Source organism: Pseudomonas putida (assembly GCF_050989985.1).
Classification (GTDB): domain Bacteria; phylum Pseudomonadota; class Gammaproteobacteria; order Pseudomonadales; family Pseudomonadaceae; genus Aquipseudomonas; species Aquipseudomonas putida_AI.
Genome location: NZ_CP158815.1, coordinates 3873480 through 3931150 on the forward strand (window position 1 = coordinate 3873480; position 57671 = coordinate 3931150).

Annotated in this window: 51 protein-coding genes (2 of these 51 cut by a window edge); 33 read left to right on the forward strand and 18 right to left on the reverse strand. The window is 60.3% G+C overall.

Annotated features, from left to right (window positions below):
* Positions 1–557: the 5' portion of a nitrilase-related carbon-nitrogen hydrolase gene (locus ABTV29_RS17785; protein ID WP_433765900.1), read on the reverse strand. The gene continues 391 nt to the left of window position 1, outside the view; 557 of the gene's 948 nt are visible here — the first part of the coding sequence; it begins with the start codon at positions 555–557; its stop codon lies beyond the left edge, outside the window.
* 104 nt (positions 558–661) lie between these two features.
* Positions 662–1594: a GlxA family transcriptional regulator gene (locus ABTV29_RS17790; RefSeq protein ID WP_433765901.1), complete on the reverse strand. Its 933-nt coding sequence runs from the start codon at positions 1592–1594 to the stop codon at positions 662–664.
* 996 nt (positions 1595–2590) lie between these two features.
* On the opposite strand from ABTV29_RS17790, the gene ABTV29_RS17795 reads away from it, so the two are divergent.
* From ABTV29_RS17795 to ABTV29_RS17805, 3 genes are all read left to right on the forward strand, one after another.
* A complete protein-coding gene (locus ABTV29_RS17795) occupies positions 2591–6118 on the forward strand; it encodes a hypothetical protein (RefSeq protein ID WP_433765903.1) in 3528 nt (1175 codons plus the stop codon).
* A 74-nt stretch (positions 6119–6192) separates the two neighbouring features.
* Positions 6193–6345, forward strand: coding sequence for a hypothetical protein (locus tag ABTV29_RS17800; protein ID WP_433765904.1), 153 nt, complete (start codon positions 6193–6195; stop codon positions 6343–6345).
* 23 nt (positions 6346–6368) lie between these two features.
* Entirely contained in the window at positions 6369–7550 is a 1182-nt protein-coding gene (locus ABTV29_RS17805) for a hypothetical protein (protein WP_433765906.1), read from the forward strand.
* Positions 7551–7601: 51 nt separating this feature from the next.
* Here the strand turns inward: ABTV29_RS17805 and ABTV29_RS17810 are convergent, their stop codons facing one another.
* From ABTV29_RS17810 to ABTV29_RS17830, 5 genes are all read right to left on the reverse strand, one after another.
* A complete protein-coding gene (locus tag ABTV29_RS17810) occupies positions 7602–9152 on the reverse strand; it encodes an ArnT family glycosyltransferase (RefSeq protein ID WP_433765908.1) in 1551 nt (516 codons plus the stop codon).
* Positions 9153–9155: 3 nt separating this feature from the next.
* Complete coding sequence (locus ABTV29_RS17815) at positions 9156–9434, reverse strand: lipid-A-disaccharide synthase N-terminal domain-containing protein (RefSeq protein WP_433765909.1); 279 nt, start codon at positions 9432–9434, stop codon at positions 9156–9158.
* Positions 9431–10192, reverse strand: a complete 762-nt coding sequence (locus tag ABTV29_RS17820; RefSeq protein WP_433765911.1) for a glycosyltransferase family 2 protein — start codon at positions 10190–10192, stop codon at positions 9431–9433. The genes ABTV29_RS17815 and ABTV29_RS17820 overlap by 4 nt, the downstream gene beginning before the upstream one ends.
* Before the next feature lie 46 nt (positions 10193–10238).
* The gene (locus tag ABTV29_RS17825; RefSeq protein WP_433765912.1) at positions 10239–11216 is read right to left on the reverse strand and encodes an NAD-dependent epimerase/dehydratase family protein; all 978 of its coding nucleotides are present in this window, start codon (positions 11214–11216) and stop codon (positions 10239–10241) included.
* A gap of 188 nt (positions 11217–11404) precedes the next feature.
* The gene (locus ABTV29_RS17830) at positions 11405–12025 is read right to left on the reverse strand and encodes a cell wall hydrolase (RefSeq protein ID WP_433765913.1); all 621 of its coding nucleotides are present in this window, start codon (positions 12023–12025) and stop codon (positions 11405–11407) included.
* Positions 12026–12166: 141 nt separating this feature from the next.
* On the opposite strand from ABTV29_RS17830, the gene ABTV29_RS17835 reads away from it, so the two are divergent.
* Positions 12167–13018 carry a CAP domain-containing protein gene (locus ABTV29_RS17835; RefSeq protein ID WP_433765914.1) on the forward strand — a complete coding sequence of 284 codons (852 nt, stop codon included), beginning with the start codon at positions 12167–12169 and terminating at the stop codon, positions 13016–13018.
* A 272-nt stretch (positions 13019–13290) separates the two neighbouring features.
* Here the strand turns inward: ABTV29_RS17835 and ABTV29_RS17840 are convergent, their stop codons facing one another.
* From ABTV29_RS17840 to ABTV29_RS17855, 4 genes are all read right to left on the reverse strand, one after another.
* A complete protein-coding gene (locus ABTV29_RS17840; protein ID WP_433765916.1) occupies positions 13291–13446 on the reverse strand; it encodes a DUF2474 domain-containing protein in 156 nt (51 codons plus the stop codon).
* Complete coding sequence (gene cydB / locus ABTV29_RS17845) at positions 13433–14449, reverse strand: cytochrome d ubiquinol oxidase subunit II (RefSeq protein ID WP_433765918.1); 1017 nt, start codon at positions 14447–14449, stop codon at positions 13433–13435. Before cydB ends, ABTV29_RS17840 begins: the two co-directional genes overlap by 14 nt.
* A 17-nt stretch (positions 14450–14466) precedes the next feature.
* Positions 14467–15888: a cytochrome ubiquinol oxidase subunit I gene (locus ABTV29_RS17850; RefSeq protein WP_433765920.1), complete on the reverse strand. Its 1422-nt coding sequence runs from the start codon at positions 15886–15888 to the stop codon at positions 14467–14469.
* 137 nt (positions 15889–16025) lie between these two features.
* Positions 16026–18350, reverse strand: a complete 2325-nt coding sequence (locus ABTV29_RS17855) for an FdhF/YdeP family oxidoreductase (RefSeq protein WP_433765922.1) — start codon at positions 18348–18350, stop codon at positions 16026–16028.
* A 445-nt stretch (positions 18351–18795) separates the two neighbouring features.
* Here ABTV29_RS17855 and moaA point away from each other — a divergent pair, with 445 nt between their 5' ends.
* Both moaA and ABTV29_RS17865 read left to right on the forward strand, forming a co-directional pair.
* Positions 18796–19794 (forward strand): GTP 3',8-cyclase MoaA, encoded by a 999-nt coding sequence (gene moaA / locus ABTV29_RS17860; protein WP_433765924.1) that lies wholly within the window; start codon positions 18796–18798, stop codon positions 19792–19794.
* Positions 19795–19798: 4 nt separating this feature from the next.
* Positions 19799–20698 carry a bestrophin family protein gene (locus ABTV29_RS17865; RefSeq protein WP_433765926.1) on the forward strand — a complete coding sequence of 300 codons (900 nt, stop codon included), beginning with the start codon at positions 19799–19801 and terminating at the stop codon, positions 20696–20698.
* 486 nt (positions 20699–21184) lie between these two features.
* Here the strand turns inward: ABTV29_RS17865 and ABTV29_RS17870 are convergent, their stop codons facing one another.
* Positions 21185–22405 (reverse strand): molybdopterin molybdotransferase MoeA, encoded by a 1221-nt coding sequence (locus ABTV29_RS17870; protein ID WP_433765927.1) that lies wholly within the window; start codon positions 22403–22405, stop codon positions 21185–21187.
* On the reverse strand, positions 22402–22941 hold the full coding sequence (gene moaB, locus ABTV29_RS17875) for a molybdenum cofactor biosynthesis protein B (protein WP_110962421.1): 540 nt from the start codon (positions 22939–22941) through the stop codon (positions 22402–22404). Before moaB ends, ABTV29_RS17870 begins: the two co-directional genes overlap by 4 nt.
* Before the next feature lie 371 nt (positions 22942–23312).
* Here moaB and ABTV29_RS17880 point away from each other — a divergent pair, with 371 nt between their 5' ends.
* The 8 genes from ABTV29_RS17880 (at position 23313) to ABTV29_RS17915 (ending at position 31091) form a co-directional block, all read left to right on the forward strand.
* Positions 23313–24203 carry a LysR family transcriptional regulator gene (locus ABTV29_RS17880; protein ID WP_433765928.1) on the forward strand — a complete coding sequence of 297 codons (891 nt, stop codon included), beginning with the start codon at positions 23313–23315 and terminating at the stop codon, positions 24201–24203.
* Between the two features lie 140 nt (positions 24204–24343).
* The gene (gene fdhD / locus ABTV29_RS17885) at positions 24344–25171 is read left to right on the forward strand and encodes a formate dehydrogenase accessory sulfurtransferase FdhD (RefSeq protein WP_433765929.1); all 828 of its coding nucleotides are present in this window, start codon (positions 24344–24346) and stop codon (positions 25169–25171) included.
* Positions 25172–25280: 109 nt separating this feature from the next.
* Complete coding sequence (gene moaC / locus ABTV29_RS17890; RefSeq protein WP_433771923.1) at positions 25281–25721, forward strand: cyclic pyranopterin monophosphate synthase MoaC; 441 nt, start codon at positions 25281–25283, stop codon at positions 25719–25721.
* A complete protein-coding gene (gene moaD, locus ABTV29_RS17895; protein ID WP_433765930.1) occupies positions 25718–25969 on the forward strand; it encodes a molybdopterin converting factor subunit 1 in 252 nt (83 codons plus the stop codon). The genes moaC and moaD overlap by 4 nt, the downstream gene beginning before the upstream one ends.
* A gap of 3 nt (positions 25970–25972) precedes the next feature.
* Positions 25973–26476 (forward strand): molybdopterin synthase catalytic subunit MoaE, encoded by a 504-nt coding sequence (gene moaE, locus ABTV29_RS17900; protein ID WP_433765931.1) that lies wholly within the window; start codon positions 25973–25975, stop codon positions 26474–26476.
* Between the two features lie 44 nt (positions 26477–26520).
* The gene (gene chrA / locus ABTV29_RS17905) at positions 26521–27879 is read left to right on the forward strand and encodes a chromate efflux transporter (protein WP_433765933.1); all 1359 of its coding nucleotides are present in this window, start codon (positions 26521–26523) and stop codon (positions 27877–27879) included.
* Positions 27880–28280: 401 nt separating this feature from the next.
* A complete protein-coding gene (locus ABTV29_RS17910) occupies positions 28281–29645 on the forward strand; it encodes a glutamine synthetase family protein (protein WP_433765935.1) in 1365 nt (454 codons plus the stop codon).
* Between the two features lie 159 nt (positions 29646–29804).
* The gene (locus ABTV29_RS17915; protein WP_433765936.1) at positions 29805–31091 is read left to right on the forward strand and encodes an NAD(P)/FAD-dependent oxidoreductase; all 1287 of its coding nucleotides are present in this window, start codon (positions 29805–29807) and stop codon (positions 31089–31091) included.
* A 129-nt stretch (positions 31092–31220) separates the two neighbouring features.
* Here ABTV29_RS17915 and ABTV29_RS17920 read toward each other — a convergent pair whose 3' ends face one another.
* A complete protein-coding gene (locus tag ABTV29_RS17920) occupies positions 31221–32198 on the reverse strand; it encodes an NAD-dependent epimerase/dehydratase family protein (protein WP_433765937.1) in 978 nt (325 codons plus the stop codon).
* An 811-nt stretch (positions 32199–33009) separates the two neighbouring features.
* Here ABTV29_RS17920 and rfaH point away from each other — a divergent pair.
* From rfaH to ABTV29_RS17985, 13 genes are all read left to right on the forward strand, one after another.
* A complete protein-coding gene (gene rfaH, locus ABTV29_RS17925) occupies positions 33010–33552 on the forward strand; it encodes a transcription/translation regulatory transformer protein RfaH (protein WP_433765939.1) in 543 nt (180 codons plus the stop codon).
* A 150-nt stretch (positions 33553–33702) separates the two neighbouring features.
* Positions 33703–34827 carry an outer membrane beta-barrel protein gene (locus ABTV29_RS17930; protein WP_433765941.1) on the forward strand — a complete coding sequence of 375 codons (1125 nt, stop codon included), beginning with the start codon at positions 33703–33705 and terminating at the stop codon, positions 34825–34827.
* Positions 34828–34838: 11 nt separating this feature from the next.
* The gene (locus tag ABTV29_RS17935) at positions 34839–35372 is read left to right on the forward strand and encodes a polysaccharide biosynthesis/export family protein (RefSeq protein WP_433765943.1); all 534 of its coding nucleotides are present in this window, start codon (positions 34839–34841) and stop codon (positions 35370–35372) included.
* Between the two features lie 2 nt (positions 35373–35374).
* Positions 35375–37690, forward strand: coding sequence for a GumC family protein (locus ABTV29_RS17940; protein WP_433765944.1), 2316 nt, complete (start codon positions 35375–35377; stop codon positions 37688–37690).
* Between the two features lie 105 nt (positions 37691–37795).
* Positions 37796–39187 (forward strand): undecaprenyl-phosphate glucose phosphotransferase, encoded by a 1392-nt coding sequence (locus ABTV29_RS17945; protein ID WP_433765946.1) that lies wholly within the window; start codon positions 37796–37798, stop codon positions 39185–39187.
* A gap of 47 nt (positions 39188–39234) precedes the next feature.
* Positions 39235–40566 (forward strand): UDP-glucose dehydrogenase family protein, encoded by a 1332-nt coding sequence (locus tag ABTV29_RS17950; protein ID WP_433765948.1) that lies wholly within the window; start codon positions 39235–39237, stop codon positions 40564–40566.
* A gap of 15 nt (positions 40567–40581) precedes the next feature.
* Positions 40582–42405, forward strand: a complete 1824-nt coding sequence (locus ABTV29_RS17955) for a WecB/TagA/CpsF family glycosyltransferase (RefSeq protein WP_433765950.1) — start codon at positions 40582–40584, stop codon at positions 42403–42405.
* The gene (locus tag ABTV29_RS17960; protein ID WP_433765952.1) at positions 42402–43514 is read left to right on the forward strand and encodes a glycosyltransferase; all 1113 of its coding nucleotides are present in this window, start codon (positions 42402–42404) and stop codon (positions 43512–43514) included. Before ABTV29_RS17955 ends, ABTV29_RS17960 begins: the two co-directional genes overlap by 4 nt.
* Entirely contained in the window at positions 43511–44851 is a 1341-nt protein-coding gene (locus ABTV29_RS17965) for an O-antigen ligase family protein (RefSeq protein ID WP_433765954.1), read from the forward strand. The genes ABTV29_RS17960 and ABTV29_RS17965 overlap by 4 nt, the downstream gene beginning before the upstream one ends.
* Entirely contained in the window at positions 44845–45780 is a 936-nt protein-coding gene (locus ABTV29_RS17970) for a glycosyltransferase family 2 protein (RefSeq protein ID WP_433765956.1), read from the forward strand. The genes ABTV29_RS17965 and ABTV29_RS17970 overlap by 7 nt, the downstream gene beginning before the upstream one ends.
* 44 nt (positions 45781–45824) lie before the next feature.
* Positions 45825–47243 carry an oligosaccharide flippase family protein gene (locus ABTV29_RS17975; RefSeq protein WP_433765958.1) on the forward strand — a complete coding sequence of 473 codons (1419 nt, stop codon included), beginning with the start codon at positions 45825–45827 and terminating at the stop codon, positions 47241–47243.
* A 41-nt stretch (positions 47244–47284) separates the two neighbouring features.
* Entirely contained in the window at positions 47285–48340 is a 1056-nt protein-coding gene (galE, locus tag ABTV29_RS17980) for a UDP-glucose 4-epimerase GalE (RefSeq protein WP_433765960.1), read from the forward strand.
* A 12-nt stretch (positions 48341–48352) separates the two neighbouring features.
* Positions 48353–49828 (forward strand): family 16 glycosylhydrolase, encoded by a 1476-nt coding sequence (locus ABTV29_RS17985; RefSeq protein WP_433765962.1) that lies wholly within the window; start codon positions 48353–48355, stop codon positions 49826–49828.
* A 127-nt stretch (positions 49829–49955) separates the two neighbouring features.
* Here the strand turns inward: ABTV29_RS17985 and ABTV29_RS17990 are convergent, their stop codons facing one another.
* Positions 49956–50744: a DeoR/GlpR family DNA-binding transcription regulator gene (locus ABTV29_RS17990; RefSeq protein ID WP_433765964.1), complete on the reverse strand. Its 789-nt coding sequence runs from the start codon at positions 50742–50744 to the stop codon at positions 49956–49958.
* Between the two features lie 521 nt (positions 50745–51265).
* Between ABTV29_RS17990 and ABTV29_RS17995 the strand changes: the two genes are divergently transcribed.
* From ABTV29_RS17995 to ABTV29_RS18010, 4 genes are all read left to right on the forward strand, one after another.
* Positions 51266–52030 (forward strand): COG4705 family protein, encoded by a 765-nt coding sequence (locus ABTV29_RS17995; protein ID WP_433765966.1) that lies wholly within the window; start codon positions 51266–51268, stop codon positions 52028–52030.
* Between the two features lie 55 nt (positions 52031–52085).
* On the forward strand, positions 52086–52523 hold the full coding sequence (locus ABTV29_RS18000) for a hypothetical protein (protein WP_433765967.1): 438 nt from the start codon (positions 52086–52088) through the stop codon (positions 52521–52523).
* A gap of 106 nt (positions 52524–52629) precedes the next feature.
* Positions 52630–53295 (forward strand): response regulator, encoded by a 666-nt coding sequence (locus tag ABTV29_RS18005; RefSeq protein ID WP_433765969.1) that lies wholly within the window; start codon positions 52630–52632, stop codon positions 53293–53295.
* On the forward strand, positions 53271–54614 hold the full coding sequence (locus ABTV29_RS18010) for an ATP-binding protein (protein WP_433765970.1): 1344 nt from the start codon (positions 53271–53273) through the stop codon (positions 54612–54614). The genes ABTV29_RS18005 and ABTV29_RS18010 overlap by 25 nt, the downstream gene beginning before the upstream one ends.
* Positions 54615–54711: 97 nt before the next feature.
* On the opposite strand, the gene ABTV29_RS18015 is transcribed toward ABTV29_RS18010, so the two are convergent.
* Positions 54712–55380, reverse strand: coding sequence for an ATPase (locus ABTV29_RS18015; protein ID WP_433765971.1), 669 nt, complete (start codon positions 55378–55380; stop codon positions 54712–54714).
* 108 nt (positions 55381–55488) lie between these two features.
* Positions 55489–55911 carry an HD domain-containing protein gene (locus ABTV29_RS18020; protein ID WP_433765973.1) on the reverse strand — a complete coding sequence of 141 codons (423 nt, stop codon included), beginning with the start codon at positions 55909–55911 and terminating at the stop codon, positions 55489–55491.
* Between the two features lie 220 nt (positions 55912–56131).
* Here ABTV29_RS18020 and ABTV29_RS18025 point away from each other — a divergent pair, with 220 nt between their 5' ends.
* The gene (locus ABTV29_RS18025; protein ID WP_433765974.1) at positions 56132–56368 is read left to right on the forward strand and encodes a hypothetical protein; all 237 of its coding nucleotides are present in this window, start codon (positions 56132–56134) and stop codon (positions 56366–56368) included.
* Positions 56369–56562: 194 nt separating this feature from the next.
* Positions 56563–57300, forward strand: a complete 738-nt coding sequence (locus ABTV29_RS18030) for a hypothetical protein (RefSeq protein WP_433765976.1) — start codon at positions 56563–56565, stop codon at positions 57298–57300.
* Positions 57301–57337: 37 nt separating this feature from the next.
* Here ABTV29_RS18030 and ABTV29_RS18035 read toward each other — a convergent pair whose 3' ends face one another.
* Positions 57338–57671, reverse strand: partial view of a hypothetical protein gene (locus tag ABTV29_RS18035; RefSeq protein ID WP_433765977.1) — the 3' portion only. The gene runs 470 nt beyond the window's last position; only the last 334 of its 804 coding nucleotides appear in the window; its start codon lies off the right edge, out of view; the stop codon is at positions 57338–57340.

Here is a 57671-nt window from a genome sequence, read left to right on the forward strand (position 1 = left end):
CCCGGGTACATCGAGGCGTGAATCTGCTCGCCGTCGGCCATCAAGGCATAACGCGCCAGCGGGTTGTAATGCTCCCAGCACGCCAGCTGGCCGATTCGCCCTACCGCACTGTCGGTGGCGCGCAGGCCGGAGCCATCGCCCATGCCCCAAATCATGCGCTCGTGGTAGGTCGGGGAAATCTTGCGGCGATGCTGGATCAGAGTGCCATCGGCATCGAACAGCAGCTGCGTGTTGTACAGCGTGCCGCCGTCACGTTCGTTGACGCCGATGGACACCACCATGCCCGCCTGTTTCGCCGCCGCGCCGATGGCATCGGTGGTGTCCGACGGCACGGTCACCGCCTGGTCCAGGAGCTTGAGGTGTTCGGCGGCCATTTCGAACGGCGCCTGCACGAAGGAAAAATACGGGTAGTACGGCACGATGGTTTCCGGGAACACGGCGAACTGCACGCCTTGCTCGCCGAGTTCGAGGATCTTCTCCACGACTTTGGCGACGGTGCCTTCACGGCTGTAGAGCACGGGGCTGATCTGGACGGCGGCGGCTTTTACAAGGGTCATGGTGGCGATCTCATTGAGGAAACGGGCTTCAACGAGGAAAAGATTACGACAATAATATTCAGGCATAAATGTCGTAGATGCCACCTTTCAGGACATCCCTTCGCTCAACCTCGAGTGGCTCGCTGGATCACCTGCGGCGGCTGCCCAAAGGCCCGGATAAATGCCCGGCGCATGCGCTCGCGGTCACCAAAACCGGTGTCGGTGGCGATCACATCGATGGAATGACGACCGCTTTCCATCATCAACCGGGCCGATTCCACCCGCAGGTTTTCGATGGCCTTGGCCGGCGACTGTCCGGTTTCGGCATGAAACACCCGGCTGAACTGGCGTGGGCTTAGATTGGCGGCATTGGCCAGTTCCTCCACCGACAGCGCAGACTTGAGATGCTGCCTGGCGTAGGTCAACGCTGCCTGGATGCGGTCGGTCTTGGGCTGCAGTTCCAGCATCACCGAAAACTGCGACTGCCCACCGGCCCGACGGTGATAGACCACCAACTGCCGCGCCACCCGCCGCGCGACCTCGGCGCCCATGTCCATTTCCACCAGTGCCAGCGCCAGATCGACGCAGGCACTCATCCCCGCCGCCGTCCAGATGTGGCCATCGTTGATGAAGATGCGGTCTTCCTCGACTTTGACTTGCGGATACGCTCGTTGCAGCGCTGCGGCATGACACCAATGCGTGGTTGCCCTGCGCCCATCCAGCAACCCGGCCTCGGCCAGTGCAGTCGCGCCGGTACAGATAGATCCCAGGCGCCGGGTGCTGCCACTGGCGCGACGTAAGAACTCCACCAGCCCCGGCGATGCCGGGCGAATGACGTTGTCGCCCATGACCAATAGCGTGTCGAACGGACGCTCATCGAACACCTCCGTCTGCACGGCAAATCCGGCGGAAGTAGGCACCATGCCACCGGTTTCGGAAAGCAACTGGAGGCTGTAGACCGGCTCTTCACCGGCATTGTTGGCCAGTTCAAAAGTCGCGCACATGGACAGGCCGAGGACCTGGAAACCGGGGTAAACGATGAGGCCGATGTGGTGCATGGCTGGCGACCTTAAAAGTGGTATGGCATTAATCAGGACGAATCATTTCAAATGTACTCTGGATGTTTCATAGGTGCAAAAATCATCTGAATAGCAACTAAGCCTGCTATTGCGACAATAGGCTCCCAAAAACCGCCTCAAGTGTAATGCCTGCCTTACAACCAATTTCGAAAGCTTCCAAGAACTCAAAACAAAGAATGACCGACTGTCCGAATACCCGAACACAATGATAAAAGTTCAAGTTTTCTTTGAAACATTTCGAAATTTAGCGGAAAGTGCATAGATCTGATCAGCATTAAAACGAAGCTGTAGATCGACCGAACCAGTAAACAAGCAGGTCTCTAAAGCACGATCACCCCATAAGCTTAATTCGGTATGTATTTGATACTTGGATCCACTTCAGTAGCACGAAATACCCTCAAAGTGCTGAACCCATGCGCCGGACACATCAATATCAATAGTGCGGCACCACTCAATACCTGGATCCAAAATAACGTGACAAAGATCACTGAACCCGACGAAAAAAATATCCTGCCACCCTTGAAAATGGGCCCAAGAACCAAAAGAAAAGACCTCACATTCACGCACTCTAACCGCTCTAAATCAACTTATTGACCCAAAAAAAGCAGCGACAACACATAATCCTCGCCTCACGAAAAAACGTACTTATCAAAAAACACTTTCAACCAGCCCACCGACTAACCTGCTTTTTGTTAACCGTATCTCAATTTACATTTCACCTATCCAGAGTCCTGACTTTAACTATCAACACACTATAAACGCAGGTATTAAAATTTTCCTTCCGAGCTCCGACCACCTTTAGCCACAAGGCACACCAATAACATACTGCATAAAAATTTAATGCCAAAACCCGTCATTCAAGTTGTTCAACAACTCACTCGAAAGTCCACACCTGCCAACTAACCATCACCATGAACCAAATGGTTAACTCGTCTATACATAACTTGTAACCGCCGGCCACCCGAGGGAAAGGCCATGGACAACATCAAGGATTCAGGCACTAACCTCGCCTTCTGGATACCGGGCGGTGCCGTCATCCTCAGCCTGGTGATTTCAACGTTCGCACTGACCCGTGAACCTTTTCTCGAACCGCGGCCTATCGGCGCTCAGTTCCAGGCGCAATTACCCATTGAAGCGCGGTTATGGCAAGACCCTTTCGACGCGATGGAGCGATACCGGAAAAAACTCGGGATTTCGAACAAGGAACAAGCCGAAAAACTGTGCAGCCCCTCTCTGACGACCCTGCCCAATGAAAACTCGGCACCCGACATGATGGTGGCGTTGGTGGAAGGCGGGCCTTATGCCGATGAAGTCGAACAACGGCGACGTATTCGCTACGCCTTGCTGGCAGGCTTCAAAAACTCCCAGAGAGTGCCTGCTCAGGAGCAATACATTCATTGCTTGAGACTCGCCAAGGACTTTTCAGTACGGGAGCCTGGAAAAGACGATTATCAGGACATCCCTTACGAAATTTTCGTCAACAACCCACTCGAACCTCCGGAGCCTGTCAAAGGAGTTCCACCGCCCTCCAACCAGACTATCGTTTTCTGGCTCAAGCAGGACGCGCTTGATTCACGACCACTGCAGAACCTGGAGCAACTGCGCATCAGCCTGCAATGCAAAATATCCCCTCTGTTTGAATCGCCCACAGTCTGCCGTAATACCGCTGATTACAACGCAGTCTTGAAAGTCATCGGACCGGCGACCTCCACGGTATTGCGCGACATGTACCAGGAGCACGCCGACGGCATGGCAACTGCCAATGTGGAAATCTATTCTCCGCTCGCCACCGCCGACAACGCGGTTCTCGAGAACAGCCTCAGGCCCAGGGCACAGACTGAGCAGAAAGCCGGCGTAGCGCAGAACCCGACCTATCCCCCCCCCATGAAACTGCTCCGCACCGTCAGCGACGACGGCACCATGACGCAGCTCCTGCTGGAGGAACTGAAACTGCGTCATGTCGACCCCGCCACCGGATTGCGCTGTAACAAAGGCAGTGTGCGGCGAGTCGGTTCGCCGTGCGCCGCGCCTCAATGGCGCACCAATGACCGCATTGCTTTGATTTCCGAATGGGACAGCTTCTACAGTCGCGCGTTGATCGAAAGTTTCAAGGACCGGGTCGCCACTGACGCCAAGCTGCACAATGACGATGAGAAGCCCCTGGTCAATCAGTGGGTCCTGCGCTTCAGCTATTTACGAGGTCTGGACGGGCGTCTTCCGGAGGAAGCAGCGAGCAATGACAAGTCTGCCAACACCGATACTGGCAAAAACACTAAAGACGCCAACAAAATCGATCTCAGCCCATTGGAAAAAGGCGACGGTAATTCCCAGTTCGATTACCTGCGGCGTCTGGCCGACCACATCGCTCAAGTGGACGCGACTTACCGACGTAACGGTGAAAGCGGTATTGGCGCAATCGGCATACTAGGAGTCGATGCCTACGACAAACTGCTCGCGTTGCAGGCGCTCAAGGCCCGGATGCCCTACAAACTTTACTTTTCCACCGACCTCGAAGCTCGCATGCTGCAGCGTGGCCAGGCGGAAACCACGCGTAACCTGATCCTGGCCGCGCCCTACGGACTGACACTCACCAGAGCCTTGCAACAGGATGTACCGCCATTTCGTGACAGCTTGCAGAGTTCGGTTTTCGTAGCCGTTCTCGCCGCACTGGCCCCTCAGTCTTTCGATGCCAAACGGGCAAAGTTCGACTATTCAAGATCCGAGCTGCTATCGCCTGGCATCTATGAGATCGGCATCAACGGCTTCATTCCATTGGCGAGCCCGCTGACCGACAACCGCCCGCAAAATTGTGAAGCCCCGACGCTGTTGTCACGAGCGGATCAGGGACTACGACCTCACGATTTGATGTCGTTGCGCTGCCTGCAGGATCGATCATTGCCGTCTTATCCCGAAACCTCCCAGGCCATGCGCGAGCAGTTCAAGAACGCGCAAGCGTTCTTCTGGGCTGGCCCCTTGGCAATCACCCTGCTGGTACTCGCCGCATTTATGGTCTGGTGGTGGGTACAGGCTCCGAGAGATGACAAAAAATCTCCGTACCGCTGGGTACGAGGCGTGCCAATGTCGCTGTACATCGTCGCGGCGCTCTGCGCATTCATTGCCATTCGCTTTTGGCATGCAGAGTTCCTCTGGTTCAGTTTCGCGTTGATCCTGCTGGGCGTTATTTCGTCCAACCTTGTACGGCACTCCGAAAGAGCCACATCTCACGATAATGATCCGGACGGCGACATCATTTACCGTTTACCCACGGCCTCGGCGTGGTACATCGTGGTTCCCCTCGTGCTGTTTGTTCTAATGCTGATGCTGGCCTATCAGATGCGCAGTTCGTTGACGGGTGAAGGATTCGGCGAGCCGATGTTTCTGTTCGAAGGCATCAGCGCCTGGCCGACCGTGGCCCTGCGCGTGAGTGCCGCACTGATATCGATCTCTGCGCTGGCCTGGGGCTGGCGCAGCTTGCAACTCAATCGAGTCGACATCGAAACCAGCTTCCATTTGCAATCCCATATGCACAAATATCCTGTGAGTCTGTGGGGGCAGCTTTTACTGTTCGTTCACACCGCAAACAAGAAACACTGGACACTTGGCAAATGGTGCAAAAAGCTGGGACGCGGCCTGATGTACATCTTCTTTCCGCTCATTCGAGCCAATGAACAATGGTCGAAGGCTTGCGCATCCGCTGCGATTAGTCCGGACGGACGAAAAAAGATTCTGGTCATACCTTTCTGGCGCGAACACTGCGTGTGTGGCTCATTTGGCGCTCGAATGTTGCGGACATTGCTCATCACATGGATTTTTGTCGTGGCCACCAGCGCGCTTTTTGTCGCTTGGCCGATGGAGAGAATTCCGGTTCGCGGCGACTCCTGGGTATGGATGTGGAGCTGGCTGGTTCCCACCGTGACCTTCCACGCCTTGGTGTTCTGGGTCGTCGATGCCAATCTGCTGCTCATACGATTTATCAGGCACCTGAGCGACCATTACGCAATCTGGCCCGCGAAATTGCAGGAACAACACAAGAATATTTTTGGAGCGTCCACTCACTCGTGTATCGACGAGTGGATCGATTTGCAGTTGATCGCCAAGCGCACCTCGGCCGTGAGCCGCCTGATCTATGCACCAACCCTGGTCATGCTGATCCTGTTGGCATCCCGCAGCAGCCTGTTCGACAACTGGCCGACACCTCCCAGCATCGTCATCACCTTTCTGCTGACTGCGCTGATCCTGCTTTTCTCGGCGCTGTCCCTGCGCCGCTCAGCAGAGAAGGCACGCACGGTTGCCTTGCGTCGCCTTGATACATACCTGTTGGATACGCCTGCAGATTCAGCCCACTACGACAAATTCCGCATGATTCGCGAGCGTATCGCGACACTCAACACCGGGTCGTTTTCCCGTTATTCCGAAGAACCGCTGGTAAGAGCGCTGCTGCTGTCGCTGACGGGGATTGGGGGTTCGGTAATTGTCGACGCATTGAATTATGCGAAGTTCTAGGAGTGACCCAACGAGAAGCTTCCACCAACTAACACTCACAAACCGGCAACCAACTAAAGCACTAGGAAAAGACCATGGAAATCCTGAATATCATCGACTCTATTTCATCTATCCTTTCGCTACTTGTGAGTCTGTTTGTTGCCGCCAAGGTCGTAAAAATCGGAAACGACATATCAGTTAAAGGCGACAACAATATGACCATAGGCGGAAACGCAAAAATCAAATAAAACCAACTCCATGGAGTTCAGTGATGACAACAAAAAACAGCATTGAAGGACATGAAAACATATTAGTCGGTGGTGACCTGGTAATCCATTTGTCACCTGCCGAGCAAGCCGACATGTTCAACAGATTTTTTTCATCTGCGGATCAACGTTTCAAAGATGAAATATCGGAAACAGGGAAAATCTTTCGAATATCGGGAGAAATAGAATATTCCACAGAAAAAATATTTACATCATTACTTCAGCTCGGCATACCCGCGGATATAGCCATCAAAGTCCCCCTACACATTATCGATCTGCTCAGGGATGTGCTTGATACTTATGATGACAAACACTTGGTCACGACCGCAGATGTTCGTGCAGCTGTTGTGCTGGCGATTGAGGGACTCCCCCTTACGGGTAGATTCACCAGTGAAACCACCTCCATGTGGGCCGCCGCGTACATTCGCAGATACGGCAACCCCGAATACGAATTTGTCAAAGTGCTGGATCACGGGACCGCGCGAGATCTGGACTACAATTTCATCAGCTCTGAATTACTGCCCCACATACTCAGTCGAATACTTGATGTCCCTCGCAACTCAGATTCGGAAAAGATTTTTTCTCAGATATTCAGCGCTACTCGAACTGCCGCGATGTCTACTGAAATCATGAGGTTGGTCAACACACTAAATCTGTACTCCATCAGGTATAAAACTCTATTGTTTCTGGTTCAAGATCTTGTCCTCGAGCCTCCGCACCCCTGGCTAGTTACTTCTGATACCCAGAAAAAAGTTGTCGAATACAACATTTTTCGAATGCACGCGAATCACCAGATCATTGGCAGCACATCGGCCTCCCGAAATCTGGCACTTCTGGAGTATTCACATCAGGAGTTTTTCCGTCACGCAGGCACCGCAATACTTGCACTTTACGGCGCTTTTCTGGGTGTTGGATCGAGCTATGGCCTAGCCGAACTTACTCGCATGCTAAGTTTGAAGCACCAACATTTCCCTCTTTGGTCTCACTGTGAAATACGCTCCATAGAGCCGGAGTTGCAAGCACTTGGAACAACAGTTTCCGAGCTGAAACTCATAGCAGATGGTGCTTTAGCAATCATGCGTTTTCCATCATCTAATGGGTCACACCTTCTCAAGCTAGAAGGGAAAGTTAAATATTTTTTTGACCTTGTAACTAATCTAGTCAATACGAGGTTAAGCATGGATTAAAAATTTACCTGCACGCATCAAAAGAGATGCTGCACGCCTGACCAGAACCACTCAGTTGGAGGTATTACTCATGTGGTATGGCAATTTTCCGGCTTCCTCCCACGAAAACCAGTAGCGCACGGGCGACGGTGCGGATAGACACTGTCCGTTATCGGCATCCCCCCCCACAATCGACCACTCTGCCCGGCTGTTCTCCCCCAACTCTCGCGCTGCTTCAGGCTTGAAGCAGCGACTCAACACCTCATCCGGCACCAGTGCGTAATCCTTCGGATGTTCGCGCAACCACTGCGCAGCCCGCTCCACCGTGGAGTCGAGCATGCCGAAGTGCACGATCGGTTGGCTTGCAAACAACCAGTGCCCTTCGCTCCAGTTGACCAGCACCAGGTCCGCGCCATGGGTCATGGTGTTCGCCTGGGCCATGAGGGTCTGATTGGGGTTGGTGCCGTCCTTGAGCGGTTCGATGAAGCCACGGGCGAACCACAGCACGAACCAGGTCGCGACCAGTGCTGGGAAGGCCCGCCGCAGGCGCGGGCGTTGACGGAACCAGCGCTGCAGCAGCCACGGTACTAGTGGTGCCGCCGCCAGCACCAACGCAGGCAGCGCCGGGTAGATGTACAGCTTGCGCTTGCCGGCGCTGATGCAGAAAAACAGCACAACCAGGGCCACCCAACCGAGCAGCACCAGCACGCGACCGTCGCGTTTTTGCAGTTGCCGGCGCCAGGCCGGCACCAGCCATGGCAGCGCCAGCACCAACGGCAGCCAGTACTGTGGAATGACGTTGGTGAAGAAGTACCAGAACGGTTCGCGGTGGTGCCATGACGCCGCGTAGCGTCCGGCGGTCTGGCGCAGGAGAATTTCCCGGGCGTAGGCGATTTCGTCTGCCGAGCCGTTCAATGCGATGGACAAGGCCAACGGCAGCAACCAGATGCCGATGGCCGCGAGCATCACCAACCATCCGAGCAACCACTTGCGCGCCTGGCCCGGCATCGCCACAACGCCCGGCCAGCCCTTGCGCGCCGCGTAGGCATAGGGAATCAGCAGCAGCGCCGGCAGAAAGCCCACGCCCTTGGTGATCACGCCAATGCCCATGGCCGCGCAGCCGATGTAGAACCAGCGCCACGCCGGCCCCAGCAGCAGATGCCGCGCCAGGCCATACAGACCCAGAGTGGTGAAGAGAATCAGGAAACTGTCGATCTGCCCGGTGCGCAGGATGCTGTAGGTCTGGTAGGTCGCCAGGTACAGCAGCGCGGCGTTACGCCCGATACGCGGGGTCCACAAGCGGCGGCCCAGGTCATAAACCATGGCCGTGACCGTCGCCGCCGAAAACAGCCCCGGGATATACAGCGCAAGGTTGGGCAGGCCGGTCAGCCAGACAAAAAATGCCACTGTCCACATGAAGATCGGCGGCTTGTCGCCGTAGATCTCCCCGGCGCGATGGGGAATCAGCCAGGAGCCGTTGTGCAGCATCTCCAGGGCCACGCCGAGGAAGCGTTCTTCATCGACGTTCTGTGCCTGACGCAACCCCAGGCCCGCGCCGATCAACAACAGAGCGAGCAGCATCAGGCCCAGGCATTCGACCCTGGGCGATAAGGTGCGGCGCATGGTTTATTCCTCGAGTTTCCGGCTTTTGGCAATCAATTGCAGGTTGCGCAGGTAGACGATCGAACCGAAGGCTTGCCCTGCGATGAACACCGGGTCCTGGCGATAAATCGCATAGGCGAACAGCAAGGTGCTGCCGACAATGCTCAGGTACCAGAAGCTCACCGGAATCACGCTGCGCTTTTTGTATTCGCTGTACAGCCACTGCAGGACAAATCGACCGGTAAAGGCGATCTGTCCGGCAAAACCGATCACCAGCCACATTGCTTCGCGAGTCATGATCATCCTTCCAGCTCCTGGGCATGAAGCTCTTTGGCGTGCAGTTCTTGGGCATGCGTATTCAGGCGCGTGCGCTTTATCAGCCACCACACGCCCATCAGGTCAAGTATCCCCACCAGCGCGCGGTCAATGTTGCCGTACTTGGAGACCCCGGCGGTGCGCGGCCGGTGGTTGACCGGGTGCACGATCATTCGGCCGTTGTGACGCTGGATCAGCGCCGGAATGTAGCGATGCATGTGGTCGAAATACGGCAGGCGCAGGAACGCCGCGCGTTCGATAAGCTTCAGGCCGCAGCCGGTGTCCGGAGTGGAATCCTTGAGCAGGCGGCTGCGCAGGCCGTTGGCGAAACGCGAGGCCCAGCGCTTGCTGGCCGTGTCGCGGCGGTTCACCCGGTGCCCGGCGACCAGTTGCACATCGGTGCTGCCGCGCACCAGCGCCAGCATCCCGGGGATGTCCGCCGGATCGTTTTGCCCGTCGCCGTCGAGGGTCGCCAGCCATTGCCCGCGAGCCTCCCGCGCGGCGTGGTACAGCGAAGTACTCTGCCCCAGCGAACGCTCGTGGTGCAGGATGCGCAAGGCACTCAGGCCGTTGCTTCTGATCTGCCGCAGTTCCTGCAGGGTCGTATCGGTGCTGCCGTCATCGACGACGATGATCTCGTAGGCCTCGTCGGCCATGGCCACGCGGATCTCCTCAAGCAGGGGCCTGAGGTTGTTCGCTTCGTTTTTCGCTGGAATCAATACGGATACAAAAATGTCCTGGCTCATGGAGTCCCCCTCGCCTTTTGCTTGTTCGTTATCAGAGGCGAATGCTTCAAGCCCGATAAAACTGTCGATACCACTTCACAAACTCCGCCACGCCCGTCGCGACGGGCACCTGCGGGCTGAAATCAATCCACTGCGTCAGCGCCGAGACATCGGCCCAGGTCCGGACTACATCGCCGGCCTGCAACGGCAGGTAGTTGCGCACGGCCTGGCGGTCCAGCGCCGCTTCCAGGCAGTCGACGAAATCCAGCAGCGCCACGGGCTGGCCGCGGCCGATGTTGAACAGACGGTTCACGCCCTCGCCGGCCCCGGCCGGTACGGGTGGCTTTGAACGCAGGCGGGCGATGCTTTCGACGATGTCGTCGATGTAGGTGAAATCCCGCGCCATCTCGCCCTGGTTGTAGACGTCGATGGGCTGGCCCTTGAGGATCGCCTCGGTGAACTTGAACAGCGCCATGTCCGGCCGGCCCCAGGGCCCGTAGACGGTGAAGAAGCGCAGGCCAGTGGCCTTGAGGCTGTAAAGGTGGCAATAAGTGTCGGCCAGCAGTTCATTGGCGCGCTTGGTGGCCGCGTACAGCGAAACCGGGTGCTCGACGGGGTCTTCGACGCTGAACGGCAGCTTGCTGTTGCTGCCATACACCGAGCTGCTGGAGGCGTAGATCAAATGTTCGGGACGATGATGGCGGCAGGCTTCCAGCACATTGAGGAAACCCACCAGGTTCGACTGGCCATAGACATCGGGGTTGTCCAGGGAATAGCGCACGCCGGCCTGGGCGGCCAGGTGCACCACTTCGCTGAACGCGTGCTCGCCAAACAGCTCCAGCAACGCCGGCTTGTCGACGATGTCCATTTTGCGCAAGCGAAAGCCCGGCAGGCTCTCAAGCTCCTTGAGCCGCGCCTGCTTGAGCGTGACGTCGTAATAGTCGTTGAGGTTGTCGATACCGACGACGTCATGGCCGTCAAGGCACAAACGCCGGGCGACATGGAAGCCAATGAAACCGGCGGCGCCGGTGACGAGAATAGTCACGAGGCGCTCACCCAAAAACAGGCACCGACCGGTGCCGAATCACCACTGAAAAACCACACCTGCTGCATGCTCCTGTTCCCACCCATGACGTTTCCAACTCGTTGCTCCGTCATGAAGCTTGTAAAACAGAAATATTTCAGTTTCGGTGGTCTAGATAAATTCCAGAGGGTTTTCCTGCATAAAAGTGACTACTTCGCATCCCCGCCACGGGGTTTGTAAAAACGGAACAAACCGATGTCCACCGTGTTGATGTACTCCTTGGCCCAATCCGGCTTCACCGTGCGGTCATGGAAGTACAGCGCGCCGCCGGTGCGATCCGGCAGTTGTTTGTTCAGCGCCTTGCGTGCGATTTCCTTGGCCATCGCGTAAGGCACCTCTTCCTGCACCGAATCGGATTTGCCGTCGCACCACCAGGAGAACTGGCAGCTTTTGGTTTCCGAGCCCTGCTTGACCACTTTGCACACCGTATCGGGAAAGCCCTCATGCCCGAGGCGGTTCATCACCACGTTGGCCACCGCTTCCATGTCGGCGGCATCCTTGCCCTTGGCTTCCCAGTAGATGGAACGGGCCAGACAGGTGATGGCGTCATCCATCGGCGCGGTGCCCGCAGGGTCGACAGCCTGCACTTCCGACTGGGTGATGGCTTCGGATTTGGGCGCCGGAGGTGCGTTGGTGTTTTCGGCGGCCTTTTGCTCCAGCACCTCGGCCTTGTCTTCGGCCACTTTCTGTTTTTGTTCCTGCTCGTCGGCAAAGGCCGGAACGGCAAGCAGGGTCAATGCAAGACACGCAGCAATCCAGTCGAGGCGCATGGTCGGGAGGGCTCAGTTGGAATTATCGCTTCAGTGTAGTAGTGAAATGATTGCACACACGTCCTAACATTTCGCAGAATCCGCTGCCTTAAAGGGAACAACTTCGCGCATCATGGGCGCAGTCAGCCAAAGGGGATTTCCATGCATTTCGTATCATCCGCTCTGCGCCTTGCCGGATTTTCGCTGGCCCTGTCATTCGCCGCGTCGGCGATGGCCAGCGACGAATCGCAACTCATCGAATCGATCAACCTCTATCGCAGCCAGCTACAGCGCTGCGCCGGCCAGGTGTCCTCGGAACTGCCGCCGCTGGCCGCCGACCCACGCCTGGTGCTGACGGCCGCCAGCATCGGCAATCTGCAGCAAGCCATGGCCACCGCCGGTTATCCGATGAAGAACGTGCAAGCGATCAGCCTGTCCGGGCCCCGTGATGCGCAGGGGGCGATGAAGGCGATTCAGGAAAGTTTCTGCCAGATCGTGCTCGACCCGCAGTTCGTCGATGTCGGCGTCAGTCGCCAGGACCGCGAATGGCGCATCGTGGTGGCGCGCCCGCTGTTGAGCGCACGCCTGGGCGACTGGCAGGCCGAAGGCCAGAAGCTGCTGGCCGAGGTCAATGTGGCCCGCACCCGACCGCGCCAATGCGGCGCGCAATCCTTCGCCGCCACTTCACCGCTGGCCTGGAATGCCACCCTGGCCACCGCCGCCGAAACCCATTCGCGCAGCATGGCCAACAACAACTACTTCGATCACAAGGACCGCGATGGCCGCACACCGGGCGACCGGGCGGAACTGGCGGGCTACGACTTCCAGCAGATCGGCGAAAACATCGCCGCGGGACAGGACAGCGTGCGCAAGGTGGTCGACGGCTGGCTGACCAGCCCCGGCCACTGCGCCAACCTGATGAACCCGCAGTTCAAGGAAATCGGCGCGGCCTATGCGACGGACCCGAAGAGCGATGCGGGGATTTACTGGACGGCGATGTTCGGGGCGCAATAAACAGATTTGACGGGAAGCCCCTGTAGGAGCTGCCGAAGGCTGCGATCTTTTGATCTTGCTTTTAAAAACAAGATCAAAAGATCGCAGCCTCGTTTCACTCGACAGCTCCTACACAGCGCCTACAGGAAAATGCGATCAATTGTGGGAGCGAGCCTGCTCGCGATGAACGTTCGGACAACGCGGGAATTCAGACAGCCCGCGTTATCGTTGTCCTCCATCGCGAGCAGGCTCGCTCCCACAAAAGCAGACCCATCCAAAGGTGGACCCAGCCGTCAGTGAGAACTCATCCCCGCCGCATGCATCAACATCCGCAATGCCTCGGCCACCACCCCCAGCGAAACCACACTCCCCATCCAGATCACCACCAGCCACCCCACGCGCTTGTACCAACGCCCTGGTGCCGGTTGTTGCCTATCAATGGTAGCCATCGCCAATCCTCACTTTGCCGCGGAATACGTAGTAGCTCCAGACCGTGTACATCAGGATGATCGGCAGGATGAACAGCGCGCCGATCAGGATGAACAACTGGCTGGTCGCCGGTGATGCTGCCGCCCAAAGACTGATCGACGGCGGCACGATGTTTGGCCAGATACTGAAGGCCAGGCCGATGTAACCCAGGAACACCAGCATCAGCGTGAAAGCGAATGGCCAATGGGTGTGGCGCTGGCGCAAGGTCTTGAGCAAGCCGAACATCGCCAGCAAAGCCAGTATCGCCAGGGCACCGAACACCGCCAGGTGCGCATGGGCAAACCAGCGCGTGGCAATTTCCGGGTGCAGGATCGGCGTCCAGACGCAGATCACCCCGATCACCGCCAGCAACAGCCAGGCCAGGGGCCGGGTGAACAGGCGCATCCGCGATTCCAGCATGCCTTCGGTCTTGACCAGCAACCAGGTGCTGCCGAGCAAGGCGTAGGCGACGATCAGGCCGATACCGCAGAACAATGGGAACGGCGCCACCCAGTCGAACGCACCGCCGGCAAACTGCCGATCGACCACCGGGATACCGACAATGTAGGTGCCGATCGACACGCCCTGGGCGAACGTCGCCAGCAGCGAGCCGCCGATGAAGGCCATGTCCCAGACGTGGCGTTTTTCCGGGCTGGCCTTGAAGCGAAACTCGAAGGCCACGCCGCGAAAAATCAGCCCGCACAACATCAGGATCAGCGGCAGGTACAACGCTTCCAGCAGCACCGAATAGGCCAGCGGAAACGCGCCATACAGCGCCGCGCCACCCAGCACCAGCCAGGTCTCGTTGCCGTCCCAGACCGGAGCGACGGTGTTCATCATCACATCGCGTTCCTTTGCATCCGGGATCAGCGGGAACAGGATCCCCAACCCCAGGTCGAAGCCGTCCATGATCACGTACATCATCACGCCGAAGGCAATGATCACGCCCCAGATCAACGATAAGTCGATACCTTGAATACCCATGTCTCAACTCCCCTTTTTCAATTGACGCGGGCGTCGGTTTCGAGCACTGCGGCGTCTGCCGACAGTGGCCGGCGCGGCGTGACCAGTTGATCGGAATGCCCCGCAACGGCGTGGTCGTGATGCGGCTGCGGCCCCTTGCGCACCAGCTTCATCATGTAGCCGATGCCCACGGTGAACACCGAGAAGTAGATCAACACGAACAGCGCCAGCGAGATGCTCAACTGCGTGACGCTGTGGTTGGACGCTGCATTAGCCGTGCGCTGCAGGCCATACACCACCCACGGCTGACGCCCCACTTCGGTGGTGATCCATCCCGCCAGCATGGCGATCAGGCCACTGGGCCCCATCCACAACATCAGGCGCAGGAACCAGCGGTTGCGGTAGATCGCGCCGCTGCGACGCAGAGCCACGCCCAGTACACCGGCCAGCACCATCAACATGCCCAGGCCGGCCATGACCCGAAAGCTCCAGAAAATGACGGTCGCGTTGGGCCGGTCCTCTTTCGGGAAGCTCTTGAGTGCCGGGATCTGCTTGTCCAGGCTGTGGGTCAGGATCAGGCTGCCCAGGTACGGAATCTCCAGCGCGTATTTGGTTTTCTCTGCCTGCATGTCGGGGATACCGAACAGCACCAGTGGCGTCGCTTCGTTGCCGTGGTTTTCCCAGTGGCCTTCGATGGCGGCGATTTTTGCCGGTTGATGTTCCAGGGTATTCAAGCCATGGGCATCACCCACCACTGCCTGGATCGGACAGACGATCAGCGCCATCCACAACGCCATCGACAGCATCTTGCGCACTTGTTTGGTGTCATTGCCCCGCAGCAGATGCCACGCCGCCGACGCGCCGACGAAGAACGCGGTGGCGACGAACGCGGCGATGGCCATGTGCGCCAGGCGGTATGGGAACGACGGATTGAAGACGATGGCCAGCCAGTCCAGCGGCACCACGCGACCGTCGACGATCTCGAAGCCCTGGGGCGTTTGCATCCAGCTGTTGGAGGCGAGAATCCAGAAGGTCGAGATCAGGGTGCCGATGGCGACCATCACCGTGGAGAAGAAGTGCAGCCCCCGCCCTACCCGGTTCCAGCCGAACAGCATGACCCCGAGGAAACCCGCTTCGAGAAAGAACGCGGTGAGCACTTCATAGGTCAGCAAGGGACCTGTGATGCTGCCGGCGAAGTCGGAAAAACGGCTCCAGTTGGTGCCGAATTCGTAGGCCATGACCAGCCCCGAAACCACGCCCATGCCGAAGTTGACCGCGAAGATCTTCGACCAGAAATGGTAGAGATCGCGGTAGGTGTCATTGCGGGTTTTCAGCCACAAGCCTTCGAGCACCGCCAGGAAACTGGCAAGGCCAATGGTGATGGCGGGAAAGATGATGTGGAACGAAACCGTGAACGCGAACTGCATTCGCGCCAGGTCCAGTGCCTGCAAGTTGAACATGTCGAAATCCTCATCGGGGATTTAAAACTGCGGGAGTGAGCCTGCTCGCGATTGCGGGGTGTCAGGCACCATTGATGTTGAAGGTGCAGGCCTCATCGCGAGCAAGCTCGCTCCTACAGAGTTCTGAGTGATCGGCACTAAGCCGCTGAGGTCGAAATCAGGCCGCTGGCCTTCGCCTGTTCGAGCCGGATGGCGACGAATTTGGAGGTCGGGGTGTAGGTGCGGTCACCGTAACTTTCCAGCGGCACCAGCGGGTTGGTCTCCGGGTAATACGCGGCGGCCTGGCCTGCGGGAATGTCGTAGGCGATCAGGGTAAAACCGCTGACCCGACGTTCACGATCGTCGTCCCACAGCGCCACCAGGTCGACCTTCTGCCCCGGTTCAAAGCCCAGCCGGCGGATGTCCGCCTCGTTGGCGAACACCACATCGCGCATGCCGTAGACCCCGCGATAACGGTCGTCCAGGCCGTACAACGTGGTGTTGTACTGATCGTGGGAACGCATGGTCTGCAGGATCAGGTGCGGCTTGACCGCCAGGTTGCGCACGCCTTCGCTGATCAGGTGCTCGGGCAATACGCTGGCGGCGAATTGCGCCTTGCCGCTCGCGGTTTTCCAGACACGGTCCGCGGCGCTGTTGCCCAGATGGAAACCACCGGGGTGCAGCAGCTTCTGGTTGAAGTTTTCGAAGCCGGGAATGGTGTCGGCAATCAGGTTACGGATTCGCCCGTAGTCGCCGATCGCCCAGTTCCAGTCAATCGGCCGATTGCCCAGGGTCGCGGCGGCGATGCCGGCAATGATCGCCGGTTCCGAACGCAGGTGTTTGGACTTGGGTTTCAGCTGGCCGTGGGAAATGTGGATCATGCTGAAGGTGTCTTCCACGGTGACGCCCTGCGGGCCTTCGGCCTGGATGTCGATGTCGGTGCGGCCCAGGCACGGCAGGATCAGCGCTTCGCGCCCGGTCACCAGATGGCTGCGGTTGAGCTTGGTAGAAATGTGCACGGTCAGCTCGCAGTTGCGCATCGCGGCGTGGGTGCGCGGGGTGTCGGGCGTCGCCTGGGCGAAGTTGCCGCCCAGGCCGATGAACACCTTGGAACGCCCCTGCTCCATGGCCGAAATCGCCATCACCGTGTTGTGGCCATGCTCGCGCGGCGGCTTGAAGGAGAAGCGTTTTTCCAGGGCATCGAGCAACTCGGTGGGTGCCAGTTCGTTGATCCCCATGGTGCGGTCGCCCTGCACGTTGCTGTGGCCGCGCACCGGCGACAGGCCGGCACCGGGACGGCCGACATTGCCGCGCAGCAACATCAGGTTGATCACTTCCAGCAGCGTCGGCACCGAGTGCGTGTGCTGGGTCAAGCCCATCGCCCAGCACATGATCACGCGCTTGGAGCGGGCGTACATGCGCGCAGCCAGTTCGATATCGGCCAGGGTCATGCCCGACTGTTGCTCGATATGCGCCCAGGTCGTGGCGTCGACTTCAGCCAGGTAAGCGTCCATACCCGTCGTGTGTTCGCGAATGAACTCATGGTCGAACACTGGCTCGCCGCCGGTGGCCTGCGCCTCACGCTCCCACTGCAGGAGGAACTTGGCCATGCCGCGCATGACTGCCATGTCGCCGCCGAGTGCCGGGCGGAAGTAGGCGGTGTTGGTCGGCTCGGAGCCGTTCATCAGCATCTCGAGCGGATGCTGTGGGTGCTGGAAACGCTCCAGCCCACGCTCCTTGAGCGGGTTGATGCAGATCACCTGCGCCCCGCGCTTGACCGCTTCACGCAGGGGTTCGAGCATCCGTGGGTGGTTGGTGCCGGGGTTCTGGCCGATGACGAAAATCGCGTCGGCATGCTCCAGGTCATCGAACACCACCGTGCCCTTGCCCACGCCCAGGCTTTCGATCATGGCGACGGCGCTGGCCTCGTGGCACATGTTCGAGCAGTCGGGGAAGTTGTTGGTGCCGTAGGCGCGAACGAACAGCTGATAGAGAAAGGCCGCTTCGTTGCTGGCCCGGCCCGAGGTGTAGAACTCGGCCTGGTTCGGCGACTCAAGGGCATTGAGATGCCGGGCGATCAGCGAGAAGGCCTCGTCCCAGGTGGTTTCCACGTAGCGGTCGGTGGTGGCGTCATAGCGCATCGGGTGAGTCAGGCGCCCCTGATACTCCAGCCAGTAATCACTCTGTTCGGCCAGGGTCGTGACGCTGTATTTTTTGAAGAACGCCGGGTCGACCAGGCGCCCGGTCGCCTCCCAGTTCACCGCCTTTGCGCCGTTTTCGCAGAACTTGACCATGCCGTTTTCCGGCGACTCGCCCCAGGCACAACCGGGGCAGTCGAAGCCGCCGTTCTGGTTGGTCTTGAGCATCATGCGGATGTTCTTCAGGGCATTCTCACTGCCCAGCCAGTTCTTGGTGACGGCAATGAGCGCGCCCCAACCGGCGGCGGCACCTTTGTAGGGTTTATAACGGTCGACTTGAGACATGCTGCTTCTCCGTGACAAGGCACACAGGCCTGGACCCGATTCAGGTGATTGATCGGTTGACGGAGAAAAGGATATGAACGCGCTCAAAACATTGTCTAATCGCTATTAATGACCGCATTATCGAAACGCTCTATCACGACTATTTTTCTAATGTTTTCAGCATGTTATGAAACTTAAAATTAACTTTAACCGTGAAAAAAGTTTGTCATAGATCCGGTCGATCAACCGGTTATTAATAGTGATTGGACGCCCTCGCAAGTTGCACTTAGCCTGCGCTCAATTGTGGGAGTGAGCCTGCTCGCGATGGACTCAAGAGCGCCGCGTTGAACCAGTTACAACACGTGATCGTTAACGACCATCGCGAGCAAGCTCGCTCCCACAAAAGACCTGCATCAGGTTTTCTACAGAGGTTCATTCAATGCATGCGCTGCCAAGTGAGGATGTCATGTCGGAACGAGTCTTGATCGATGGGTTCGCAAGGCGCGTGGACTATCTGCGGATGTCGGTGACCGACCGTTGCGATTTCCGCTGTGTGTATTGCATGGCCGAAGACATGCAGTTTCTGCCGCGCCAACGAGTGCTGACCCTGGAAGAGATCTATGAGGTGGCGCAAAGCTTCGTCGCCCTGGGCACCCGCAAGATCCGCCTGACCGGGGGCGAGCCGCTGATTCGTCCGGGCGTGGTCGAGCTGTGCCGCAAGATCGCCGCCCTGCCCGGCCTGCGCGAACTGTGCATGACCACCAATGGTTCGCAACTGGCCAGGCTGGCCGAGCCGTTGTTCGAGGCCGGGGTCAAGCGCCTGAACATCAGCCTCGATTGCCTGGACCCGCAACGCTTTCGCGAGCTGACCCGCACCGGCGATCTGGCGCAGGTGATCAAGGGCATCGATGCCGCGAACAAGGCCGGCTTTCGCAACACCAAGCTCAACTGCGTAGTAATGAAGGGCCGCAACGATCATGAGATCAATGATCTGGTGAGCTTTGCCATCGACCGTAACCTCGACATTTCTTTCATCGAAGAAATGCCCCTGGGCGCCATCCACGAACACAGCCGCGCCGAGTCGTTTTACTCCAGCGCCCAAGTGCGCGAGCGGATTGCCGAACGCTACACCCTGATCGATTCCGCCGAATCGACCCAAGGCCCCTCGCGCTACTGGCGGCTGGCCGAGGCGCCGCACATTCGCCTGGGGTTCATTTCGCCCCACAGCCACAACTTCTGCGGCACCTGCAACCGGGTGCGGCTGACCGTCGAAGGTCGCCTGCTGTTGTGCCTGGGCAATGAACATTCCGCCGATCTCAAGGCCGTCCTGCGCAGCCATCCCGGCCAGCCCGAACGCCTGGAGAAGGCTATTATCGAGGCCATGAAGCTCAAGCCTTATCGGCATAACTTTGAAGTGAACGATGACGTGCAGGTCGTGCGCTTCATGAACATGACAGGCGGCTGAAACCATGATCGTCAGACCCAAACCCAACCTGATCGGCGTCCTGACCTCGCTCAAGGGTTCGATTGCCAAGCGCATCGCTCTGCGCAGCCTGATGGTGACGCTGCTCGCCTCGGCCATCGTCCTGGTGGAAACCCTGCACCCGAGTTACTTCTCCAAGGTCAGTGCCACGCCCTTCACCCTGCTGGGCTTGTCTTTGTCGATCTTCATGAGCTTTCGCAACAACGCCTGTTATGACCGCTGGTACGAGGCGCGCAAGGCCTGGGGCGATGTGATCGTGGCGGTGCGTTCGATGATTCGTGAAACCCAGGTCATCAAGGATGCGGGGGAACGGCGCACCCTCCTGCGCAACCTGTGCGGCTTTGCCCATGCGCTCAACGCCCGGCTGCGCAGGGAAAACGAACTGGACGCCAGTGGCGACTGGCTGCAACCGCTGCCCAAGGCCGGCACCCAGGACATCGGCGCACAGGCGCTGCTGCGGGTCGGCCAGCAGTGCTCGGTGCTCAGCGAAACCGGCGCCATCAGCGAATGGCGCTACACCTTGATGGCCAACCACCTGACCAGCCTGACCCATGCCCAGGCGGTGTGTGAGCGGATCAAGAACACGCCGCTACCGTTCCCCTACACCCTGTTGCTGCACCGGACCATCTACCTGTTCTGCATTCTTCTGCCGTTCGCCATGGCCGAACCCCTGGGCTGGCTGACACCGATCTTCACGGCGATTGTCAGCTACACCTTCTTCGGCCTGGATGCGATCGCCGACGAACTGGAAGACCCCTTCGGCCGCGACGAAAACGACCTGCCCACCGACGCCATCGTGCGCAGCATCGAACGCGATGTGCTGAGCGCCATGGGCGCAACCGAACTGCCACCGCTGCTGGAACCGGTGGACTTCGTGCTCAACTGATAATCGAAACTTCTGTTGAATGTACTGGCCTCATCGCGGGCAAGCCTTGCTCCCACAGGGGGGCTCTCTGCCAGCCACTAATCCTGTGTTCACTGGAGATAAAAACTGTAGGAACGAGCCTGCTCGCGAAGGCGGTGTATCAGTCGACATCTACGTTGAATGTACTGGCCTCATCGCGAGCAGGCTCGCTCCCACAGGGGACTCTCTGCCAGCCACTAATCCTGTGTTCACTGGATATCAAAACTGTGGGAGCGAGCCTGCTCGCGAAGGCGGCCTGTCAGTCGACATCTCTGTTGAATATTCCGACCTCATCGCGAGCAGGCTCGCTCCTACAAGGGGCTCTCTGCCAGCCACTAATCCTGTGTTCACTGGAGATCAAAACTGTAGGAGCGAGCCTGCTCGCGAAGGCGGCCGGTCAGTCGACATCTCTGTTGAATGTACTGGCCTCATCGCGAGCAGGCTCGCTCCCACAGGGATTGCGTTGTGTCAGAACAGCTCACTGAACGGGATAAAGCGCACGCTGTCGCCCTCTTCCAGCGTCCGGCCTTCAAGCACTTCCACCAGCCCATCGGCCCAGGATGCCCCCAGCAACACGCCCGAACTCTGGTTCGGATAGAGCACCGCCCGGCCGTGTTCCAGTTTGGCGCGCAGGTATTCCCGGCGACTTCCCGGCTTGGGCCAGGCGAAGCCGACTGGGATCGGGAAGCTCAGCGGCTCGACCGCTTCCACACCCTGAATCCGCAACAGATACGCCCGCGCCAGCAGGCCAAAGGTCACCAGGGCCGAGGTCGGGTTGCCCGGCAAGCCGATCACCGGCACCTCGCCGAACTGGCCTACGGTCAGGGGTTTTCCGGGTTTGATCGAGAGCTTCCACAACAAGGGCTTGCCACATTCGCGCAACACCTGGCCGAGGCAATCGGCGTCACCGGCGGACACCCCTCCAGTGGTCAGGATCAGGTCCGTCCCGTGCTGCAGTTGTTCGAGCCGCAGCCGCGTCTGCCGCGCATCGTCAGGAAGAATGCCGGCATCGATGACCTCGCAACCCAAGGCTTCCAACCAGTGGTTCAACAAGGTGCGATTGCTGTTGTAGATGGTGCCGGGCCTGAGCGACGTACCAGGTTCGAGCAGTTCATTGCCGGTGGACAGCAACGCCACGCGAGGCCGGCGCACCACCTGCACATGAGTGCAGCCCTGCGCCGCCGCGACCGCCAGTTCGAACGGTCCCAGGCGCTTGCCGGCCTGCAGCAACACATCACCGGCCCGGTTCTCCTGGCCTTGCGGACGGATGTTGCCGCCGACGCCGGGTTGCTGCATGAACCGAATGCGCCCGTCCTCCAGCACGCAGGTGTTTTCCTGCATCTGCACGGCATTGGCCCCCGCTGGCACCGGCGCGCCCGTGAAAATCCTCGCGCAGGTTCCCGCTGCCAGTGCGGCGGGCGCTTGCCCGGCAAACACCTGCTGCGACACTGGCAACGGCTCGCCGTCCCAACCCTCCACATTCAGCGCATAACCGTCCATGGCGCTGTTGGGCCATGGCGGCAAATCCACGGTCGCCACCAGATCAGTGGCCAACACCCGCTGCCGGGCGGCACTGAGCGGTACCGATTCGCTGTCCTGCAAGCGCTGCAACTCTGCCATGGCCAGCAAGCGGCTGATCGCCTCCTCCACCGGCATCAGCGACGAAACGTTCTTCCCGGCGGTATTCATCCCCGAGGCCCGCAGGCTTGTACGGATTTCAGGTGCGGGACGAAATTGCAGGGCCGATGCCGCGCGTCCAGTTGCTCGGCGAGAATGCCCTCCCACGCGGTGCGGCAGGCGCCCGTGGAACCGGGCAGGCAGCACACCAGCGTGCCATTGGCCAGCCCGGCCAGGGCCCGGCTCTGTACGGTGGAGGTGCCGATGTCGAGAATGGAAATCGCCCGGAACAGCTCACCGAAACCATCGATCTGTTTGTCCAGCAGACAAGCCACCGCTTCGGGCGTGCTGTCGCGCCCGGTGAAGCCGGTGCCGCCGGTGATCAGCACCACCTGGATGTTGTCGTCGGCAATCCAGGTCGCCACCTGCGCACGAATCTTGTACAGGTCATCCTTGAGCAGATTGCGTTCACTCAAGGTGTGGCCGGCTTCCAGCAAGCGGCTGACCAGCAACTGCCCGGACGTGTCATTGGCATATTCACGGGTATCGCTCACCGTCAGCACGGCAATATTCAAGGGTATAAACAATGCATCCGGTTTAACGCTCATGGGATTCTCCGGCAGATATCAATTAAATAACTTTCAGAGACTAAGTCCGCCGAACAAACATTGTCTAATCACTCTAACCAACCACACTATCGAGCCTGTCTATCACCAACTAACGGACATATCTCCTGTAGGAGCGAGCTTGCTCGCGATGAACGCATAGACAGCGCGTGAATTCAGAAAGAGCGCGTTATCGTTAACGACCATCGCGAGCAAGCTCGCTCCTACAGGGGTGTTCGATAGAGCGGGTCGATAACCCTTTAAATAACAGTGATTGGACGCTCGCCCACGACAATGAGATCGTCCGCAAACCTTGTGTCTTGCCCACCCGAGTCAATACTTATCTCTCCTTCCATCCCCCAACAGGTGCCGTCATGGACATCAAACAACTCAAGTTCCTGATCGCCCTGGAGCAGACCCGCCATTTCGGCCAGGCCGCCGCGCGCTGCCACATCACCCAGCCGACCCTGTCGATGCGACTGCGCAACCTGGAGGATGAACTGGACCTGGAACTGGTCACCCGTGGCCAGCGTTTCGAGGGGTTCACACAAGCCGGGGAACGGGTGCTGGCCTGGGCCAAGACCCTGCTGGCGGCCCATGACGGGCTGTTCGCCGAAGCCGCGGCGTGCCGTGGCCAACTGGTGGGTCACCTGCGCCTGGGCCTGGTGCCGCTGAGCAGCTTCAACCCGGTCAGCTACATCAAGGGCCTGTCCCACAGTTTTCCCGAGCTCAAGTTTAGCCTGTCGTCCCTGAGCTCCGACCAGATCATCGAGAGCCTGGGCAACAATCAACTGGACCTGGGCGTGTGCTACCTGGACCACGTCAACCCCAATTACTTCGAGTTCTTCGAGATCGGCGAGACCCGCGTCGGCCTGCTCTACGACACCCGTCACTTCCATTTCGACGGCACGCAAATGAGCTGGGAGGACGCCGCCGAACTGCCGCTGGGCATGCTCAGCAACGGCATGCACTACCGCAAATCCATCGACCTGAGCTTCCGCAGCCGTGGGCTGAACCCGCAGCCGATCATGGAAAGCGACTCGACCTACCAGTTGCTCCAGGCCATTCACGAAGGCTTTTGCTGCGCGGTCATGCCACTGGACAGCGGCCTGGAAGAACCCATCGAACATCTGGCGTTCATCGACCTGCCGGATGCCAGTGTGCTCGCGCCTCTGGGCCTGGTGATGCGCAAGACAGAACCGCGCTCGGCGATTGCCGAAAAGTGCTTCGCCGAAGCCAAACTGTTATTCCCGCCAAAACACTGATTATTGATTAAACAAATATAAACAGGACAACTTCGAACCCGGCGATAGACATCACCAATCGGCACATCGGAACAAGCGATTGGACGCACTAACAAGTTACCCGTAGCCTGAACTCAATTCAGCGCTTCGAGGTTCTTTTAATGGCCGGCCAAATTAAACAACCTATTGATCGAAGTGACACCAACGCCCCGGCGCCAAAACCGCTGAACGTCAACTTTCGCGAATACGACACTGGCGCGGCCACCGCTCAGGCGGCGCTGGCGGCAGAGATTGCCCTGGCGATCACTTACAACGGCTTGAGCCAGGCGGTGATGATGGTGTCGCCCGGCAACCTCGAAGATTTCATCCGCGGCTTCAGTGTCAGCAACGACATCGTCCAGGACCAGAGCGAAATCTACGACCTGCGCCTGACTCATTTCGATCAAGCCGTGCAGGCCGATGTGCAGATTTCCAATCGCGCATTCTGGGCCCTGAAAAATCATCGTCGGCAAATGGCCGGCACCAGCGGCTGCGGGCTGTGCGGCGTCGAAGCGCTGGAGCAGGCCCTGCCAAAACTGCAAGTGCTCGAACCGGTCGACCTGCCCCCGGCGCACCATTTCATCGGCATCCGCGAGCGCATCGAACAGGCCCAGCAAATGGCCCGCAGCAGCGGTGCACTGCACGCGGCGCTGTACTTCGACGCCGACGGCAATGCGCTGATCTGCCGCGAAGACATCGGCCGCCACAACGCACTGGACAAGCTGATCGGTGCCATGCAGCACGCCGGCATCGACACTCGCCTGGGGTTCACCGTGGTCACCAGCCGTTGCAGCCTGGAACTGATTCACAAGGCAGTCAGGGCCAGGCTTGGCACGCTGGTCAGCCTGTCCGCCCCCACCGCCCTGACGGTGCAATGGGCGATCCGACATCGCCTGAACCTGATCCACGTGCCCCATCGCAACGCACCCCGAATTTACAGCCCGGCATGATGCCTTCACACGATTACCGCGCTGACAGGCGCAGGAGTAACCCGTGACAATCCCTTCGGATACATCACCCACTGGTTTGACCCACCTCGACAGCCAGGGCCACGCCAACATGGTCGATGTCAGCGACAAGCAATCGACCCAACGCGAGGCTCAAGCCCAGGCCTGGGTGCGCATGCGCCCGCAAACCCTGACACTGATCCAGAGCGACGGCCACCCTAAGGGCGATGTGTTCGCCGTGGCGCGCATCGCCGGAATCATGGCCGCGAAGAAGACCAGCGAGCTGATCCCGCTGTGCCACACCCTGCTGCTCAGTTCGATCCGCGTCGAACTCAAGGCCTGCCCGCCGGACAGCGTGAAAATCGTCGCCACCTGTCGAGTCGAGGGCCAGACCGGTGTCGAGCTGGAAGCCTTGACCGCCGCCAGCGTGGCCGCCCTGACCCTGTACGACATGTGCAAGGCGGTGGACCGCGGCATGGTCATCTACGATGTCCGCCTGCTCAGCAAACAAGGTGGCCGCTCGGGCCACTTCACCTTCGAGGACGCCCAATGATCCTGATCAATTACTTCGCCCGCTATCGCGAGCAGCTCAACCTGGGCGGTGAACGCCTGCCTCTGGACGCCAGCCTCAAGACCATCGAGGACGTGCGCCAGTTGCTGATGGCCCGAAGTGAAAAATGGACCGAGGTGCTGGGCGAGAACAACCTGATGTGCGCCCTGAACCAGGAGCTGTGCCACACCGACCGGGCGATCGAGGATTTCGACGAGATCGCCTTTTTCCCACCGGTCACCGGGGGTTGAGGCATGACGGTTCGCGTGCAATACAAAGCGTTCGATGCCGGGCAGTTGATCGACAGCCTGCGGGCCTACGATCCTGCGGTGGGTGCCGTAGTCAGTTTTGTCGGCTACGTGCGGGACATTAATCAGGGCGAGTTCGTGAGCAGTCTGTTTCTGGAGCACTACCCCGGCATGACCGAGCGCTCGCTGGAAAAAATCATCGACAACGCCAGGGCCCGGTGGCCGCTGAACAAGGTCGAGATCGTGCATCGAATCGGCCAGTTGTCAGTCAGCGATCCGATCGTGTTCGTGGGTGTGAGCAGCCAGCATCGCCAGGCGGCGTTCGACGCCTGTGCGTTCATCATGGATTTCCTCAAGACCGACGCGCCGTTCTGGAAACGCGAGGATGGCGCGGGCGGCTCGCGCTGGGTCGATGCCCGTGACAGCGACCGGACCGCCGTCGAGCGCTGGCAGGTGGCCGATCAACAAGCGGCTGACAAACAAGCGGCTGGGCAACCGCCGCAAGCCTAGCTACAGTCACTGGCTCAAAGCGCCTGAACACAAGGAACCTTCGCTTGAGCCTCACACCTGCCCCGGAAAGGGAAAACCAACCCCTAAAGCCCGAACCCGTCAGCCTGCGCGAAGCCCTGCGCTTCTGGCTCAAGCTCGGTTTCATCAGTTTCGGCGGGCCGGCAGGCCAGATCTCGATCATGCATCAGGAGCTGGTCGAGCGCCGGCGCTGGATTTCCGAACGGCGCTTTCTCCACGCCCTCAACTACTGCATGTTGCTGCCCGGCCCCGAGGCCCAGCAACTGGCGACCTACATCGGCTGGCTGATGCACCGCACCTGGGGCGGCGTGATTGCCGGTGCGCTGTTTGTGCTGCCGTCGCTGTTCATCCTGATCGCTTTGTCCTGGGTGTACATCGCCTTCGGTGAAGTGCCGGCGGTGGCCGGGCTGTTCTACGGGATCAAGCCGGCGGTGACGGCCATCGTGGTGCAGGCCGCTCACCGCATCGGCTCCCGCGCCCTGAAGAATGGCTGGCTATGGGGGATCGCCGCAGCGGCGTTCGTGGCGATCTTCGTACTCAACGTGCCCTTCCCGCTGATCGTGCTGTGCGCGGCGCTGATCGGTTATTTCGGCGGGCGGCTGGCACCGGAAAAATTCCGCACCGGCGGGCACAGTGCCGCGAACAAAAGTTTCGGCCCGGCCCTGATCGACGACGACACACCCACCCCGGCCCATGCCCGTTTCCATGGCTGGAACCTGTTGCGTCTGGCCATTATCGGCGCACTGCTGTGGGCGCTGCCCATGGCCCTGCTCACTGCGCTGTTCGGCTGGCAAGGCACGCTGACCCAGATGGGCTGGTTCTTCACCAAGGCGGCCTTGCTGACCTTCGGCGGTGCCTACGCCGTGTTGCCGTACGTGTACCAGGGCGCGGTCGGGCACTACGGCTGGCTGACGCCGACGCAGATGATCGATGGCCTGGCGCTCGGCGAAACCACCCCCGGTCCGCTGATCATGGTCGTGGCCTTCGTCGGTTTCATCGGTGGTTATGTGCATCAGGTGTTCGGCGCGGACCAGGCATTCGTCGCCGGCGCCGTGGCCGCGTCACTGGTGACCTGGTTCACCTTCCTGCCTTCGTTTCTGTTCATCCTGGCCGGCGGGCCGCTGGTGGAATCGACGCACAACGAACTCAAATTCACCGCGCCGCTGACCGCGATCACGGCGGCGGTGGTCGGCGTGATTCTCAATCTGGCGTGCTTCTTCGCCTACCACGTTCTCTGGCCCCAGGGCTTCAGTGGCCAGCTGGACTGGCCTTCCCTGCTGATCGCCATCGCCGCTGCCGTGGCGCTGCTGCGGTTCAAGCGTGGCGTGATCGAAGTGTTGATCGGCTGTGGCCTGATCGGGCTGGGGCTGAAGCTTGTCGCCTGACCCGTTCGACGAAACAAACATTTACAGGCGTGGATTTCACCCCTAGTATCCAGACACCCCCGGATGGCCGGTCCACGGCCACCGACGTTTTCCGCCTGGAAACATGAGTCATGCGCAACGCACCGTCAGAGCATCACGTCTCGCTTCACGCCGCCTCGTTGCTGGCTGAGGACGGCATTGCCTCATGAACCGCATCGTCAACCTGCCCATGGCCTTGAGCCGCTCAAAACTGCGTCACTCCGCACGCCCGCCGGATAGCTCCCTGCTCGCCTGAGTCCGTTTGCAACGGCTCGAGCCCCTGCCTTTTCGCTATCGCTGTCAGCACGCACCGGACTTGTCTCCGTCGTCGTGTCCTGGCCTGAATCCGTGCGCCCGCGGGGCGCCAACGTGAGTGACGAACAATGAAATTCGCAGCCCTTGAAGATGCGCAAAACTTTCTCGCCAACAACCCGGACATCGAGATGTTCGAGCTGTTCATTCTCGATGCCAACGGCGTGCCGCGCGGCAAACTGCTGCACCGCGAAGAACTGCTGGCGGTGTATGAAAGCGGACGGCCGCTGCCCAGTACCATCCTCGGCCTGACCTTGCAGGGCGATGATGTCGAGAACTCCGGGCTGGTCTGGGATGTGGGCGATATCGACTGCCGCGCCTACCCTCTGGAGGGCAGCCTGGTGCGCTTGCCGTGGCGGCAGATTCCGACCGCCGCCGTGCAGGTCAGCATGCACCCCGAGCAAGGCTTGCCGGCGAGCATCGCCGATCCGCGTCACCTGCTGATCAAGGTCATCGAGGGGCTCAAGGCCGAGGGTTATTACCCGGTGATGGCCTGCGAACTGGAGTTCTACCTGCTCGATGCCAAGCGCGATCAGAACGGTCGTCCGCAACCGGCGCTGGATGCCGACGGTGGCCGACCGAGGCATACGCAGGTCTATGGCCTGCGTGAACTGGAGCAGATCGAACCGTTCCTCGCCGACCTCTATGCAGCGTGCAAACTCCACGATATTCCGGCGCGCACGGCGATTTCCGAATACGCCCCGGGGCAAGTGGAAATCACCCTGGAACACGGCGATGCGTTGCAGGCGATGGACCAGGCGGTGCGCTACAAACGCCTGGTGAAAGCTGTCGCTCACAAGCACGGTATGCAGGCCACGTTCATGGCCAAACCCTTCGACCATCTGGCGGGCACCGGCATGCACATGCACGTCAGCATCGCCGATGCCGAGGGCCGCAACCTGTTCGCCTCCGAGGACCCGGCGGGCACCCCGCTCTTGCGCACGGCCATCGGCGGCATGCTCGCGTCGCTGCTCGATTCGCTGCTGCTGTTCTGCCCCAACGCCAACTCCTACCGGCGTTTCCAGGCCAACAGCTATGCACCGCTGGCACCGACCTGGGGCGTCGACAACCGCACCGTCAGCCTGCGCGTACCGGGTGGTCCGGCCAACACCCGGCACATCGAACACCGCATCTGCGGCGCCGACGCCAACCCCTATCTGGCGGCTGCGGCGATCCTGGCGGGCATTCATCGCGGCATCCGCGAGGACCTCGATCCGGGTGAACCGGTGCAGGGCAACGGCTACGCGCAGGCCAAGCAATTGCTGCCGACCGATTGGCTGACCTCGCTGACGGCGCTGGAGAATTCGGTGTGGGCGCGGGATGCGTTGGGGCAGGAGTTTCTGGGGGTGTATCTGGCGGTCAAGCGTGCGGAGTATCGGCAGTTCATGGCTGAGGTGGGTGAGCAGGATTGGCGGTGGTATCTGACTGAGGCGTGAGCCCGTTGGATGCACGCAATCCCCCTGTGGGAGCGAGCCTGCTCGCGATGAGGTCATGCCAGCCAACATTTTTGCTGCATGACACACCGCTATCGCGAGCAGGCTCGCTCCCACAAGGTCCCCACTGCCTTCACTAGCGCTTTTTGCCCGGACACCCAAATGACTCAACAACGCACCAACTCCTACTACACCGCCACCCTCAATCAGGAAACCGACTACCCGACCCTGCAAGGTCACCATCGGGTGGACGTGGTGATCATCGGCGGCGGTTTCACCGGCGTCGCCACCGCCGTCGAGCTCGCGGAAAAAGGCCTGAAAGTTGCCATCGTCGAAAGCCACAAGATCGGCTGGGGCGCCACCGGGCGCAACGGTGGGCAGGTCACCGGCAGCCTCTCCGGCGATGAAGCGATGCGCAAGCAGATGCGCCGCACACTCGGCGATGAAGTGGACGATTTCATCTGGCACCTGCGCTGGCGCGGGCACCAGATCATCAAGCAGCGGGTGGAAAAATACGGCATTGCCTGCGACCTCAAGCACGGGCATCTGCACGCCGCCTACAAGCCGAGCCACATGGACGGCTTGCGCAAGGATTACGAGGAAGCGGTACGCCGTGGCATGGGCGATGAAGTCAGCCTGCTCGACCGCAGCGAAGTGCGCGACCTGCTGCAAAGCGACCTCTACCACGGCGCGATCAAGAACATGCGCAACATGCACCTGCACCCGCTGAACCTGTGCATCGGCGAAGCGCGAGCGGCGGAGAGTCTCGGTGCTTTGATCTTTGAAAATAGCGAAGTGCTGGAGATCATCCATGGCAACACGCCAGGAGTACGCACGGCCCATGGCCGCATCGACGCCAACCAGGTGCTGCTGGCTGGCGACGTCTACCACAAGCTAGAACCCGGCCAGCTCAAGGGCAAGATCTTCCCGGCCATGGGTGGCATCGTCACCACTGCGCCACTGGGGGATCTGGCGAGGGAGATCAACCCCGAGGACCTGGCGGTGTACGACTGCCGTTTCGTACTCGATTACTACCGCCTGACCGCCGATGGCCGCCTGCTGTTCGGCGGTGGCGCCAACTACAGCGGCAAGGATTCGCGGGACATCGCCGCCGAACTGCGCCCCTGCATCGAGCGCACGTTCCCGGCACTCAAGGGCGTGGCCATCGACTACCAGTGGAGTTGCGCGATGGGCATTGTCATCAACCGCATCCCGCAGCTGGGCAAGCTTTCGGACAATGTCTGGTACTGCCAGGGCTACTCCGGCCACGGCATCGCCACCACCCACATCATGGGCGAAATCATGGGTCGGGCGATCACCGGGCAACTGCAGCAGTTCGACACCTTCGCCGCCTGCCAGCACATCCGCGTGCCCATGGGCGACCTGCTCGGCAACCCGATGCTGGCGGCGGGCATGTGGTACTACCAGATGCTTGAAAAACTACGCTAAGGCGATCCCCTGTAGGAGCTGCCGAAGGCTGCGATCTTTTGATCTTGTTTTTAAAAATCAAAAGATCGCAGCCTCGTTGCACTCGACAGCTCCTACACGGCTCCTGCGCGGCAGATACACAGGTCTTGCTCAGACCTGATAGAAACCGCGATACCACTCCACGAACTGCCTCACCCCGGCTTCGACGCCAACCTGGGGACTGAAGTCGATCCACGCTTGCAATGCGTGGGTGTCTGCCCAGGTCTTGACCACATCCCCCGCCTGCATCGGCAGGAAATTACGCCGCGCGCGCAGGCCCAGGGCCGTCTCCAGGCACTCGACAAAATCCATCAGGGCCACGGGCTGGCCACGACCGATATTGAACAGGCGGTTGCAGCCCTCGCCGGGCACCTGCGGTACGGGCGCACGTGTACGCAGGCGGGCAATGCTTTCGACGATGTCGTCGATATAGGTGAAATCCCGGGCCATTTCGCCCTGGTTGTAGAGGTCGACCGGCAGCTCCTTGAGCAACGCGTCGGTAAATTTGAACAGTGCCATGTCAGGTCGGCCCCAGGGCCCGTAGACGGTGAAGAAGCGCAAGCCACTGGCCTTGATGCCGTACAAATGGCAGTAGCTGTGGGCCAACAGTTCATTGGCGCGCTTGGTGGCGGCATACAGGGAAACCGGCTGCTCGACCGGATCTTCGACGCAAAAAGGCATTTTGCTGTTGGCGCCATACACCGAGCTGCTCGACGCGTAGATCAGATGCCCGGGTCGATAATGCCGGCAGGCTTCGAGCACATTGAGGAACCCCACCAGATTCGATTGCCCGTAGACATCCGGGCTGTCGAGCGAATAACGCACACCGGCCTGGGCGGCCAGATGCACCACTTCACTGAAGCGCTGATCGCGAAACAGATCCATCAAGGCCGGCTTGTCGACGATGTCCATTTTCTCGAAACGAAAGCCGCGCACGGACGCAAGCTGCTCAAGCCGTGCCAGCTTGAGCGCTGGATCGTAATAGTCGTTGAGGTTGTCTATGCCGAACACGTCATGGCCGTCCTCGCACAAACGCCTGGCGGTGTGAAAGCCGATGAACCCGGCAGCGCCGGTGACCAGGACCGTCATCGGGCAGCCTCCGGTGAACTGAATCGACTTGTGATCCGGATGCCTTGCACGGTCGTCTTCATGGTCAGTTCCATCATTCAGTCGAGGGTTGAAGCCATAACTTATAGCCCTCTGTTTGCAACAGAACCAGATCCACTTATCCTGTTAGTTAGTGACATTACCTGTTAATTACATCGGTACGAATATACAGTGACGGCATATTGACGTCACTTGTGCGCTGGTATTAGCGGGGCGACTTCAAGGATCGGTAAAAGTTTAATTTAATCGATGAAAAAAATTTCATGCATCAAAACAATCGCTTGCCGGACCGCGTCAGAACTTCTGGATAAATGGCACCTTATTTGACTTTCAATGTTTGACAGGCCTTGCAGACTGGCCGATAACTATGTCCGGCCTGACAAAAACAGGCCCACATCGGAGCACTAGTCGGCGTTCGCCGATCCAAGGGAAACACTAATGTAGCTATCGAGTTAATGGCCCCAATACACGGACCGTGCGGTAGCTTTGCCCTGGACAAATACGTCAGTGACCTCTCAAGTTCATCTGGGTAGATGCCAGACGTATATCAGTCCTAAGTCTTATAACAGTCTCACCTGCAAAACGGCCGGTGTGTACTTGTCCGTCTTATTGACGATGAGCATGCCGGTCAAGACCCAGGCGTAAAGTGCTTCATTATTGATACACACTTTAGCCCAATAAAAATAATTACGCCGGGTTCACATCTCCAACATTGCCTAGCAAACCTGAAGGCGTCCGGGTACCAGAACGGTCAACGACGCTTAAACTTTCGCTAAGTACGGAGTTTGTAAGCATGCTAACTAACAGCACCGATGGCTCTAGTTGGTACCTGCTCCAGTGCAAACCGCGTCAGGATGACCGGGCACAAATCAACCTGTTGCGCCAGAACTACGACAGCTTTCGCCCGCAACTCACTACCACCCGCCTGATTCGCGGCAAACCGCAAAGGGTTTGCGAGTCGCTGTTTCCGGGCTATCTATTCGTTCGCTTGAGCCAGGATGACAACTGGGCGCCGATACGCTCCACCCGTGGCGTCAGCCGATTCGTTGAATTCAATCGCGGCCCGGCCGTTGTAGCCGATGACGTGATAGAGCAACTGCGCATGCGCTGCCTGAGCGACGACTCACCCAATACCTTAGAGCTTCAACCCGGCCAGACTTTGCAAATAACCCGGGGGCCACTGTCGCCTCTGGAGGGGGTCTTTTTGTCCAGGCTGGGCGCGGAGCGGGTGATGTTATTACTTCAATTTCTGAATAGGGACCAGTGTGTCTGTGTCCCCCTCAGGGATCTTGCGCCTCATCAAAACAATAATGAATTAGCTGCCAGAACACTCTAGCCGTGGACTTTCGAAGGTCTTAAAACTCGATCTTATATCTATATTCCAGTCTTGCACTGAACGTGACCAGGTGGCGATTGACGTACCTGCGCACCCACTCCCAGGAGCAATGATATGGCCATAAAGCCTCTTAACTCTTTCGCGCTTATTATGGCCACGCTATACCCGGGATATGCCTGGTGCCTGGACCCTCAGAACATTGATATCTATGGCTTCAACTTCACCCCGACGCTGTTTTTCTCGGAAAGTTATGACGACAACTTCCGCGAACTTGAGCACAACGTGCAGTCGTCCATGGTTACGCGCATTGCGCCCTCCTTCGAGCTCAAGGCCGAAGACCGCAACAGCGCGACCCGCTTGATCTGGCAACCGACCCGAAACATCTATCACGATGAACCGGACGCCTCCAATACCGCGCAGCGTGTGCAACTGGCGAGCATCATGGAGTTCACCGACCGGCATCGCCTGAAACTCGAAGGGGAATGGCGCAAGTATGAGCGAACCACCGACACGGCGATCCCTGGCGAGAATGACAAGATCCAGAACAGCCAGGTCAACGGTCTCTACACCTTCGGCGCCAGAAGTGCCGCCAACCAGCTTGAATTCGGTGCCAATTACGCAGAGCTTCGCTACGACAACTCCGATGGCGTCAATGACGACAAGGAACGCAACACCACCGCACTGACCACCACCTGGTACCACCGCATCGGCAGCAACACCCGGGGCCTGGTGGAGTACGACCACAAGATCTTCGACTACCTGCAAGCCAACAGCCCCCGCAGCAGCAAATCCGATGCCCTGCTCGCCGGCGCCGAATGGGATATCACCGCACGCACCACCGGCAAGGTGCGGGTGGGTTATGAACGCAAGAATTTCGATGAAAGCCAGTCCAAGGATCTGAACAACCCGACCTGGCAGGTGGACCTGCAATGGAAGCCACGCACCTACTCGACCTTCACCTTTCTGGCGCGCCAGGCCCTGGCCGAAGGTGACGATGGTTCCGATGCCGTCAAAACCACCTTTACCCAGGTCGGCTGGCGGCATGGCTGGACGGAGCGCATCACCTCCGTGGCGCAGATCGGCGCAGGACGCAACGTCTACGAGGGACAGAATCGCACTGACGATCTGCGCGAGTACCACCTGGGAGTGATCTACGCGATGCGCCGCTGGATGGACATCGAAGTGGGTTATCGCTACCGCGACAACAACTCCGATGCCGATAACGAAAGCTACGAACGCAACGTGTTCCAGGTCAGCTTCGACATCAGTCTCTGAGGAGATTTTCCATGAATACGCGTATCCCTGGCCTCTTACTCATGCTGTGCCTGTCCCCTCTTACCCACGCCGGCGATCCGGGTACCCAGTACAAACTGGCGGCCGGCGACGTTCTGCGCATCACGGTGTTCGGCGAACCGGAGCTGAGCCTGAAACGGATCCGCCTCAACGACGCGGGGACCTTTTCCTACCCCTTTCTCGGGGAAATTTCCGCCAAGGGCCTGACCCCCAACCAGGTTGAAAAGATCATCGTCGACGGGCTCAAGCAGGGTTACCTGGTCGACCCCAAAGTCAGTCTGAGCCAGATCGAATACCGCTCCTTCTATATCAATGGCGAAGTGCAGAAGCCCGGCAGCTATCCCTTCGTCCCGGGGCTGACCCTGGACAAGGCCATCGCCCTGGGCGGCGGCCTGACCGAACGCGCCTCGATCAAGCGCGTGACGATCGTGCGCGGCGACGGCGGCCAGACACTGACCGACAACATCACACGCAACACCGTGATCTCTCCCGGTGACACCATTTCCATTGCACAAGGCTTTTTCTAATCATGGACAACAGCCCAAGCACCTACATCGAACGTCCGCTTCAAGCGGTTGCCCCCGTGCAGCACAGCGAAGAAAAGGACACCATTGACCTGCTCAAACTCTGGAGAGTGATCTGGCGCGCCAAATGGAACATCAGTTGGTGCGTGCTGCTCTGCAGTGCGCTGGCCGTAGCGGTGGTGTCGAGCATCACCCCGCAGTACATCGGCAGCACCACCCTGCTGATCAAGGACACCGCCCCGCCGCCGCTGAACTTTCAGCAGACGACCGACAAGGGCGGGCCGACGCCCGACTACCTGCAAACCCAACTGGCACTCCTGCAATCGCGGGACCTGGCGGAACGGGCGGTGCGCAAGCTCAAGCTGACCACCAACCCGCTGACCGATCCCCGCCAGCAACCGCATTCCTGGTTCAAGCCGCGCCAGTGGCTGGCAGACCTCAATGCAGGCCAATGGTTGCCGGGCCTGGGGTTCCTGACGCCGATGGCGACCACGCCCACGGAAGACGATGTGTTCAATGTGGTCACGCAAGACTTCATGAAGCGCACCAGCGTCAAGTTCGTCGGCAAGAGCCAGCTGATCGAAATCGAAGTGGAACTGCCTGATCCGCAACTGGCGGCCGCCGCCGCCAACGCACTGGCCCAGGGCTTTCTCGACAGCCAGTTCGATACCAGTCAGAAGTCCGCGCAAACCACCACCAGCTGGATGAACACACGCCTGATCGAGTTGCGCGACAACCTGCGCAAGGCCGAGGACAAACTTCAGGCGTATCGCGAGGAACAAGGGTTGGTGGATGTCGACGGGGTCTCCACCATCAGCGCCAACGAACTGCAAATGACCGGCAATCGCATGATCGACGCCCGCCGCGACCGCGCCGAAGCGGAAAGCCAATACCGTCAGGTACAGGGTCTGGGCAACGGCGACCTGAGCCGGCTCTCCAGTGTCCCCGCGGTGCTGAGCAATCCGCTGGTGCAGCAGTTCCAGGCCGAACTGGCCAAGGCGCAAGCCAAAGTCGAGGAACTCTCGGGGCGTTATGGTCCCAAGCACCCGTCCCTGATTTCCGCCCGTTCGGAACTGCGCACCGCCACCGAAAGCCTGCGCATCCAGGTCCGGCAAGTGATCGCCGGCATCGAGCACCAGTACCAGCTGGCGGTGGCCAGCGAAGACGCGCTGCGCAAATCCTTCAACACCAACAAGGCACAGATCCAGGACATCTCGCGCAAGGAATTCCAGTTGCGCGAATATCAACGGGAGGTCGACACCAGTCGGGCGTTGTATGAAACCGTCATCACCCGGCTCAAGGAAACCGCAGCGACGTCCGACATGGACTCGACCAAGGCGCGGGTCGTCGATCCTGCCATCGTTCCCGTGGAACCCAGCAAGCCGCGCAAGACCCTGATCGTGGCGATTGTCGCCCTGGTGGCCGCGGTGATCGGCGTGGCGCTGGCCTTCCTGTTCGACGCCCTGAACAACACCTTCAAGACCGATGAGACCATCGAAAGCACCCTCAACATACCGCTGCTCAGCGTGGTGCCCCTGGTGGCGAAGAAGAGCCGGCGGCAACTGGCGCGCCTGTTCGACGACAACGACAACCCGCGATTCTCCGAAACCATTCGCAACCTGCGCACCTGGTTGATGCTGCAGGAAAGCGAGGCACCATCGCAGGTTGTGCTGGTGACCTCGACCGTCCCCGAAGAAGGCAAGAGCACCATCGCCAACAACCTGGCCAGCTCACTCACCCCGCTGGAGCGCGTCCTGCTGATCGATGCCGACATGCGCCAGCCCACCCTCTCGCTGAACTTCGACTTCCCGCCCGACACCCCCGGGCTGGCCAACGTAATTGCCGGCACTGCACGCCTGGAAGATTGCATTCGCACCGTGGGCAACCTCGACATGTTGACCGCCGGCAGTTTCCCCTCGCCGGCGCAGGACCTCTTCAGTTCACCACGCCTGACTTCGCCTCTGGCCCAGGGCGATCCGCTGCTGCAACCGCCGCCCCAGGATCTGCTCAGCTCGCCGCGTCTGGCGCGCATCCTCGAAGTGCTCAAGACGCGTTACCGGCACATCATCATCGACTCGCCGCCGGCGGAAATGGTCAGTGATGCGCTGTTGCTGGCCCAGCATTCGGATGCGGTGATCTACGTGGTCAAGGCCGACAGCACGCCGGTCGGCCAGGTGCAAAAGCACCTCGCCATGCTGCAACAAAGCCACGTGGCGGTGTTCGGGGTGGTGCTCAACCAGGTCGACCTGCGCAAGGCGCGCAAATACGGCGGCTACAGCCATTCACAGACGTTCCACAACTACGAGTACGCCTCCCGGTAGCACTCGGAACGCCGGGCCTCGATTGCCACTTTTGAACTCACTCGAACCGATACCCGTCGGCAGCGTCCCTGCGCCGGCGCCTGCCCCTGTCTAGAGATTGAGCCAATGACACCGCAAATAACCCATCAAATAGAGAACCGTCGAGGGCTGACCTTCTGGGGGCAGTGGCTGTGCGCAATGGTTCTGGTCAACCTGCTGCTGATGCTGCTGGTGTATTGGCGGGTCGGCAGCCTGACCAGCGAATATCGCGTGCTGATGACCCTCAGTGTGCTCGGCTCGATGCCGATCTACAGCGCCATGCAGGTCTATCACAAGCGTCATGGCCTGTTGAACGGCGCCGGGCGATTGCTGGCCGGCTGGCTGATTCTGCTCGCAGTGCTCATGGCCATCGCCTTTATCACCCAGACCAGCGTGCGGTTCTCCCGTCAGGTCATCATCGTCTGGGCCATCCTGGGTTTCGTGGTGCAGGCCTTGAGCTTCCTGCCGCTGCATTGCCTGGCCCGGCTGCATGCGCGCAAGCTCTGCAACCAGCGTCGTTCGATCATCATCGGCACCTGCCCGACCGCCGATGAGCTGGCCAGAAAGCTCATCACGCCAGAACATGCACGGGTACTGGGTTTCGTCGCCACCCAAGACCTGACGGGCCCGGCGCCCAGCGTCCTGCCGCTGCTGGGCCGGGTTTGCGAGATCCGCGAAATCATCGCGCAGATGGACGTACGGCGCGTCTACATCGTCCTGCCGATGGCGCAAGCCGAACTCATCGAAGCCTTGTACATCGACTTGCTGGACATGAACGTCGACGTGGTGTGGATCCCGGACCTGGGCAGCATGGTGCTGCTCAACCAGTCGATCTCCGAGATCGAGCGCATGCCGGCGATCTACCTCAACGAAAGCCTGATCAGTTCCCACCCCGGCAGCCTGCTGTGCAAGGACCTGCTCGAACGCAGCCTGGCGGCGGTGGCCCTTCTGGTGCTCAGCCCGCTGCTGGCAGGCGTGGCGATTGCCGTCAAGGTCACCTCCCCCGGCCCTGTACTGTTCAAGCAGAATCGTCACGGCCACGACGGGCAAATCATCAAGGTCTGGAAGTTTCGCTCGATGCGTGTGCATGACGACCAGCAGGTGCGCCAGGCCACCCGCGACGATGACCGCGTCACCCCGCTCGGGCGCTTTCTGCGCCGCTCCTCCATCGACGAATTGCCACAACTGTTCAACGTGCTCTTCGGCCAGATGGCCCTGGTCGGGCCGCGTCCCCATGCGGTGACCCACAACCTCTACTACACCGGCAAGGTGCGCGCCTACATGGCCCGTCATCGGCTCAAGCCCGGCATAACAGGTTTGGCACAAATCACCGGGCACCGGGGTGAAACCGAGACCGTGGAAAAAATGCAGCTGCGCGTCGCCCAGGACCTCAACTACATCAACCAGTGGTCGCTGTGGCTGGACATCAAGATCCTGGTCAAGACGCCCTTCACCCTGTTTTCCAAAGACATCTACTGACGCTTTATCGACGTGGATCGATCCCAAGATGCCCGGAGGTTTTCCCGATGAATGTGAGCGTATTCGGAATTGGCTATGTCGGCCTTGTACAGGGTGCGGCGCTGGCGGAAGCAGGCCACAACGTGCTGTGCGTGGATGTCGACGCCGGCAAGGTGCAGGCGCTCAGGGACGGCACGCTGCCGCTGTACGAACCGGGCCTGAAAAGCCTGGTTCGCGAAAATTACCAGAGCGGACGGCTGCGATTCGACACCGACCTGGTCGCCGCCGTGCACCACGCGCAGTTGCAGTTGATCGCCGTCGGCACGCCGCCGGATGAAGACGGCTCGGCCGACCTGCAGTACGTGTTGAGCGTGGCGGACACCATCGCCCGGCACATGCAGCGCCACCAGATCGTCGTCGACAAATCCACCGTGCCGGTCGGTACCGCCGACCGGGTGTGCGCACATATCGCCCAGGTCCTGGCCGACACCGGTCGCAGTGAGCTGACGTTCGATGTGGTGTCCAACCCGGAGTTTCTCAAGGAAGGCTGCGCCGTCGAGGATTGCATGCGCCCGGACCGGATCATCATCGGCACCGACAGCCCCGACGCCGAGGCGGTGATGCGCGAGTTGTACGAGCCCTTCAATCGCAACCGGGAAAAAATCGTTGTCATGGACGCCCGCAGCGCCGAACTGACCAAGTACGCCGCCAACTGCATGCTGGCGACGAAGATCAGCTTCATGAACGAAATGGCCAACCTTGCCGAAAAACTCGGGGCCGACATCGAAATGGTGCGCCACGGCATCGGCTCCGATCCGCGCATCGGCTACCAGTTCATCTACCCGGGGCTGGGTTATGGCGGATCGTGCTTTCCCAAGGACGTGCAGGCGCTGATCCGCATCGCCGATGGCGTCGACTTCGATGCCCGGGTGCTCAAGGCGGTCGAGGCGCGCAACCACGAACAGAAACACACGCTGTTCAGAAAGATTTTCGAGCACTTCGACGGCGCACTGCGGGGCAAGACCTTTGCCCTGTGGGGCTTGAGCTTCAAACCCAATACCGACGACATGCGCGAAGCCCCAAGCCGGGTCCTGATGGAAGCCTTGTGGAAAGCCGGGGCGAGCGTCCAGGCATTCGACCCCAAGGCCATGGAGGAAGCCCAGCGCATCTATGGTTCGCGCGATGACCTGACCCTGACGGGCACCAAGGAGGCGGCCCTGAAAAATGCCGACGCCCTGATCATCGCCACCGAATGGCAATCGTTCCGTGCCCCGGATTTCGACTTGCTCAGTGAGCGCCTCCGGCAGCCGGTGATTTTCGACGGACGCAATCTGTTCGACCCCCAGCGCCTGAAAAACCGTGGTTTCACCTACTACTCCGTAGGCCGGCAGACACTTTGATCAAGGAGTCAGGCGATGATCAGGCTCAAACTGGTCGAGCAGTTCACACCCGAGCTGCTTAAAACCAACAAGGCATTTTCCTTCATCAATTTTGCCTCCATCGGCAGTCTCCTCGAACGCTCCGGGGACAACCGCCTGGAGGACAGCGGCATCCACTACTTCTGCGACGGCATGCTCCTGTCGACCTTCATGTCGCGCATGACCGGGCAGCCCGTGGAGCGAGTCAGTTTCGACTTCACGTCCATCGCCGATCCGGTGCTGCGCACTGCCGAACAACGAGGCCTGCGGCTGTACTTCGTCGGCGCCCGGCAAGTGGAGCTGGACCTGTTCCTGCTCAAGATCAGGGACCGTTATCCGCACTTGAGAATCGCCGGTTCGCACAACGGTTACTTCGATGCCGCGCAAGCGCTGGAGATTCATGCCGACATTCGCGACACCGCCACGGACATCCTGATCACCGGGCTGGGTGCCGGGTTGCAGGAACAGTTCGTCCAGCAGGCCCTGGACCTGGGTTTTGCCGGGGTGGCCTTCACCTGTGGCGGTTTCATTCGCCAACAAGCCACGGCGACCCTCAACTACTACCCCGAGATCATCAACCGCCTGCATTTGCGCGCGTTCTATCGCATGTACCGCGAGCCGCACACGATCAGGCGCTACCTGTTCAACTACCCGAGCAACTTTCTGCGACTGTGGTCCATGTTCGCCCGCCGCAAGGTGGCCGTTGACTTGCTGCGCCCCGAAGGCGGGGAAGCGAGCATGAAGATCCTGTTCATTCTCAAGGACTTCATCCCCGGTGGAGGCGTCGAGGGTGTACAGCAGCGCCTGGCGGGGCAATTTTTGCAGGAAGGTCGCCAGGTCGGCTTTTTCGTCATGAACGGCGATACGCCGCAGCAGCCAGGCGCGACGTTTTACCAGGGCGCGGGCAAGGGCCTGACCGGGCTGCTGCGGTCAGTCCTGTTGCTGCGCCGGATCATTCGCCGTGAAGGCGTGACGCACCTGATCGCCGCCAAGGAACAGGCCAATATCTGCACCTGGTTTGCCACGCTGAACTGCCGCTGCCGAGTCATTTACGCGCGCCACGCCGCCCTTGACTGCGCGGAGCAGAAAACCGGGCCGGTCAGCCTGCGCCTGCTCTACGCGTTGTACCTGTGCGGCAGCGGCAAGGTCGTCGCGGTATCCAACGGCCTGCGCCAGGGCCTGGCAGAGCTGATGCCCTGGGGACGCCAGCGCATCCGTTACTGTCCCAACGCGGTGATTACCGAGTCCATGCTCAACGCCGCACAGGCACCCTTGCCCGAAGGCATCCCCGCAAGCTACTGGCTGGGCGTGGGCCGCTTGGTGCAGCCCAAGGGTTTCCACTTGCTGCTCGATGCCTACGCCATGGCGTTGGCGGGCACACAGCCCTTGCCGGACCTGGTGATTGCCGGCGATGGCCCGGAACGCGCCGCGCTGACCGCACAGGCTCGACGCCTGGGCATCGCCGGGCGTGTGCATTTCACCGGTTTCCTGAGCAACCCCTACCCGCTGATCCGCCACGCCCGCCTGCTGATTCTCAGCTCTTTCCATGAAGGCTTGCCCACGGTGCTGATCGAAGCCCTGGCCCTGGGTACCCCGACACTGGCCTGCGATTGTGGCAGCGGCCCCCGGGAGCTGCTCGAGCACGGCCGGCTGGGGCGTCTGGTGAAGGTCAATGATGTAGCCGCGCTGGCAGAAGGACTGCTGCACAGCCTCACTCCGGAGGGTCCGGGTATGCCGGCCGGCCGCATCGCCGAAGAAACGGTTCGCCAGTACGGCAGTCGCCAGGCCGCACAGGCCTACTACCAGGTATGGAACCTATGAAGAAGCTGTTGATCATCCTGCATGACCTCAGCGCCGGCGGTGCCGAGAAGATGATGGCGCGCCTGGCCGGAGCAATGGCCGACGCCGGGGTTGATGTGACGCTGTTGATGCTCACCGGTGGCGGTGTGCATGCCCGGGGCCTGGACCCTCGCGTCAAACAAGTCGAGCTGCAAAGCGGGCGCAGTGCCAATGCCGTGCCGGCCCTGGCGCGATTTCTGCGGCGCAATCGTTTCGATGCCCAACTGGCCGCCCTCACCCACGTCAACGTGATCGCGATTGCCGCCGCGGCGTTGTCCGGGACCCTGTCGCGCCTGCATGTCAGCGAACGCAACGCGTTTTCCCACGACAAGCACGTCAACCCGTCACTGCGGGTACGACTGGCCTACGAGGTGGCGCCGCTGCTGTACCGGCTCATCCCCAATCCGGTGATCTGCGTGTCACGGGGGGTTGCCGAGGATCTGGTGCAAACCACCATCGCCCGCCCGCGCGACGTCACCGTTGCCGACAACCCGGTGCTGGACAACGACTTCCACCACCGGCCGCCACCTGCGCCAGAGCATCCCTGGCTACAGGAAAAAACCACACCGGTGGTGGTCGCCGTGGGGCGCCTGGCGCACCAGAAGGGCTTTGACACCTTGATCGATGCCTTCGCCCGGCTGCCGGATCGCACAACGCGCCTGATCATCTTCGGTGAAGGCGCGCTCAGGGAGCGCTTGCTCGATCAGGCCCGTGCGCTTGCCGTCGCCGATCGGGTCGACCTGCCGGGCTACACCGCCGACCCCATGGCGCAAGTCGCGGCGGCCGATTGCTTTGTGCTGTCGTCGCGTTTCGAGGGCAGCCCGAACGCACTGGTCGAGGCCCTTGCCACTGGCACGCCGGTGGTCGCCACCCGCTGCCCCCATGGCCCGCTGGACATTCTCCAGAATGGCGTCGTCGCGCCGCTGGTGCCGGTCGATGACCCTGGGGCGCTGGCGCAAGCCATCAGCGCCGAACTCAACGCCCCGTTCGATACACGGCGCCAGACACGTATCGACGCCGCCGCCCGCTTCATGAATGCGCGGGCGGTGAAGACCTACCTGCGCGCCTTGCTCGGGAGTCCGCAGCCATGAACTCACTGCCCGTCAGGTACAGCACGCTGCGCGATCTGTTCGCGTTGTTCGGCGTGTTGTTTTACATGCAAGTGATCGCCTTTTTTACCAGCCTGGGCGGCGCATCGGGCGTGGACGACGCCCAGCGTGACCTGGAGGGCAACCTGGTCAATCAGGTCTGCGGGCTGATCACTTTGCTGGTGCCGCTGTTTTTCTTCATCCGCCACAAGGTTTTCCTCAGCAAAACCTTTTATCGGCAAAACGCCTTTCTCCTGCTGTTCGTACTCTGCGTCGCCGCGTCGATCAGTTGGTCCCAGGACCCGATACTCAGCCTCAAACGCTTTGTCGCGTTGATGAGCGTGGTGTTTTTCGCCGGCTACATCGCCTACAACTACAGCCTCGAAAAAATCAGCTTCGTGCTTGGCTGCACCATCGGCGCCGCTGCGTTCATCGGGCTTGTCTGTGCCCTGGTCCTGCCGGACATTGCTTTCATTTCCGGAGGTATTCGCGACGGCGCGTTCAAGGGGATCTTCCCGGAAAAAAACGCCGGCGCGCGGATCAACGCCATCGCCATCGTGTTGCTGCTGCCGATGATCCGCCGACGCAACCCCTGGGCCATGTTCAGCGCCCTGTGCTCGCTGGTGGCCATCGGGCTGGCGCAGTCCGCCACGGGGCTGGCGCTGATTTGCGCCGGGGCGGCGAGCTACTGGTACTTCCTGACGATGATCCGCCTGCGCATCAACCGTTCGCTGCTGGCGTTCTTTGCCGCCACGGTGCTGTATGGGCTGATCTGCGCGTTTCTCTACGGCAACTACACACTGTTGCTGGAACTGCTGGGGCGTGACCCGACACTCACCGACCGCATGCAGATCTGGGAGCTTCTGAGCCCCTTCATCGATGCCCAAATGGTCAGGGGCTACGGCTTTGGTGCCTTCTGGTCCAGCGCCGATGCCGACGCGTTCATTGCGCGCTGGGGTTACATCGGCAACGCCCACAGCGGCTACATGGAAACCCTGCTCAACGGCGGCGTCGTGCAACTCACGGCGCTGGGGTTGATGCTGGCCGAAGCGCTGGTCAAGCAGTATCGCGCCGTGACGGCGGACCAGGCGGCGCAGTATCGGGCCAGTGCCCTGGTCATCATCGGCCTGTTCATCGTCACCAATTACGTGGCGTATGTGATCCCCAATTACCGCTCCGCCGAGTTTCTGGTGTTCTGCATCCTGGCCCTGTCCTTCCGGCATCACCACGCCAGGCTCGGTGCCGCCAGCCAGCGCGCAGAATCGCCCATGGCGGCGCAACGCAGAGTGTTCACTGGTGCGGCCGCCAGGGTCGCGCCCAAGGAGAAAAGCCCATGTTGAGCAACAACCCCTCTGCACCGGGTTCGGTGTGCGTGGTCATTCCGATGTTCAACGCCGCCAGCACCATCGAACAGACCCTGGCGTCCCTGACCCTGCAAACCCGCCAGCCCGATCGGGTGATCGTGATCGACGACGGTTCCAGCGACGACTGCGCGCAACGGGTCAGGGACTTTGCCGCACCTTTTCAGCTGACCCTGTTGCAGCAGGCCAACCAGGGCCCCGCCAGCGCCCGCAACCGGGGCATCTTTGCCGCCGAGGAAACCTTCATTGCGTTCCTCGATGCCGATGATCAATGGCATCCGCAGAAGCTGGAAAAACAGCTGGCGCTATATGACCGCCTGACCGCCCAGGGGCATGCGGTCGGGCTGATCGATTGCTATCAGATGAGCGTGTTCAGCGATGGCCGGCAGCAGCTTGAAGAGCGCTGCAAAGGCGGCAATCACTTCGCCGATTTCATCCGCGAGAACGTCATCAACGGTACGTCCGGCGTGCTGGTGGTGCGTGAAGTGGTCTGTGCGCTGGGCGGCTTCGATCAATCCCTGCGTTTCGCCGAAGACCGCCTGCTATGGACTCGGATCGCCGAGGGTTGGGAGATCCATACCGTGTCGCAGGTTCTGCTCAGGCGCGCAGTGGACAGCGACAACATCACCGCGCAGCCACAAAAATACTACCCCTACAAAGTCAAATTCATCGAGCTGTACCTGGCGCGCTACGGCGAGCGACTGACCCGGCAACAGCGCATTCATTTCGTATTGGCCAACCATGCCGAATTTCTCAATGCCTTCTCCCGGCGTGGCGATCATGCGCAGGTGATCAAGGTGTTCGGGCAGATGCTCGGCCACTCCTGGCAGACGCTGATTTTCTTCCATGGCAAACCGACCCTGCGCTACCTCTACGCGCGGTTCAGAACGTTGCTCAAGCCGTCCTGATTGGTCGGTTCCATTCAATCGAATGCCCCACCGGGTTCCACCCCATGACCAATCAACGCCTCGTCACACTGACCTGGATCTTCACCGAGAAATTCGGCCTGATCTTCCTGTCGATGATCACCTTCATCATCTATGCCCGGTTGCTGTCGCCGGAAGAACTGGGCGTGGGCACGATCATCATCGCCATCGTCGAAGTGATCGGCATCCTCTACTCCTCGGTGCTGGAAGATCCGCTGGTGCGCCTCGAACGCCTGGACGAGCGCCAGATTGCCACGGCGTTCTGGGCGGCGGTGCTGGCCAGCCTGGTGTCGATCGCGATCATCAGCGGCGTGGCGGTGCTATGGCTGGACTCCCCCAGCCTGCAATGGATGACCGCAGTGGCCTCGGTGAAGATCCTGTTCACCATGATGGCGCGGGTGTATGTCGCGCAAATGCGCCGCAGCAGCAACTTCAGGATGCTGGCCTCGCGCACCCTGCTGGGCAAGGTGTTCGGCGGCGTGACCGGCATCGCCGTAGCGCTCTGGGGCCTGGGCGCCTGGGCGGTGATTACCCAGGCATTGGTCATGGAGTTGGTGTCCATCGTGGTGTTGATGAACGGCGACCGTCGCCGGATCCCATGGATCATCGACGGCCCGTTTCTGCGCGAACTGATCAGGACCGGCCTGCCGGTGGCCATCAACACCCTGAGTTCGCAAACCCTGCAGCGCGGGGTCAACGTGGTCCTTGGCATCACCGCTGGCACCCATGCCGTGGGCATGTTCAACCTGGCGATGCGCATCATCGACCTGCCGCGCACGGCGTTCTACAACGGCCTGATGAGCTACGCCCTGCCGGCGTTCGCCAGGCGCAGCGCCGAACCAGCGCGGTTGATCGGCTTCATCTGCGATTCGACAGCGGTCAGCGGCTTCCTGCTGACACCGGTTTTCATCGGCATTGCCGTCACCGCCGAGGACATCATCCTGCTGATCTTCGGCGCCAAGTGGGCGGACGCGATCCCCCTGCTGCAAGTGCTGGCCTGCACCGCCGCCATCGGCAACACCGCGATGTACGCCACCACGGCGCTGGTGGCCGTCAACCGCACGCACCTGACCCTCAAGGCGGAAGTGGGCACCACGCTGCTGGCACTGGCACTGGTCTACGGCCTGGGCCCGCTGTATGGCGGCATGGCCGCCGCCCTGGCATTGCTTGCGCGGATGGTGATCGTGACGCCGTTGCAGATTCGCGGCCTGAAGGCGGCCATCGGTTATGACTGGCACGCGTTTTTCACCTCCAACTACCGCAGTGTGGCGGCCTCGTTGGTGATGACGGCGGCGGTGCTATGGCTGGTGCCTCGGCTGTCGGTGCACGGATATGCGCACCTGGCCTGCGCCATTGGCATCGGCGCGCTGACTTATGCGCTGGCCTACAGCCTGTTGCACCCGCGCTGGCCACAGGAATTCAAATCGGTATTCACCACCCGCTGACCCTCTCCCCCCGAAACCTCTCCGTGACAGGAACGCCCACCATGCGCAAAACCACGCTGATCACTGGCGGGGCCGGTTACATCGGCTCCCATACCGTACTGACCCTCATGGACGCCGGCCACTCGGTGGTGGTGCTCGATAACCTGTGCAACAGCTGTCGGGAGTCCATCCACCGGCTGGAGCAATTGACCCACAGCAACGTCGATTTCATCGAAGGCGACGTGCGCGACACCCAACTGCTCGACGAAATTTTCGCGACCTACGACATCGACGCGGTGATGCATTTCTCCAGCCTGAAATCCGTCGCCGAAAGCGTGCGCAAGCCGCTGGAGTACTACGCCAACAACGTGGCCGGCACCTTGAATCTGTGCCAGGCCATGGCCCGGGCCCACGTATTCAAACTGGTGTTCAGTTCTTCGGCGACGGTCTATGGCGACCCCGCGCAGATCCCGATCGCCGAAGACCTGGGCACCGGCCATCCGGTCAATCCCTATGGCCGCAGCAAGCTGATGATCGAAGAGCTGCTACAGGACCTGGCGTTGTCCGAACCGCGCTGGAGCATCGCGCTGCTGCGCTACTTCAACCCCATCGGCGCCCACGAAAGCGGGTTGATCGGCGAAGACCCCCATGGCCTCCCCAACAATTTGCTGCCCTGCCTGACCCAGGTCGCCATCGGTCGGCTCCCGGAGCTGACGGTGTTCGGCAACGACTACCCCACCGTCGATGGCACTTGCGTGCGCGATTACATCCACGTGGTCGATGTGGCCGAAGGGCATCTCAAGGCGTTGCAGATGTTGCATTACAGCCCAGGCATCAACATCTGGAACCTCGGCACCGGCACCGGCTACAGCGTGCTGCAGATCATTCACAGCTTCGAAGACGTGACCGGCATCAGGATCCCCTACCATTTCGCCCCGCGCCGTGCCGGTGACATTGCCCAATGCTGGGCCGACCCCAGCAAGGCCGAGCGCGACCTGGGCTGGCACGCACAACGCAACCTGGAGCAGATGATCATCGACACCTGGCGATGGCAGTCATCCAATCCCTTTGGTTACCACTCCCACCCACCCATGCCGGTAGCGATGGCCATGAAATGATGGAGCCTGCCCATGATCAGGGAATGTCTACTGGGTCTCTTGTCGATCAGCATGATGTTCGAGGTCTCGGCCGCGCCCTCGCAACCACCCACCGCGGGCCTGGTGCTGTGGCTCGATGCGGCGCAAGCCTCCAACGTCAGCCTCAATGAACAGGGTCGTGTGCTGCGCTGGCGGGACAAGTCAGGCCACGGCAATGACGTCAACGCGGACAATGCAGCGCCAGTTGCATTGCCCGAATACGTCAGCGCGGCCCTTAACGGCCATGGTGTGGTGCGATTGAATGGCACGGCGGCGTTCAGTGCCGGGGCGCTGCGCACGGCAAGAGGGCCAGTCACGCTGTTTGTCGTGTCGCGGCGGCTGCCGGAACAGGCCGGCGGCAAAGCCTGGCAACGCCTGTTCAGCTCGCGTCCACAACTGGCCGATAACGACAACGTGGCGCCGAACTTCGGCATCAGCGTGCAACAGACCACCGCCTATGAGCCTGCCCTCGCCTTCCTGGAAACCGGCGATGTGCCCCTCGGCCCGCTCGCTGTCGGCCGCAACCTGGTGGGTACTTCGGAAATCCTGCGGGGCGATATCGCCGAAGTGCTGGTGTACGACCGCCCCCTGGCCACGCAGGCCGAGCGTCAGGCGGTGTTTGGGTATCTGGCGCAAAAATGGAAAGTCGCCATCCCACCGCAAGCCAATGCCTGGACCCGTTCCGGTCCCCTCGGCCCGGTGCCGCAACGGAAAAACGCCAACCTGCCGCTGTCCGATCAGGCCAATGCCGGCCAGTGGCAACTGGACCGGCGCCTCACCGACGACTTCAGCGGCAACGCCCTCGACCCAAAACGCTGGCACGTCAACAACGCCACCGGCACTGATTCGCTGGGGCGCAAGCCAGCCCTGTTCACCCCCGAGAACGCCAGCGTCAGCGATGGTCATCTGAACATCGTCTTTCGCAAGCAAACCCTGCCCGACAAATATGTACGCCTGGGCTACAAGGACTACAGCAGCGCCATGGTCCGCACTATCGAACGCGGCAGCTACGGCTACTACGAAGCACGGGCCAGGCCCATGAACTCTGCGGGCTCCAGCGCGTTCTGGCTGGCCTGGACCGGGCTTGCCGACAATGCGACGGAAATCGATGTTTTCGAAATCGGCGGTAAAACCAAAGACGCCAGATTCGACCGTTTGTACAACATGAACGCCCATGTCTGGGCGACCCCGACCAGCGCCGCCCACCTGGCCGAAGGCGCCAGTTGGACCAGCCCCTGGCGGCTGGCCGAGGACTTTCACGTCTACGGCCTGGACTGGCAGCCCGACATCCTTCGCTGGTATGTCGACGGCGTGCTGGTCAGGGAAGCGAAGAACAGCCACTGGTTCTTCCCGATGCAGATCGTCTTCGACAGCGAAGCCATGTGGGACTGGTTCGGCGTGGTCGACGATGCCGACCTGCCGTCGACCTTCAGCATCGATTACATCAAGGTCTGGCGACGGGGCAAATAACGTAAGCCCCCTGTAGGAGCGAGCCTGCTCGCGATGTACGTCAACGATAACGCGGGTCAACTGATACCCCGCGGTGTTCTCGGGTGCATCGCGAGCATGCTCGCTCCTACGGGGGGATTTTTTTGGTTCAGATATCGACCTGCACCACCTCGATCCCCAGCGCGCGGTAGTCCTCGACATTGCCCGAGGCCACATGGCGCTCGGTAATCAGTGCATGCAGACGCGAACAAGGCGCGACCACAAACGGCTCCACCGCCCCCAGCTTGTCCGCCGTGGTCACGGCGATTACCCGGGACGCGCTGTCGAGCATCGCCTGCTTCACCGGCACTTCGTCAAAGTGCAGGGAGCTGATGCCCACTTGCGGGTGTATCGCGCAAACCCCGGTGAACAGCAGGTCGGCCTTGATGCCTTCGAGCAGGCGCAGGGTTTCATGGCCGCCGGCGGACAGGGTCGCCGGATTGAGTTGCCCACCCGCCAGAATCACCTTGATGCCCTTGTACTCGGACAAGGTGATCGCGGTCATGGGCGAGGCCGTGACCGCCGTGATGACAATGTCCGACGGCAACGAACGCGCGACCTGCAAGGTGGTGGTGCCGGAATCGAACATCACGGTCTGGCCGTTCTCCACCCAACCGGCCGCCAACTGCGCCAATCGGGTCTTCACCTCGTCGGTTTCGCTGATGCGGGTGAAGTAGTCCTTGCCGGTGTCCTTGGGCCGCGGCAGCGCCCCGCCGTGCACCCGTTGCACCAGGCCGGCGGTGGCCAGTTCCGACAGGTCGCGGCGAATGGTGTCTTCGGACACGGCGAAGTGCTGGCTCAACTCGGAGGCCATGACCTTGCCGTCGCGCTCGAGGATCAGGAGGATTTTCTGGCGGCGCAGATGAGGAAGCTCCGCCGAGGAATGCTGGTCGTGCATGTTTGTGCCCGCTTAATGCCTGTTTATGCATGTAATTGCGTGTTTGCGCGAGATTAGCCAACCCCCATGGCAAATACAAACCGACATTCCCGGAAAAGAGCACGAAGTATCATTTCTTTCGATCTTTCAAATCATTGAGCAGAATTTTTTATTTCCCCTGCCCCTGTTCAGAATGGCCCCATTAAAAATGTTCTGGACGATAACTTCATGAATCTCAATTTCGCTTTCGCCTGCATGATCGTGGTCTCGTTCACCATCGCACTGGTGCACACCTGATCGGCGCCATGGCCCTCGCGACGAGTTCCCCCTGTGTAGGAGCTGTCGAGTGAAACGAGGCTGCGATCTTTTGATCTTGTTTTTAAAAGCAAGATCAAAAGATCGCAGCCTTCGGCAGCTCCTACACAGAGCCTATGGCGTCAACGCAGCGCTCTCGTTTTCTCCCGCCTCAGTCTGAGCTAAGTTTCGGTCAGTAGCCTTTGCATTGCGCACATAAGCGCGCTGTCAAAGGAGACTCGACCGACATGAACCCGACCATCGCCGGATTGCTCAATAAAGTGCCCGAAGTGACGCTGTCCTTCTGGGTAATCAAGATCATGTCCACCACCGTGGGTGAAACCGGTGCGGACTTTCTCGCCGTCGACGCGGGCCTCGGGCTCGGCGGGACCAGTGTCGCCATGGCCGTACTGCTGGCGATCACCCTGATCCTCCAGCTGCGTTCGCGGACCTACACCCCCTGGATCTACTGGCTCACGGTGGTTCTGGTGAGCATCGTCGGCACCCAGATCACCGACATCCTCACCGACGTACTGGACGTCAGCCTGTACACCAGCACCGCGGTGTTTTCGGTGTTGCTGGTGGTCAATTTCCTGGTCTGGTACCGCGTCGAGCACAACCTTTCCATCCGTGAAATCGATACGCCCCGGCGCGAGCTCTTCTATTGGGCAACGGTGCTCTGCACCTTCGCCCTGGGCACGGCGGCGGGCGATCTTGCCACCGAAGCGCTGGGCCTGGGCTTTACCCTGGGCGCGGTGATTTTCGCCGCCTTGATTGCCGTGACCCTGATCGCCTGGCGCCTGGGCGGCAATGTGGTGCTGACCTTCTGGATCGCCTACATCCTCACCCGCCCTTTCGGTGCCTCCCTCGGCGATCTGCTGACGCAGTCCAAAACCTACGGCGGGCTGGGCATGGGCGCGACCTGGACCAGCGCCCTGTTCCTCTGCGTCATCGTCATGCTGGTCACCGTGGCGCAGATCAGCGTCGGCAACCGCAAGCAGATCACTCAGTAGCCCTTAAATCATTAGCTCTCGACTCAACAACTCTTCATTCAGGGAATCCATCGCCATGCGTTTCTTCCAGAACACTCTTCGCCACGTCGCCATCGTCACCTCCATCGCACTGCTGAGCATCGCGGCCGGCTGCTCCAAACCCGCCGACAAACCCAATGCTGCGGCGACCTCGGGCGGTGCCGCCAGCCAGAGCGTCGCGGGCTCGAAGCTGGGCGATCTGTCCGAGTTCCACAATATCGCCGTCGACGTCGCCGGCCTCGTCGACAAAAATGACTTGCCGGGCGCTAAAGCCCGGATCAAGGATCTGGAAACCTCCTGGGACGAAGCGGAAGCCGGCATCAAGCCCCGTGCCGCCAGCGACTGGCATGTGGTGGATAAAGCCATCGACCATGCCCTGTCCGCCCTGCGCAAAAGCAGCCCGGTCCAGGCCGACTGCAAGGCCGCCATGGATGATTTGCTGAAAGCCTTCGATTCGATGAAAGGCGCGGCATGACCCGATGACAGTGAAACGTTAGAACAAGCGACGCGTAAACTGTGGTGAGCTGCTCGTTCTTGAGAGAACAGCAATACTCACCACAGTTTTTTTGCCGGAGAAGGACATGCGGATACTGCTGGTCGAAGACGACCCGATGATCGGCGAAGCGCTAGAAGGTGCCCTCAAGGACGCGAGCTACGCCATCGACTGGGTCAAGAACGGCCTGCTGGCCCTGGCCGCCCTGCAGGCGCAGCACTATGACCTGGTGCTGCTGGACCTGGGCTTGCCCGGCAAGGACGGGCTGGAGGTACTCGAAAGTATTCGCGGTGCAAACAACCCCGTTCCCTTGCTCATCATCACCGCCCGGGACTCGCTCGACGACCGCCTGCGCGGGCTGGACGGGGGGGCCGACGATTACCTGCTCAAACCCTTCGAGACCGCCGAATTGCTGGCACGCATCCGCGCCGTGCTGCGTCGTCAAGGCGGCAGCGCGCTGTCGCGACTGGACAACGGCATCGTCGCGCTGGACCTGGTTTCCAAGGAAGCCAGCACCGAAGACAACCCTGGTGTTCTACTCTCCCACCGCGAGTTCGCCCTGCTGCAGGCCTTGTTGATCCGGCCGGGGGCGATTCTGTCGCGCAGCGAACTCGAAGACCGGCTCTATGGCTGGGGCAATGAAGTGGAAAGCAATGCGGTGGAGTTCCTGATTCACGGGCTGCGTCGCAAGCTGGGCAGCCATGTGATCAAGAACGTCAGGGGTATGGGATGGATGGTTTCAAAAAACGTCTAGGCGAGTCGGTCCAGCTCAGGCTGTCCGTGGCACTGTCGGCGGCGATCCTGATCGTCGCGGTGGTGGCAGGGGTTTTCGCCTACGTTTCGGCCTTCGATGAGGCCCACGACATGCAGGATGACACCTTGCGGCAAATGGCCGAGTTGTTCGATCGCCAACAGATGACCCTCAAGTACCCGGACAACGTCGTTGAAGAAGACGACGAATCACGGATCATCCTTCAGTACCTGGCCGATGGCAGCAAAGCGACCGGCAACGATGACGCCGGCACGCCACTGCCCTTCCCCACGACCCTGGCCGACGGTTTGTCCACCGTGCCCATTGCCGGCGAAGCCTTTCGCGTACTGGTCAAGACCACGGCTCAAGGGCAGCGCATTGCCGTCGCCCAGGAAACCGGCGCCCGCGACAAGGATGCCCGTGCCAGTGCACTGCGCAGCGTGCTGCCATTCCTGATTCTGCTGCCGGTGCTGCTGTTGGTGGTCAGCGATCTGGTGCGCAAACTGTTCCGTCCGATCGCCATGCTGTCCTCTGAAATCGACCTCCGCGACCAGCAGGAACTGCACCCCATCGACGAACATCACTTGCCAGTCGAGATCCGCCCGTTCGTGGTGGCCATTAACCGCCTGCTCGACCGCGTGGCCCGCTCCATGGAAAGCCAGCGCCGCTTCGTCGCCGATGCCGCCCACGAGCTGCGCTCACCGCTGACCGCCCTGTCCCTGCAAGCCGAGCGCCTGGCCGCCGCCGACATGTCCCCCACTGCCCGTGAGCGCCTGGTGCAACTGCGTCGCGGCATCGATCGCGGGCGCAACCTGATTGACCAGCTGCTGACCCTGGCCGGGGCGCAATCGGCGGCAAACCAGGCGGTATCGGCGGTCTCGGTGCTCGGTGTCTATCGTCGTGTCCTGGAGGATCTGCTGCCACTGGCGGAGATCAAGCAGCTGGATATTGGTGTGGATTCCGACGAAGACCTGCTGGTCTCAATCAGTGAAATGGACCTGACGGCCGTGGTGAAGAACCTGGTGGACAATGCGATCCGCTATACCCCGGCCCATGGACGGGTGGATCTGTCGGTGGTCAGGGACAAGGGGGAGGCGCTGCTGCAGATCAGGGACACCGGGCCGGGCATTGCCACGGGGGAACAGCTGCGGGTGTTCGACCCGTTCTATCGCAGCCTGGGCACGCAGGAGTCTGGCTCCGGGCTGGGGCTTTCGATCGTCAAGGCAATCGTCGAGCGCACTGGCGCGCGGGTGCAGTTGGACTTTAACGACGAGCAGGCACAGCGTGGGTTGTGTGTGTCGTTGTGGCTGAGATTGAGCTGATCTTGTGTAGGAGCTGTCGAGTGCAACGAAGCTGCGATCTTTCAACAGCAAAATCAAAAGATCGCAGCCTGCGGCAGCTCCTGCACGGGGAGCTGTGTCAGTTACTGGCAACGTGGTCGGCAGTCCGTCCGGTCACCAGCACTTTCAACGACGCATCGAACTGCTTCAGCGCATTGACCTGCAACTCGGTCTGCTGATTGATCTGCGCGGCAATCTGCGGCGCGGCCTTGCCATGCACCCACACCGAAGGCATCTGCTGCGACCGTGAGCCTTCGGCCTGGCCGATGTATTGCAGATTGGCGTCATAGAACTTGGCCATGAACCGCGCTTCGACCTGATTGTTGCGCTTGGACACCAGGCGGCTGTAGGTATCGAGCATCACCACCACATCCGGATGGGCCTGCACGGCTGCATCGAGGCTGTCGTAGACCGTCACCGAAGCGAACTCCTTCTGCAACGACCCCATCAGCCAGTTGATCGCCCGCTGCGGATCGGAGCTGTCGACGAAGGCCTTGCTGATTTGCTTGTCCATTTCAGGATTCTTCGCACCGTTCACCGCAACCGCGTGGTAGTTCTCGAGGTATTGCTGGGTATTGACGGTGTTTTCGCTGTAGAGCACCGCCACCGTTTTTGCCTGCTGCAAATTGGCGGCGCTGTCGGCGATAGGCAGGAAACGGCAAGACGGATCGGCCGCAACGGCCGGTGCGGTGGTGGCGAGACTGGCGCCAAACACGGCGACAAAAGCCAGCAGGGTCGAAATTCTCATCGCGCTGATTCCTTCAAAGGCGAGATCGGTATGACGTTATCTTCCTCTGATGACAGAAAAACAGAACTTGCTTTCTTTAATGATGGATATCGAGCAAATGAATGGTTGCTATGAGCGCAACACCCCCATCGCCCGCCGATACTTCTCGACCCGCTCCAAATCATCCCAACTCGGCTGGGCAATGCGCGACAGATCGCTGTTTTCCTCCAGGTCTGCCAGTTTCACCACCCGGCCAATCGGGTTCTGTGCCGCGCGGGCGATGAAGTCCTTGTAGGCTTCATCCGGCCGCCGGGTCAGGGAGTCGATGGCTGCCAGCACCGTTTCGCTGAAGCCTTCCTCGCGCAGTTCATCGAGGCTGATGTCGCAGTCCTCCACCACGTCGTGCAGCACGGCGACGATGCGTTCTTCCAGGCTGTCGACTTTGAGCATCACCCGCAGCGCGTGCAGGATGTACGGCGCGCCGCCCTTGTCGACCTGCCCGGTGTGGGCGCCGGCTGCGATGGCGATGGCATGTTCCAGTGTTTGAGTCATTGCGGTTCTCCCTGAACTTGAAACCGGGCGTGCAACCACCTTGATACGTCCCGGATACATCACGGCGTTGCGCTGTTTCCCGACTGTTACCTCAGCGCCGCGCTTGTCACTTCTGCGCCGTCGGGCAGCCCCCTAGAGTATGGCCGTCGGTGTGAATGCGGGGGCACCGGTTGTCGGCCCTGCTCCACGCCGATCCCATAACCACGGAAGAGGTGAAATCATGAGTTTCGTCAAAGTGGAAAAAAACCAGGCCAGCGCCCCGTCGGAAGCCGACATGAAAAAGGCCATGATCGAATCGGGTGGCGTACCGGGCGAGTGCACCGGCACCAACGCCGCACGGACCCTGAGCTACACCGGCCTGGTCAATCACACGGTGTACGAAAACAAGCTGATTGAGGTTGCCAAGGGCAAACGCAACAGTTGGAGCTTTGTCTGGGCCGACGCACAGGCCGCCTGAAAGTACAGCGGGGCGGCCTGAGGGTCGCCCCGCTGTTTTACCTGCTGATACGACCCCGTTACCCGCCTGTAACGCCAAGACACTTAGCCCCCCTGCCCCCCGCGCCTAGAGTGAAGCCCTCGATGAGCCGCCGGCTGAACGTCCGTCGCTCGTTGATTGATTCCTACACCACACCACCAGGGAAGAGGGACACCATGAGCAAATCAATTGCTGTCAGCCAAACCAGCCAGCAGCTTCACAATGATGTGCAAGACGCCGTCAAATCGATCATGGGTGCAACACAACTGAAGTCGTCGGACTACGGCAAGGTACTGAGGGCCGCCGTGGCCGCCTCGCAGAAGACCGTCACCATCGAGATCGCTCCGGGCGATCTGACCCTGCTCAAGAAGTCCGGCTACAAACTGTGCTTTGCCAAGAAAGTCGGCGATGCCGACTACAACGTGGTCTGGCAGTCCTACGTCGATTTCCTCAGCAATAACGAATTCAGCTGGACACCGATGTATCAGATGTTCGCTTCCAACCTGTTCAAGGCCAACGTGCAAGTCAAAGTCTCGACCAACGTCGTCAACATCGGCCTGGGGCAAACCTCGACGCTCGATGAGCACGGCCTGTTGAGCTCGGCGGTGACAGGAGGTCCCGATGTGTCCATGACCTTCAAGAACAACTACGCCCCCATTCATCCGGGCATCAACCAGCTGTCCACCGGCATCGATGGCAACCAGGTCAGCACGCCGATCTATGTTGCGGTGGACCAGGTGGTGACCGGTGAAACCGTGCTGACGCCTGTCGAAACCATCCTCGTGTGGTTCGAACAGAACGTACAGACGAGCACCATGTTCAGTACCTCACGCTCCAAGGCGATCGAAATCGACCTGACGTTCGATAACACCGCAGGTCGCCTTTATGAAGGCGGTCAGTGGAAAACCGTGTAACCGCTGCATCGGGGCAACCTCGCGGTTGCCCCTTCCTTCATTCGTCGAGCACCCCGCGGGCGAAGTAGCCCGACAGTGACTGGCAGATCGAGGACGCCAGGTCCTCCTGGGTCGCAATGCCGTAAGGCTGATTGCGATCGAACTGCGCCGACCAGCGAATCCGCCCCTGCGCCACATCCACCAGGCGCAACGACGCCCGCACGCGCGCCGGCTCGACCCGCACGCTACCCTCCAGGCAAAAGTTGTAACGCCCGCCGCGCCCGATTTCCGGGACTTTGACGCTGGTGCGCGGTACGCGCATCAACACATGACCGGCCCCGGCCTGCGCCTGTTCGAACGACTCGAACAGGCGGCAACTCAGCTCCTCGCAC

What these genes read in the sequence shown, in the direction of transcription:
- moaA (WP_433765924.1), top strand. Translation starts at nt 18,796, where the DNA reads ATGTCGGAACGAGTCTTGATCGATGGGTTCGCAAGGCGCGTGGACTAT.
- ABTV29_RS17940 (WP_433765944.1), top strand. Translation starts at nt 35,375, where the DNA reads ATGGACAACAGCCCAAGCACCTACATCGAACGTCCGCTTCAAGCGGTT.
- ABTV29_RS17945 (WP_433765946.1), top strand. Translation starts at nt 37,796, where the DNA reads ATGACACCGCAAATAACCCATCAAATAGAGAACCGTCGAGGGCTGACC.
- ABTV29_RS17960 (WP_433765952.1), top strand. Translation starts at nt 42,402, where the DNA reads ATGAAGAAGCTGTTGATCATCCTGCATGACCTCAGCGCCGGCGGTGCC.
- ABTV29_RS17855 (WP_433765922.1), bottom strand. Translation starts at nt 18,350, where the DNA reads ATGTCTCAAGTCGACCGTTATAAACCCTACAAAGGTGCCGCCGCCGGT.
- ABTV29_RS18025 (WP_433765974.1), top strand. Translation starts at nt 56,132, where the DNA reads ATGAGTTTCGTCAAAGTGGAAAAAAACCAGGCCAGCGCCCCGTCGGAA.
- ABTV29_RS17955 (WP_433765950.1), top strand. Translation starts at nt 40,582, where the DNA reads ATGATCAGGCTCAAACTGGTCGAGCAGTTCACACCCGAGCTGCTTAAA.
- ABTV29_RS17795 (WP_433765903.1), top strand. Translation starts at nt 2,591, where the DNA reads ATGGACAACATCAAGGATTCAGGCACTAACCTCGCCTTCTGGATACCG.
- ABTV29_RS17995 (WP_433765966.1), top strand. Translation starts at nt 51,266, where the DNA reads ATGAACCCGACCATCGCCGGATTGCTCAATAAAGTGCCCGAAGTGACG.
- ABTV29_RS17865 (WP_433765926.1), top strand. Translation starts at nt 19,799, where the DNA reads ATGATCGTCAGACCCAAACCCAACCTGATCGGCGTCCTGACCTCGCTC.
- moaB (WP_110962421.1), bottom strand. Translation starts at nt 22,941, where the DNA reads ATGAGCGTTAAACCGGATGCATTGTTTATACCCTTGAATATTGCCGTG.
- ABTV29_RS17920 (WP_433765937.1), bottom strand. Translation starts at nt 32,198, where the DNA reads ATGACGGTCCTGGTCACCGGCGCTGCCGGGTTCATCGGCTTTCACACC.
- ABTV29_RS18005 (WP_433765969.1), top strand. Translation starts at nt 52,630, where the DNA reads ATGCGGATACTGCTGGTCGAAGACGACCCGATGATCGGCGAAGCGCTA.
- ABTV29_RS17915 (WP_433765936.1), top strand. Translation starts at nt 29,805, where the DNA reads ATGACTCAACAACGCACCAACTCCTACTACACCGCCACCCTCAATCAG.
- ABTV29_RS17835 (WP_433765914.1), top strand. Translation starts at nt 12,167, where the DNA reads ATGCATTTCGTATCATCCGCTCTGCGCCTTGCCGGATTTTCGCTGGCC.
- moaC (WP_433771923.1), top strand. Translation starts at nt 25,281, where the DNA reads ATGGTCGATGTCAGCGACAAGCAATCGACCCAACGCGAGGCTCAAGCC.
- fdhD (WP_433765929.1), top strand. Translation starts at nt 24,344, where the DNA reads ATGGCCGGCCAAATTAAACAACCTATTGATCGAAGTGACACCAACGCC.
- ABTV29_RS17910 (WP_433765935.1), top strand. Translation starts at nt 28,281, where the DNA reads ATGAAATTCGCAGCCCTTGAAGATGCGCAAAACTTTCTCGCCAACAAC.
- ABTV29_RS17990 (WP_433765964.1), bottom strand. Translation starts at nt 50,744, where the DNA reads ATGCACGACCAGCATTCCTCGGCGGAGCTTCCTCATCTGCGCCGCCAG.
- cydB (WP_433765918.1), bottom strand. Translation starts at nt 14,449, where the DNA reads ATGGGTATTCAAGGTATCGACTTATCGTTGATCTGGGGCGTGATCATT.
- ABTV29_RS17870 (WP_433765927.1), bottom strand. Translation starts at nt 22,405, where the DNA reads ATGAATACCGCCGGGAAGAACGTTTCGTCGCTGATGCCGGTGGAGGAG.
- ABTV29_RS17985 (WP_433765962.1), top strand. Translation starts at nt 48,353, where the DNA reads ATGATCAGGGAATGTCTACTGGGTCTCTTGTCGATCAGCATGATGTTC.
- ABTV29_RS18015 (WP_433765971.1), bottom strand. Translation starts at nt 55,380, where the DNA reads ATGAGAATTTCGACCCTGCTGGCTTTTGTCGCCGTGTTTGGCGCCAGT.
- ABTV29_RS17810 (WP_433765908.1), bottom strand. Translation starts at nt 9,152, where the DNA reads ATGCGCCGCACCTTATCGCCCAGGGTCGAATGCCTGGGCCTGATGCTG.
- ABTV29_RS17790 (WP_433765901.1), bottom strand. Translation starts at nt 1,594, where the DNA reads ATGCACCACATCGGCCTCATCGTTTACCCCGGTTTCCAGGTCCTCGGC.
- ABTV29_RS17815 (WP_433765909.1), bottom strand. Translation starts at nt 9,434, where the DNA reads ATGATCATGACTCGCGAAGCAATGTGGCTGGTGATCGGTTTTGCCGGA.
- ABTV29_RS17820 (WP_433765911.1), bottom strand. Translation starts at nt 10,192, where the DNA reads ATGAGCCAGGACATTTTTGTATCCGTATTGATTCCAGCGAAAAACGAA.
- galE (WP_433765960.1), top strand. Translation starts at nt 47,285, where the DNA reads ATGCGCAAAACCACGCTGATCACTGGCGGGGCCGGTTACATCGGCTCC.
- ABTV29_RS17975 (WP_433765958.1), top strand. Translation starts at nt 45,825, where the DNA reads ATGACCAATCAACGCCTCGTCACACTGACCTGGATCTTCACCGAGAAA.
- ABTV29_RS17930 (WP_433765941.1), top strand. Translation starts at nt 33,703, where the DNA reads ATGGCCACGCTATACCCGGGATATGCCTGGTGCCTGGACCCTCAGAAC.
- ABTV29_RS18010 (WP_433765970.1), top strand. Translation starts at nt 53,271, where the DNA reads ATGGATGGTTTCAAAAAACGTCTAGGCGAGTCGGTCCAGCTCAGGCTG.
- ABTV29_RS17805 (WP_433765906.1), top strand. Translation starts at nt 6,369, where the DNA reads ATGACAACAAAAAACAGCATTGAAGGACATGAAAACATATTAGTCGGT.
- ABTV29_RS17830 (WP_433765913.1), bottom strand. Translation starts at nt 12,025, where the DNA reads ATGCGCCTCGACTGGATTGCTGCGTGTCTTGCATTGACCCTGCTTGCC.
- ABTV29_RS17800 (WP_433765904.1), top strand. Translation starts at nt 6,193, where the DNA reads ATGGAAATCCTGAATATCATCGACTCTATTTCATCTATCCTTTCGCTA.
- rfaH (WP_433765939.1), top strand. Translation starts at nt 33,010, where the DNA reads ATGCTAACTAACAGCACCGATGGCTCTAGTTGGTACCTGCTCCAGTGC.
- moaE (WP_433765931.1), top strand. Translation starts at nt 25,973, where the DNA reads ATGACGGTTCGCGTGCAATACAAAGCGTTCGATGCCGGGCAGTTGATC.
- ABTV29_RS17880 (WP_433765928.1), top strand. Translation starts at nt 23,313, where the DNA reads ATGGACATCAAACAACTCAAGTTCCTGATCGCCCTGGAGCAGACCCGC.
- ABTV29_RS18000 (WP_433765967.1), top strand. Translation starts at nt 52,086, where the DNA reads ATGCGTTTCTTCCAGAACACTCTTCGCCACGTCGCCATCGTCACCTCC.
- ABTV29_RS18020 (WP_433765973.1), bottom strand. Translation starts at nt 55,911, where the DNA reads ATGACTCAAACACTGGAACATGCCATCGCCATCGCAGCCGGCGCCCAC.
- ABTV29_RS17970 (WP_433765956.1), top strand. Translation starts at nt 44,845, where the DNA reads ATGTTGAGCAACAACCCCTCTGCACCGGGTTCGGTGTGCGTGGTCATT.
- ABTV29_RS17935 (WP_433765943.1), top strand. Translation starts at nt 34,839, where the DNA reads ATGAATACGCGTATCCCTGGCCTCTTACTCATGCTGTGCCTGTCCCCT.
- ABTV29_RS18030 (WP_433765976.1), top strand. Translation starts at nt 56,563, where the DNA reads ATGAGCAAATCAATTGCTGTCAGCCAAACCAGCCAGCAGCTTCACAAT.
- ABTV29_RS17950 (WP_433765948.1), top strand. Translation starts at nt 39,235, where the DNA reads ATGAATGTGAGCGTATTCGGAATTGGCTATGTCGGCCTTGTACAGGGT.
- moaD (WP_433765930.1), top strand. Translation starts at nt 25,718, where the DNA reads ATGATCCTGATCAATTACTTCGCCCGCTATCGCGAGCAGCTCAACCTG.
- ABTV29_RS17965 (WP_433765954.1), top strand. Translation starts at nt 43,511, where the DNA reads ATGAACTCACTGCCCGTCAGGTACAGCACGCTGCGCGATCTGTTCGCG.
- ABTV29_RS17850 (WP_433765920.1), bottom strand. Translation starts at nt 15,888, where the DNA reads ATGTTCAACTTGCAGGCACTGGACCTGGCGCGAATGCAGTTCGCGTTC.
- ABTV29_RS17840 (WP_433765916.1), bottom strand. Translation starts at nt 13,446, where the DNA reads ATGGCTACCATTGATAGGCAACAACCGGCACCAGGGCGTTGGTACAAG.